Origin of the sequence: Pedobacter sp. AK013 (assembly GCF_014205835.1) — a bacterium.
Classification (GTDB): domain Bacteria; phylum Bacteroidota; class Bacteroidia; order Sphingobacteriales; family Sphingobacteriaceae; genus Pedobacter.
Map to the genome: position 1 here is coordinate 1 of NZ_JACHCQ010000040.1, position 53,086 is coordinate 53,086.

A 53,086-nucleotide genomic window follows, 5' to 3' on the forward strand; every position below is an offset into this window, starting at 1 on the left:
ATAGCTGATTTAATATCGGCTGTCCGGTAAAAAATGTATTTTTGCCCATGTTGTATTTAGGTGTGGTAACTCAAATATAACACTACAAAGGGTAGACTTAAAGCTACCCTTTTTTATAAACAAAAAAATATTTCTCCGGACAACAGTGAAATAAATTCAGCATGACGATGTGCTTTATTTTATTCGTCATTCTGAACTTGTTTCAGAATCTTTTTTAAAGGTATGGACTGTCCTTCAACAAGCACAGGGTGACAATATTTTTTGATTTTCACCTTAACTTAATAAATCGCTGTAAAGGAACGTTTGGTAGGTATTTGTGTACAGCCCCTTATTTTTAAACCTGATAGAGCGGAATAGCCCGCAGCGCAGCGAGGACTATAAGCGATAGCAGGACTGCTGCTTCCGATGAAATACTGGGCGCTCATTTTCAAATAATTACGAAAACCCATGCTAACAATTTGCAAATTCTATGATTTAGATGCTGAAATAAATTCATCAAGACAAACTAGAAATCTTAATACGCTAAAAATCAGCAAGATTTATTAAAAAAATCTTTTCTATTAATTAAAATATTTTTACCTTTGCAGTCCCTAAATAGGGAAAAAAGGAGACAATTAATTAATGGCTAAAAAACAAGTAGCAGAAAAAGAATTAGCAGCAAAAACAGCTGAACTTCAGGGAGAAGGCGGACGCCTAACTGAAAAAGAAACTATTGAATCAGAAGCTGATTCAGTTTCGATCGAATCGATCAAATCATCATTAGCAACACCAAGCGAAGATTTCGACTGGGATGCAGATGAAAAAGTTTTTGGTAATTACAATGAAGCAGACCGTAAAAAGTTTGAAGATATGTATGCCGGAACATTCAACCAGATCACTAAAGGTGAAATTATCAGTGGTATCGTTGTTTCAATCAACAACAAAGACGTAGTATTAAACGTAGGTTTCAAATCAGACGGTTTAGTTTCTACTTCTGAGTTCCGTGATACACCAGATCTAAAAATCGGCGATTCAGTTGACGTATTCGTTGAAGCACCAGAAGATGCTAACGGTCAATTGATCCTTTCTCGCAAAAGAGCTAAAACCCAAAGATCATGGGAAGCAATTAACGAGGCACTTGAAAATGACAGAATCATCAATGGTTTCGTTAAGAGCCGTACTAAAGGTGGTTTAATTGTTGATATCATGGGCGTTGAGGCTTTCTTACCAGGATCTCAAATTGATATTAAACCTATCCGCGATTACGATGTATACGTGGGTAAAACAATGGAATTCAAAGTTGTTAAAATTAACCACGAGTTTAAAAACGTAGTAGTTTCTCATAAAGTGTTAATTGAAGACGATTTAGAATCACAAAAAGTAGAAATCGTTTCTAAATTAGAAAAAGGTCAGGTATTAGAAGGTACCGTTAAAAACATTACTGATTTCGGTGTGTTCATCGATTTAGGTGGTGTTGATGGTTTACTTCACATTACTGATATTTCTTGGGGCCGCATAGAGCATCCGAAAGAAGTATTATCATTAGATGAAAAAATCAACGTTGTTGTTTTAGATTTCGATGATGAGAAAAAACGTATCGCTTTAGGCTTGAAACAATTAACTCCACACCCTTGGGAGAACTTAAGTGCTGACATCCAAGTTGGTTCTAAAGTAAAAGGAAAAATCGTAACTGTTGCAGATTACGGTGCTTTCTTAGAAATCATCCCTGGTGTTGAAGGTTTAATCCACGTTTCTGAAATGAGCTGGTCGCAAAACTTAAGAAACCCACAAGAATTCTTAAAAGTTGGCGATGAGATCGAAGCTGAAGTTTTAACTTTAGACAGAGACGAGCGCAAAATGAGCTTAGGTATTAAACAATTATCTAACGATCCATGGCAAGAAGTTGCTGCTAAATTCCCAGTTGGAAGCAAGCACAAAGCAACTGTTAAAAACATGACTAACTTCGGCGTATTTGTTGAAATCGAAGAAGGTATTGATGGTTTAATCCACATCTCTGACTTATCATGGTCTAAAAAAGTAAACCACCCTAACGAATTCACTAAAGTTGGTGATGTATTAGACGTAGTTGTTTTAGAATTAGACGTTGATAACCGTAAATTAAGCTTAGGTCACAAACAATTAGAAGAAAACCCTTGGGATACTTTCGAAACAATCTTCACTTTAGATTCGGTTCACCAAGGTACTGTTGTTAAAGTAACTGATAAAGGTGCTGTTATTGCTTTACCTTATGGTGTAGAAGGTTTCGTACCAACTAAACACATGGTTAAAGAAGACGGTACTTCAGTTAAAGCTGAAGAAACCAATGACTTCAAAATCATTGAATTCAACAAAGAAGCAAAACGTATCGTAGTATCTCACGCCCGTATTTGGGAAGAGGTTAAAGCTGAAGCTGTAGCAGAAGAAAGAAATGCTAAGAAAAAAGAAGCTAAAGCTGCTGTAACTGCGGTTAAAAAAGTTAAAGATTCTGTAGAGAAATCTACTTTAGGAGACTTAGACGTATTAGCTCAATTGAAATCGCAATTAGAAGGCGAAGAAAGCAAAGCTAAAAAAGGCTAGTTCTTTTTAACTGAAATATTAATCCCGATAGCGAAAGTTATCGGGATTTTTTTTGCTTTTTTTTTGCCACGGAAACATGGATTTCTTTAATGGATCGTAAATTGTGGGCAGGCTTTCTCAGCGGACAGCTTGCCCCGATTTTTGGGGAAGCAATCTCATTTTCATTCACCATATAAGAAATGTAAGAACATTGAAGAAATTTGCAACATGAGCTTATATTTTCTTAAATGTCTTATATGGTTAAATATTTGAAAACGAACGCAATCCTAAATCAGTAACTCCTGCCCCGCTGTCCGCTTTACTCCGTTACACTTCGTGCCCGCTCCCATCGGGTTTATGTAACATAAATAATCCGTTCTACCATCCCTTTCCCTTCATCCGTCAATAATGACTACTTTTGAAAAACGTAACCAAGCCTTTTCAGCATGAAAAAATTTATCTTTTTGTTTCTGACCCTTATTTCGTTCAAAGTTTCTGCTCAGGAAGTGAATATTATCCCACAGCCGGCACAATTAAGACCAGGACTCTACCCAACCGATAAATTTAAAATTGATAATCAGACTATTATTTTCATAACAGATAATAAAGCGATGAATTCTGCTACATTTTTAGCAGAATATTTATTTAAACAGTACAAACTCAATCTTAAAATAAGTAATGCTGCAGAAGACGGAAATAAAAACAGCATTAAACTTGTATTATCTGATCAATTGTATAAAAACCCAAACAAATACTTTGTATCGGTACTTTCTACAAGTCTAAATGCAGGAGCATCTTCAGAACAGGGCTTATTTTATGCAGTTCAAAGTATTATCCAACTATTACCTGCAACAACTGAGGATAAACTCTTCATCCCTTCTGTTGATATAATAGATTACCCCCGTTTCGATTATCGCGGCATGCACCTCGATGTAAGCCGTCATTTTTTTGATATAGCTTTTATTAAGCAATACATCGATTACCTGGCCCTGCATAAAATGAATTACTTCCATTGGCATTTAACCGATGACCATGGCTGGCGGATCGAGATCAAAAAATATCCCAGACTAACCGAAATCGGCGCCTGGCGTAATGGCAGCATTATTGGTTTATGGCCCGGAAAAGGCAATGAAAATATTAAATACCAGGTACTGCCCAACGAAATTAAAATTACGCCAAAAGATGCTGTAATTAAAACCGATGGTATTCGCCATGGCGGCTTTTACACACAGGAGCAGATTAAAGAGGTAGTTGATTATGCTGCTAAACGTTACATCACCATTATCCCCGAAATTGAAATGCCTGCGCACAGCATGGCTTTATTGGCGGCCTATCCGGAATTAGGTACCGAACCTAACAAAAAGTACACCGTGGCCGAAACCTGGGGAATGATGAATAAATACAACAATGTATTGCAGGCTTCTGATACTACTTTTAAGTTTTTAGAAAATGTTTTAACAGAAGTAATGGCCTTATTCCCCTCTCCTTATATTCACATAGGTGGCGATGAGGCTTCTAAAGTATGGTGGAAACAATCGGCAGTTTCGCAACAGGTAATGAAAGCCAATGGTTTGAAAACTGAAAGTGAATTACAAAGTTATTTTATCCGCAGGATGGAGAAATTTGTAAACAGCAGAGGTAAAACCATCATCGGCTGGAACGAAATTTTACAGGGAGGCCTGGCACCAAATGCAGTGGTAATGAGCTGGCAGAGCGAAAAAGGCGGCATAGAAGCGGCAAAGCAAAACCACAAAGCCATTATGACCCCCGAAAATAAAATGTACTTTAATCATGGTCAGTTTGTAGAAGAAGATAGTTTAACCGCAAGTACCCCATCACTGCTGGCTGATGTATACAACTATGAACCTGTACCGGCAGAATTAAATACCGAACAGGCAACATACATTTGGGGTGCACAAGGCTGTTTATGGAGCGAATACATTACCAACCCGGCAAAAGTACAATACCAGCTTTTTCCCCGATTGGATGCTTTAAGCGAAGTACTGTGGAGCCCTAAAGAAAAACGCAATTATCCTGATTTCCAGAAACGCCTCAAAACACAGTTTAAACGCTATGATTTAATGGGCATTACCTATTCGAAAAGGTATTTAGAAAATTAATGTTTTTTTAAAAGAAGCGTCTTTTAACGCTGGTCTATTATAAAATAAAATGCAATCTTTGCAATAAAAATTAAACCATGCGTAAACTATTTGCCGTTCTTTCTACTATCATTACTTTATTTGCCATTAAAGAAACGGTGTATGTATTTACTTCTACTGAAGCAGACATGGTTAAGCAAAAAGCAATCATGATTGTAATCGCTTTAAGTATTACCATACCATTGATTATTTTAACACTTTGGCTTTGGTCGCCGGGTAGAAAGAAAAATGACCAACAAAATTAATTAATAAACTTACTTTTCAATTCAGGCGTTGGCACCCAACAACTCTCCTGCTTTCCCCACCATTGGTAACGGTTTTTGGCAATAATATCGTAAACCCAGTCGCGTATAAATTTAGGAACAATAAGAAACGCATAAAGAAGCGGAATTAATCCATTAAGTTTTCGGGCCACACGCAATGCTGCTGATGATTTGGTATAGAGTTTTCCATCCTCCAGCAATAAAATGGTATTCAACTTTTCTGGATCCGCATTAAGTTTTGGCAGCATTTCTTTGGCGTAATCACCTTGTAATGCAGTAAACTTAAATTGATCCTTTTTATCGTGCGCAATAACAAACTGAACCGATGCATTGCAAAGATTACAAATGCCATCAAAAAAAATTACGGGTTGTTGCATCATAGCATATAAAAATAATGTTTTAAATGCAAAAGCAACCAGAGCGTTCTGAAAAATATCAGACTAAAGCAGAAAGTCTAAAGCTTAAAGGGCACCATGATGTATTATAAGTCTTTTACCTTTCTTTGTAATTTGGTATTTCCATGTGTATAAAATTATTTTTTGCTTTTACATTTTGATAAAGAACAATTTAGCCTTAGAATCCTAAAACAAATCGATCTTCAACTTTATTACCTTAAAACAATTTTATATATTTGCCCAATCCTTCTTCAATGCAAAAGAAAACACTTCTTGACGGACAAAAAATTCAGATTACAATTAAGAGGCTCTGCCATCAATTAATTGAAAACCACGACGATTTCGCAAATACCGTTTTAATTGGCATCCAGCCAAGGGGTATTTTTTTGGCAGATCGCATTCATCAGGATCTTCAGCTTATCCTTAAAAACAAGAAAATTTTAAAGGGAAACCTTGATATTACTTTCTTTAGAGATGATTTTCGCCGTAAAGATGGATTGGTTACCGCAAGCAGCAACTCTATCGATTTTATCATCGAAGGTAAAAAAGTAATCTTAATTGATGATGTACTTTGGACGGGCAGAACCATCAGGGCAGCTCTTGATGCTTTACTAGCTTATGGCCGACCAGAGAAAGTGGAACTTTTGGTTTTAATAGACCGTAGGTTTAGTAGACATTTACCTATCGAACCAGATTACATTGGGCATCAGGTAGATAGTCTAAACTCACAACAGGTAAAAGTAACCTGGGCGAGTGAAGGAAGTGAGGATAAAGTGATTTTAATATCGGACAATAATAAATAAAAATGGCAGCAGAAAAACTATCAACCCGACATCTTTTAGGCATTAAAGATATTAACCGGAATGATATCGAATTGATTTTCGAAACTGCAGATAATTTCAAGGAGGTGATTAACAGACCGATCAAAAAGGTTCCTTCACTGCGTGATATTACGATTGCCAATATCTTTTTCGAAAACTCTACCCGTACCAAACTTTCATTCGAACTTGCCGAAAAAAGACTTTCTGCTGATGTGGTTAATTTTGCGGCTTCATCTTCGTCGGTGAGTAAGGGCGAAACCCTGATCGATACCGTAAACAATATCTTATCCATGAAAGTTGATATGGTGGTGATGCGTCATCCTTATGCCGGTGCAGGTCAGTTTTTAAGCAAACATGTAAAGGCCCAGATTGTAAATGCCGGAGATGGTGCGCACGAACACCCAACACAGGCCTTACTTGATGCATTTTCTATTCGCCAGAAACTGGGTGATGTAGCAGGCAAAAAAGTAGTCATTGTAGGTGATATCCTGCACTCGCGTGTAGCGATCTCAAACATCCTTTGCCTGCAGCGTTTAGGTGCCGAAGTAATGGTTTGCGGTCCAACAACATTAATCCCCAAACACATCCACCAACTGGGAGTAAAGGTTGAACATAATTTAATTAAAGCACTGAACTGGTGCGATGTAGCAAATATGCTCCGAATCCAACTGGAGCGCCAGGACATTAAATATTTCCCATCGTTAAGGGAATATGCCATGATGTACGGCCTGAACAAACAGATCTTAGATAACCTCGATAAAGAAATCATTGTCATGCACCCCGGCCCAATAAACAGAGGTGTGGAGATTACGAGCGATGTGGCCGACAGCAAACAATCGATTATTTTAGAACAGGTAGAAAACGGAGTGGCAGTAAGAATGGCTGTGCTGTATCTTCTGGCTAGTCAGGGGTAAGTTTGGCGGTTAGGCCAATGTGTCATCAGCTACTTGATCGGTGATATTTCAAACGGCTTAATAAGACGATAGTATTATCAAAGAATTCATCAATTATATATATCGGAACCGTGTCCTCTGGATTTATTTTTAAGGAATAGACCTTTAGTTCTTTAAAAAAAGAAATGCTTTCAGAGTTACTTATAATTATTTCATTTATAGGAAATGATTTGACAACCGAACTTGTGCCAAACCACTCACAAGTTTCAATTAAAACCACGTCATCATTAATTGAAATGCTTTTCGCCATTTGATTGAAGTATTTTTTTCTGGAATAGTATGGGCTAACAAAACTAATTAGTATCAAGAATACAGGAAGGATTGAAATTAATATAAATTTTAAATTTAGTCCATAAATCGCCAAACCTATGCCCAAGTAAAATAATAAAAAAACTGGCGCATAAAGGAATATCCCAGATTTAGTTTCCTTAAGCCATTTATCATAGAATTCTACACCCTTTTGATTCACTTTTAAATTGATTTCTTCCATCATATTTATTTAATTGGACCTCCATTATTCAGAACATCATAGGCGCTCGCTATAGGTGTTGAGTGAAACAACAGTTCATAATGATTGAGAACCGAATTTATTGCAAACCATCTACCTGTTTATCTAAAACAGTATGATCTTTTATAATTTTGATAAAAATTTATAATCAAACATATTAAAAGGGGCTCTCTTATATCGTTATTTGATTTCAGATACTAGTAGTTTTATTGGATCGTCAAAAAAATCTTCAACAAGATACAATTCAATTTCTTTGATATACTTAATATTCAATATCCAGAGTGGCTTTTCTTTAAAGAAAGGATTATCTAAATGGTGACTGATTTGAAGGTCTGTTTTTATGAAGGAACCAACTATTGGCTGGTAATTAAACCAACCATAAGTTTCGATCTGTATGACATTATCTTCTACGTGAACTTTTTTCACCATTCCATTAATATACTTTCTCCTTAGAAAAATAGGACTGTAAACCAAACCACTTATAATTGCTGCCACTGGAAGCAATAAAATAAAAACTAGCTTGATTGAAATCCCAACGATGAGGATAAAACATACCAAACAAACCACAATCGCGACTGGGGTTGCAATAAAAACACTTTGTACGGCATCCTTTTTCCACTTAAGATAAAAGAGATCGCTTTTATCATTGGCCTCTAAAATCGATATTTTATTTTCTATCATAAACATCTCCATTACTTAACACATCCGAATAAACACCTGTTTGGGCTCCTAATGTGAGCACTTTTAAGCCCAATGGTACAGCAGGGTCTGCTAATGTGGCTGCCGTACCAACTGTTCCACCGGTTAAAATTACAGAAAAAGCATCGTTAACCAATCCCCCAATCTGTTTACCGTTTTTAGTTTCCCGCAATATTGTCTATCGTTAATCCAATAACACCGCCCAAATTCCCAGGAAGTTGCCGGCCCGTTGTTCCACTTAAACTTGCAACAAATTTTCCGAAGGCCAGTGCCATTCTAGATCCACCATCCACGGCTAAGCCAACTGCTACTGGAGTAGCCAAACCTCCAGAAAACCATTCGCCAGCAGCGGCAGCGCCAACCTCCGTGGCGCCACGTACAAAAGATAACGTTGCCTCACCGAGTGACCTCCAATCGATCTTACTTTGATCGGTAGTTATTTCATTCTGCGTTTCAAATGCTTCTTTCTGCCTTTCAATCAACCAATTTTGGTTACTCCTGGTTTCTGCAATGCTTACTCCCCTAGGCTATACACTTTCAACATTTCCACCTGTATGGCTATCTCTGAATTAAAGGTGCCAGTTGCACTTGCACAAGAATAATTCAAAACTATGGGCAATAAAGTAGTATTTATTTTTTTGAAAACTCATATCTATTTCCGCTATCGGGATCTCCTATCCAATTAAAAAGTTTTTTCCAAGGAGCTTTATTTTCCATGATATTGCTACCCGAACTAATCAAAGAAAATATCGTATTATTATAATCATTAATTGAGGTTTTAATAAAATCCAGTTCAACAGACCAAGGAAATTGATTTAGCGATTTAGCAGTTTTTTTTATAACCCACTTTCCAAGATAGCAATCAAATCTCTTTTCTTTATTTTCATTATCTGACATGAAGTTGCTGGCAGGCAAATGTTTAGCTATAAATGTACCATCTTTTTTAAATTCAATAACAGCCCCGTCTCCGTTAAGCCAAATGCCAACAATATCATTTTTTTTTGTTGAATTTCGCTACATCCTTGATATAGCGAAACTGATATAATTACAAAAATTATGCGTAATATTCTTCTTATTTCCATTTTAAATTTTCCATCCATATAAATGTTTGTGTTGTTTTAGAGAACGGTCCAGATGAAAAACTCTTATTTATTGGATCACCTATATTTTTGTTCCACCAATTCGTATATCCAATAACTGGGGGATGCGTTGCAGAGGAAATTGTTGAGGAATTGGTAACGGTAAAAGTCACTATAACCATATTTCCGTCGATACTTGTAACTGCATATTTTAGCCCATATGAACGTAAATATGTAACAGCTAACATTACCAGTATTTCCGGCTGTTAATAAAGTAGAATAATCTTTGATTTCCAAACATTTGTCTGTCCAATAATGTGATAAATTGTCATATCATTGAAATAATGATTCCCAATATCGTGTCGACGAAGTTGAGTTATTCTTTTGCATGCCCTGTAACTAAGTTTTACTATTTCCACCCACCTGGCGGTGGATTGAGATAAAACGAAAATGCAAAATTTAAGACAACTAATAATACAAAAACACTAAAATCCATGTACCCATCCTGTTTTTTCCTTTAGGCCATTTATCAAATTCTTTTATGTATACCTTCCATGTATCATTGAAAACGAACATAAACCATTTTATACCAACTATTAAGATAAATGGAATTAAAATGATTGGAGAAAAGAAAGCTAACTCAACCCTATTCCCCGTAAAATAATCCTAGTAATTAATAATCGGAAATAACATCCAAACTTCTAAAATTGCAATTGCGATAGCCGCTTTCAAATCCATAAGCCCCTCTGGCTATCAAATGGCTGAGCTTGAATCCAAGGGCTTTCTTCCGGAAGCCAGTATTCAGGATTTTCCTATCCGTGGTCAAAAAGTTGCCTTACGTATCAAGCGGCGCAGATGGACAGTAAAAAAGACTGGCGATATCATCAGTAGGGACTGGGATTTAGTGAGAAAAGGGACTCGGATGACTACGGAATTCGGTCTTTTTTTAAAAGGAATATTTGGATAATCACCCCATTAGCTGTTATCATTTAGGGCATTATTTCCAGATTGACGGCAAACAGCTCCAGGAGCAATATAAAGAGCATATCAGTGATTATAGTCATTGGGACCAGAAAGCGCATGCGGAAGATTGGATGCTTTTTGTGAACAATGTAAGCACTAGACTCAGTATTGATGAAACAGCATTATCCAATGGGGAACTTTATACCATTGTAACCAACAAGGAAGCCAAAGGCAGAAAGGGCGCTATTGTGGCCATGATTAAGGGTACAGTTGCCGAAAACATTATTTCTGTACTGAAAAAGATTCCGGAAAGACTGAGAAAACGGGTGCAGGAAGTAACCATGGATATGGCTGCCAACATGCAATTGGCCATAAAACGGTGTTTTGTAAATGCGCACCGGGTAATTGACCGTTTCCATGTTCAGAAATTGGCTTATGATGCAGTTCAGGAAGTTAGGGTAAAGTACCGTTGGGAGGCTATCGATGCAGAAAATGAGGGTATTGCAACGGTAAAAAAGAACAAAACTGCTTACCATCCAGAAGTGTTGGCCAATGGAGATACATTAAAGCAATTGCTGGCGCGGAGCAGGTACCTTTTGTTTAAGCATCCCTCAAAATGGACACGGAATCAAGAACTTAGAGCAGCGCTACTTTTCGAAAGGTATCCCAAATTAAAGAATGCATATCATATTGCCCAAAAATTGGGAGATATATTCAGGGTGTGCAAAAGCAAGGAACAGGCCTTTAAAAGATTGGCAATCTGGTATAACGAGGTCGAAGCATGCGAAATTGATTCCTTTAGGACTGTTGCCAGATCAATCCAATCGCATTACCTGTATATCCTTAACTTCTTTATCAACAGGGCTACAAATGCTTCTGCAGAATCTTTCAATGCCAAGATCAAAGCCTTTAGAGCAACCTCAAGAGGTGTAAGGGATATTAAATTCTTTCTATTCAGATTAGCAAAAATATATGCCTAAAATATCCCCCAACTTTTCCGCTTGATCCATATCAATCAGTTAATAAAATTAAGATTTAACAGTAGATTCGATATAAATTGTATCAATAAAGTTTGCTGCCACCAATAAACCAATAACTATTGAACGAATGACCATCATTTTTCCACATTCGTTCACCCCTTAATACCAAACCAAAAATCCTATCGTTAATTTGTGTTATTAACAGATGTTAATTACTTCTGTTGATAAGCTTTGATACTATTTCTAATTTAGTACCAACCATATTTGAAACCAATGCAGAAAAAATACTTACTAATTCCGCTAATTTTAGCAGGAAGTTTTAGCACCTACGCTCAGGTTAGCGCTGTGCAAAACCTCAATAAAAACTATCAAACGGGCTTAGAATTATTAGACAAAGAAAAATACACTGCAGCTGCACAACAGTTTAAACTTGTTGAGCTGCAACGTTATAAACCTTCTACCCAAACGGAGAGCAATGCCGAATTATCTTTACTAAAGGAGAATGCAAAATTTTATGCTGCCGTTTGCGCATTAGAGTTAACCAATAGTGATGCCGAGAGTTTGTTTCAGGCTTTTATCCGCGATTATCCGTTAAACCCAAATACCAAACTGGCTTATTTCTATGTTGGAAAAACTTATTTCAACCAGAAAAACTATAAAAAAGCTTTAGAATGGTTCGAAAAAACCGACCCTTCTACACTTTCGGGCAAACAAAGAAACGAATATCAGTTTAAGCAGGGTTACGCCTATTTCGAACTCAAAGACTACGATAAGGCAGAACCTTTATTCGAAAAAGTTAAAAAAGAAGAAGGCGATTTTCAGGAAAGTGCTACCTACTATTTTGCTTATATCAATTACTTAAACAAAGAGTATAAAACGGCACTGGCCAACTTCGAAAAGTTAAAGGGATCTCCTACTTATGAGGCCAGTTATCCATACTACATCACTTCGATGTACTATCTCGACGAGCGTTACGATGATGTAATCAGTTATGCTTTGACTGCGATTCAAAAAACCAAACAACAGTTCGAACCAGAAATGTTGAGTTTGGTTGCGGCATCGTACTTTGCAAAATCTGAATTCAAAAACGCTGAAAAATATTTCGCCGAATATTATGCAAAAGATAAAAGCGAAACCAAAAACAACCTCTTCATTTACCAATATGGGTACGCTTTGTTCCAGAATAAAAAGTATAAAGAGTCTGTTGCCGTTTTAGAAAAACTAAATACCGATGATATTTACCTACAAAACGGTATGCATACTTTGGGTAAAGCCTTTATTCAATTGGGCAACAAACAGAAAGCTCAAAGTGCTTTTTTCAGGGCATCGCGTTTAAGTTTTGACAAGGGTATACAGGAAGAAGCCTGGTTAAACTATGCCAAATTAAGTTACGAGTTAGAATTCCATCAGCAAGCTTTAGAGGCTACACAGGGTTTCTTAAAAACTTTCCCAAAATCGCGTAAAATAAACGAAGCCAAAACTTTATTGGGCGAGGTTTTATTAACCACCAAAAACTACCAGGCAGCTGTAGACATTTTAGAACCTATTCCGGATAAAAACCTCGAAGCTAAGGAAGCTTATCAAAAGGTAACCTATTTCCGTGGATTAGAGTTTTATAACGAAAGGGCTTTCCCAAATGCATTATCGATGTTTTTGCGTTCTGAGAAGTTCCCTGAAGATAATGAAATCAATGCCTTAAACACTTACTGGAAAGCAGAATCGATGTACGAGCTGCGTAAGTATGGCGAGGCCGTTACCACTTTCGAGAAATTCTTGAAGATGCCTGATGCCGATAAAACAGGCGTTTACAATTTCGCAAATTATGCTTTGGCTTATGCTGCTTTCGAAGACGAGAAATATAGTAAAGCAGCCAACTACTTCGAAAAGTTCTTGGCCGGTAATGATAAAGACCAAAAAACAATTGATGATGCCACCATCCGTTTAGCAGATTCTTACTTCGTAAATAAGAACTATGGTGATGCGATGGCGAATTACAACAAGATCATCAACAGACACACCACTTCTGAGGATTATGCTACTTTCCAGAAAGGAATGATCCAGGGGCTGGAAACGCAGTATGATGCAAAAATTGCAACGATGCAAAGTTTGTTGAAAGCTTTCCCGAATTCGAATTATGCAGATGATGCCGGTTTCGAAACGGCTTATACTTATTTTAACAAGGGCGATTTTGATAAATCTAAATCAGATCTGGTAGAATTGGTGGCCAAATACCCACGCAGTAGTTATGTAGCAAAAGCATTAGTTACCATTGGTTTGGTTCAATACAACCAGGATCAGGATGATGCCGCATTAGAATCGTTCAAAAAGGTAATCCGCGATTATCCGACAGCCGACGAAGCTAAACAAGCCATGGAATCAATCAAAAATATTTATGTAGATCGTGGCGATGCAAATGGTTTTATCACTTATGCAGCTACAACGCCGCTTGGAAATTACTCGGGCTCAGAACAAGATAACATCGTTTTTGCCGCAGCCAATAATACCTATTTAAAAGGCGATGCCAATGGTGCATTCCAGGCTGTAAATGCTTATTTCGATAAATTCCCTAAGGCTAACCACGAAAAGGAGGCTAAGTTTATCAGAGCAGAATCATTGGTTAAACTAGGTCGCCCGGATGAAGCCATTCCTGATTACGAGTTTATTTTAAACGACTGGACAAGTGATTATACAGAACGTTCATTGGTGAGTATCTCGCAACTCTTCTTAAACCAGAAGAAATACAACGAAGCAATTGTTTACCTGAAAAGATTAGAAACTACAACCGATTACAAGTCGCATTATAGTTTTGCCATCAACAATTTATTAAAGGCATACACCGCCTTAAATATGCCAGATGACATGCTTAAATATGCACAGCTGACCAAAGAATCGGAAAAAGCTTCAGAAGAAGAAAAAAACAGCTCTAGCTTATATTCTGGTAAAGCTTACCTGTTAAAGGGAGATACCACTACAGCCATAAAAGAATTTAAAAATGTGGTGGCTAAAACAAAAACCATTGCTGCTGCCGAAGCGAAATATAATTTAGCTTTATTGGAATACAACAAAGGTGATTTCAAAACCTCATCTAAAACCTGTTTTGATCTGATTAACAACATGGCCGCTTATGATTATTGGGTAGCAAAAGCATTTATCCTTTTATCTGATAATTATGTTGCCCTAAAAGACAATTTACAGGCGAAAAGTACACTTCTCAGTATAATTGATAATTACGAAGGCAAGGATGATATCATCCCTACGGCCAAAGAAAAACTAGAAAAACTAAACCAGAAGAAGTAGCATTATGAAATCGATTAAATATATATATAGTTCACTGTTTTTTTTAGCTGCTGGATTAATGACTGCTCAGGCGCAGGATAAAAAAACAGAGGAAAAAGGGGTTGTAAATGAGGAGATAGAAGTAGTACGCCCATATAAACCAATTTTGGCCGAGGCTGTAAAGCTAAGAAGAAGCCCGAATTTGGATGATGTTAAAACTTACAAAGCAAAATTAAACTACAGCATTCTTGATAGAAAGCTGGAGCTGAACAGTGATATTCAAAAGCTACAGGCACAAGCTTTAGCAGAAGAAAAAGAAAGCATATTGGTTAATAACTATGTAAAAGGTGCATTCGGATCGTTGGCTACCCTTTTAGGAGAAGCTTATTTTAATACCGGTAAAGATGAAGGCTTGCAGGTAGGTGGTTATTTTAAACACTTTAGTCAGGAAGGAAAGCTGAACAAACAGAACAGCAGCAACCAACAGTTAAGTGTTTTTGGCCGTAGTATCTTAGAGCAGAATACCGTGAGTGGCCGCATCAATTTTGAACGCAACGGCACCTATTTTTATGGTATAGATGATGCCAGGCCGACACTTAATCCTAACCCTGACAAACAGGCTTTAACTACGATTGAACTGGAAGGCGAACTGGTTAAAAACTTTACTGAAGATGAAGATGCTTTTAGTTATGCTTTAAAAGCCAACGGTTACATCTGGAATGATAAATTCAGTGCCAAAGAAAACTACCTAAGCTTAAACGGTTATGTAAACAAACGCATTAATTCGTTAAACCTGGGCTTGGCGGCATCAACTGAATTTGGCAATAGCAAAGATGCTTTAACCAGTGTTGGTAATAATCTGCTGCGTTTAAATCCATATATCCGTTTACAGGTTAAAGGGGCTAAAATTACTGCGGGAATTAATTTTGTACAGGAATTTGGCGCCGTTAGCAGCTCTAAAATCTTCCCGGCCGTTACTGCCGATTTCACTTTAATTCCTGATTATTTACAGGTTTTTGGAGAAGTTAAAGGTGATGTAAACAGAAACTCATTAAAAGGATTTACAGATGAAAACCCTTGGTTAAACAGCAATATTGTAGTTAAAAATACAATTGAAAAATTAAGTTTCAGTGCTGGTGTTAAAGGTACAGGAGGGCCAGGCTTTGGTTACAAAGCACGTGTATATGTAAAACAGTTTGACGACATGCCGCTATTCATCAACAATTATACTGATTTTAACAAGTTTGATGTAATCTACGATTTCGGTAAAACGAAACTAACCGGTTTAGAAGGCGAAATCTCTGTTCAGGTAAGCGACGCCTTAAAATGGACAGGCAAATTAAATCTCGACGATTGGAAACCTGCTTCAGAAACTTACTCTTGGTTTAAACCAGGGTTAAAAGTAAGTTCGAACCTTGTTTATACCTACAATAAAAAATTAAGCTTTAATGCTGGTGTAGTGATCCAGGATGATGTTAAGGCAAAAGTAAACATTGCGAATCCTGTTAATCCTTCGCAATATGTGATTCCAAACCCATCGATTGAATCGATCGTTACCGTGAAGGGGTTTGTAGATTTAGGGCTTGGTGCAGATTACAGGATAAACAAAAAGTTCTCTGTTTTCGCTAAAGCAAACAATATATTAAATACCAACTATAGCAGGTACTTATATTATCAGGTAAATGGATTTAATATTTTCGGTGGTTTAACCTACTCTTTTTAAGCAATAAAAATCTATAAAATTCATTTTTAATGATTTATACGCCTTTAAGTTAAACTTAAAGGCGTATTTTGTTTGTAGTTTAACTTAAAGGCAGCAACATAACCGATAATTACACATAAAAACCTACAGCATATGAAGCAAATACTCATAACCATCTTTAGTATTATGACCCTTACCTCTTACGGTCAGGATAAAAACAATTATGTTCATTTCAATAAATTAACAGAAGTTGAAGGAACAGATTATGTAATTGCAAGTGTTGAAAATTGGGGAAAAATGCCTGATGCGAAAAATAAATACCTACTGTTTATTAATACTAAAAACGGGCAAACAAAACAGGTGGATTTTCCAGGTGATGGTTATTTTGAAAACTGGAACAAGTTAAGATCGACCATCTAGGGATCAATCAAATTATTCTTTCAGCCCAAACTATTGATCTTGACGAAAAAAAGGGAATAGACTGGAACGACCCAAAACAGATTATAATCTTATCTCCTGATGGGCAAAAAAGAACACAGTTAACGGATAACAAACTCTTCGTAAGAACCTGGGTTGTGAATAAACAAACCGGAACTATTGTTGTAACGGGCCATACCGATACAAACAACAATAACAAGTACGATAAAACAGATAAAAGCGAAATTTTAATTTATGACTTAAAAACCCTGAAGCAGATCAATAAAATTTGAGACGCTTTACACCTGAAATTTCCGCTTTATTATTTTTTTGAATTTGCAATACATCTCATTTTTAATCTTGGTTCGACTATAATTTACTTGAATCTATATCCTATCCCGATCCTAAAAGCCCGGTTGGTCTGTTTAAAAGTGCCCAAACTATTACTCACCTTGTATGGGGTTAACCATTGGTAGCTTCCATTGATATCAAATTGTTTTATGTGAATACTGATGCCGCCCGTAAAACCAATATTTATCTTATTATTTACTGTATTTCCAATGTTTACTAAGATCGAGTCGATCTGCTTGCTATGGTATAATGTATCACGAGGATTGGCTATTGGGTTTAATCTGGCTACCATTTCAGACTGCTTGCCCACAAAACTAATTACCGGACCAGCCTTAACACTTATATTTTTTGAAAGCCTGTAGGCAGCGGTTAAAGGAATATCTACTGTAATTACTTTTCGTGTAGCTGCGATTGTAAACGGAGGTACAGAATCGGGACGATAATAACTTGGATGTGTAAATTCGCCGATAATTTTTTGATAGCTATTAACATTTACGCCAACAGCAAGTTTCCATTTCTTACTTAGCATATATGTACCAAATATACCTGCATAAAAACTGCTATTCCCTTTTTGTACATTCATTCCCGTTGTTACACCATAACTGTATGTAGGTTCTATAATTTCACCTTCTTGTTTAATTTTAGTTGTTTTGATTTTGGGTAATTTGATATTTTTCACTTTCGGGGTTTTACCTGGAGTGGTGCGATCTGCTTTATTGTTGCTTCCACTCCTACTGTTCTTTATTGAGGATGCACTTCGTAAATCTACTGGAGCATAGATTTGTAAAACAGCCCCTTGATTTAAAATGGAAACAGGTGAAACGCCTTGTTTAAAAAATCCATTTGTTTCCTGATAATTACCCGGTATTAATAACAGATTTTGTCCGTTCGTAAATGAACGATCAACATTCCGGCCTTTAGATTCCTGATCATCAACTTTTGAGCTAGGCTTTGATGATCTTGAACTGAAATTTTCAAATTGTCCAAAATTATCACGCCTTTGTGTAGCCTCATGTCTGTTTTTAAAAAGAGAAACAGCGTTCGCTTTCTCGATAGATGAAATCATGTTTTCATTGTTATTCATATGTTTTACAACCTGAGCAGAATCATTGTTTACCACTGTGTTTTGCACCGCAACATCGTCTATTGCATTTCCATTCTTGTCTATACTATCCCTGCTTATAATCGTATCGGTTAAATTACTGTAATCTATCACCTTGCTACTATCAGCAATTATTGAATCCAGAATTGCTGGTTTAACTTTCTTTTCTATCTGTTTCTGCTTATTTTTCGATTTCAGAACTGTAAAGTAACCTACAGTAGAAACCGTAGCAGCTACAGACAATGTATATCCAATTATTTTAAACAGTTTGGCCCCTGTAGATAAATTAGGGCCATGGCCACCGATCGTATTAATCGGCATCTGCTCGTTGAGCAGTTTGTGCATACCTGCCCATGAAGCATCCGCAGCATCCTGAACTGGAAGGCTATCGAATTTATTGCGCCAGAGTTTATGATACCATGCTGAATTTCTCATCTTCTTTTTATGTTTTCAGTTGGTTTATCAATGGCAGAGGAAGCTAACATTTTCCTCAGCTGTTTTTTTGCTTCTGTGAGGTGCCACCTGGAGGTGCTCTCGGTAATATTCAAATGCGCTCCAATTTCCTTATGCGAATAGCCATCTATAACCGAAAGGTTAAAAACCAGCTGGGTGGCTGTAGGCAGTTGCCTTATCAATTTCAGGAGATCTTCTACAAAAAGTTTATCTAACACCGATGGCTGAATAAAAATTTCCTCTATTTCATCAGGATTGATCGCTTCGTTAAACTTCGCCTCTTTCCGGCTAATATCAATACACGACCTCATCATTACTGTTCTAATCCAGGCGCCAAATTCGCCCTTTTTAGCATCAAAGGTATGGATATGCTGAAAAATCTTTAAAAAACCAATGTTTAGTGCATCATGAGCCAGATCATCAGATTTTAAATAACGTAAACATATACGCAGCATGTCTGCATAGTAAAGTTTATAAAGACCTTCCTGTGCCTGCCGCTCATTGGCTTTACAGCCTTTGATTAGTTTAGTATCCTGCTTAAAAAAAAGGTTCATCCATTTGGTTCGGTAAGCGGTTTTTCATCGTATGCTAATAAGGTTACGCAGCAGGTATAAAAAACGCTGGGTTAAAATTAATTTATTTTTCTTCAAGCTATTTATTTTTCGACCAAGCGTTTTAAGCACTGCATTCGTATTAGCTTATAAACCGTATTCTATGCAGCATAACGAAAGCTATAACAGACATAATAAATGGTACAATACACATTTCCCATCCGAAAGCGCTAAAACCGATCTTTATAAAAAAGCCAAGGCTACAGGCCAAAATAACGTAGCTAATTGGCTTCAAAAGCTCTTTTTTAACTGTCTCGATCCACTTCTGAACCAAAAAGGCCAGAGCTGGCTCACCGTAGGAGACGCGTACGGGTTCGATGCACAGTATATCCTAAACTCAGGTAACAAAGCATTGGCAACCGACCTCAATACTGATTTTTTAAATGTTGCACTAAAAGAGGGAATTATTAATGCCTGTGCTGCAGAAAACGCAGAAAAACTATTGCAAGAAGACAATAGCTTTGACTTTGTGCTCTGCAAAGAATCTTACCACCATTTCCCTAGGCCATATGCTGCCATGTACGAGATGATCAGAGTGGCCAGATCGGCTGTAGTAGTGATGGAGCCTCAGGATCCGGTAATAAAAATGCCTTTACTATTAATGTTAAGTAATCTTTTTGCCCAGAACGGGCAATTTATTAACAAACTATGGAAAAACCGTTTTTCATTTGAGCCTGTTGGAAATTTTGTATACAAGGTTTCTGAACGGGAATTTGAAAAACTGGCCGCTGGTTTAGGCCTACCCATGGTCGGTTTTAAAAAAATCAATCCAAATTACTGGTTTAAAGGGACGGAATCGATATCAACCGATCAATATAACTGGCCGTTCTTTTTTATTAAAATGAAGAAATTTCTTTTTGATACCCTCGTTAAATTAAGGGTTATGCCCTCGCAGGTGTTAGCAGCAGTTATTTTTAAACAATTACCTGATGAGCACACCATTAATTTGCTTAAGAAAAGTGGTTACCAATTGGTTTACATTCCCAAAAACCCTTATCTAAATTAAACGATACCCACTCTTATCATTTCACCTACCGCTTAATAATATGAAAATTAACTTTACGCCTAAAACCCTTTATTTTTTCTCTACCCTAATTTTATTGGGCTTTCTAATATTTACATACTTCTTTTACTCCCGGGTAAATTGGAGTAGGTTCTTTGCTGCAGCAGGTATATTCTTGCCCACTGCAGTTGGAATAAGTATTGCTATCATTCTTTTGTTTCTGGGCATATACCTGGCGATAAAAGGCCTTAACCATAGCAAGGAAAAAAAACACGTTAGATATTTATAACAGCATAATAATGAAAACTGATTATGTATGACCAGTATTGCTGTAACCGAAGCGCCGCTATTATTGTTTTCCTTATTATGGCAATTGATTATTTATCCCACCAAACCCTTGCGGTAAGCACATCGCCGCCAGCCATGCGGGCCACTGCATCTTTATAGTGCTGTGGATTATTCAGGATCTCTGTAGAGAGATAAATCATTCTTCTGGGGATAGTACCATTGGTTACGTTACCTTTATAATTTATAGGAAAAAGTTTGGGGTAATCGCTCCTTTTCCAATTTAACCAGGCTTCTATAAAATTAAAATTAGTGCCAGTGGCCACCCAGTATTGTGTATTTATTTCAGCTAATGCATTTTGTGTGCTGCTTTCATCAAGTGGGTTCTGGTTAACAAATGTAGTAATCTTATTGGCATCAACCGCAGCCAAAGGGTCTAATTGCGTAAGTGATTGTATAGCTCCGGTTAATCCGTTGGCATAATGTAGTTTTGCCGTCCCATTTATATTCCATCCCCTCGCCTTTGCTTCTGCCAGTAGAAATTCGGTTTCTGCATAACTCAAAATAAAGATTGGCCCACCTAGTTTAAGATATACTGAAGTTCGTGGTCGAGAGTATTTCCCGAGCGGAGCAAAATCACTTCCACTGCCTGTACCCCCCGGATAGTTTGGCGAATGACTGATATCAGCGGCACCGCCCTGCAAATCATACCCATTAGGCATACCCAGCTGAACTGCGGCATCGATATTTCCATTTAGGTTCTGATCGGCATTTTTGGCTAATCCATCTTTGGGGACCTCACCTATCACACTCAACCTGGGGTCGTTGGTATTCTTTAACTGATCGATTAAGGTTTTACTCCAACGTACCTCCAGATAATCTGAAAAGGTTCTCAAAGCAAGCGATGTTCCGTTCTGACTGTTAAACGAAGAAGCATCGGTCAACAAGATCGCATTGTCATTTATACCCATAAAGGTTTTATCAGCAGCTTTCTCTGCCCAGTGCCTTGCTTTTGCCGGATCGACCTTGGTTAAGCGCATTGCTATCCTAAGCATTAGCGAATAACCAAACTTTTTCCATTTTGTAATATCGCCTTTGTAAAAAAGATCGGCGGTTGGGCCAGGTTTTTCGGCATCCAATTGTGCTGTAGCGGTTTCAAGATCGTTCAGCATTTGGGTATAAATATCTTCCTGGCGATCGTAAACAGGATATTTAATACCCTCCATAGCCTTAACAGCCTGCGTATAAGGCACATCACCATAGGTATCGGTAATCCGTTGCAAAATCAACACAAACATAATATCACCTATCGCAATCAGATTTTTATAAGCTACTGGATCTTTCAATCTGGCGAGTCTTTGCATCTCTCTGATATACGAAGCATCAGTATAGCCTTCGTCAAAAATACGTCCCTGATAATCAGTAAAACTGGCTACATTGATGTATTTATCGCCATTGTTATAATAATAATAAGTAGAGGACAGCAACTGCATCATTGTGCTTTGATACAAAAGCTGGTAATAGCCCAGATTAGAATACTTTAGCTGTGCTTGCCCAAGCAAACTGTTAGGGTCATAATTATTTTCGGTGAGCTTGGTCGGATCGGTATTAATCTCATCCAGCTTTGCCTTAGAACAGCTGCTCACTAAAGTGAGGAGGAATACACCAATTATGTATAATTTGTTCGGGCTCATCCTTTATTTGAATTTAAAGTTAAAATTGACCCCAAAACTACGTGTAGCAGGTAATGAAGCTCCTTCTATCCCTGCATAACCCAATGTAGGCGAAAACTGTGATTCGGGATCTGTGTTTTTAGTGTATTTAAGCAAGGTAAATAAATTCCGGGCTACCAAATCAATTCCTATACTGCTAAATGGTGTCCTTTTCAAAAAACGTTCGTTAAAAGAATAACCCAGTGTAGCTTGTCGCAGTTTGATAAAACTGCCATTAAGTACCGATAATGTAGAAATATTGGTGGCCAATTCAGGATAATAAGCATAAGCCGGAACATTTATCGTATTCTTCTGCCCATTTTCTAGTACCCCATCGGCAACGATACCCGTCTCTCTACCCACAAGAGTTGCCTTATTTAAGCCAAGTACGTAGCTATAATATTCTGTTGCAGAAAGAATTTTATTACCAAAACGGTAATCGATCAAAAAGGAAAAACTAAACTGCCTGTAATTAAAGCTGTTCGTTATCCCTCCATACAAAGTAGGCATAGTGCCACCCATAGGAATAAAGTTGCCGCGTTTGGGGATGCCATCAGACCCTATAATGATATTGCCTCTGTCATCGCGTAGATAATCGTAGGCCATAACCTGGGTAATCGGTTTGCCAACTACCAATGCGGTATTGGCGTTTAAAGGCCTGTAAGTACCCGTGAGTGTATAATTGCTATTTCCATCGATGGAGAGTAGCGTATTTTTCACTTTTGTAAGATTAAAATTAATCTGCCATTTACTGGTCGTGGTGAGGATTGGTGTATATCCTAACGCAAGTTCTATCCCTGCATTACGGGTTTCGCCAAGATTAACGTAAGCTGAGGTGAAACCTGTGGTAACAGATTGTTTTGCGTTAATGATTTCGTTGTGGGTAATGCGATTGAAATAGGTAAAATCGATATCCAACCGGCTATTGAAAAACTTAAGATCGAGGCCTGCTTCTATTTCGTTTAAGGTAAAAGGTTTTAAATTGTAATTGGGTAAATCGCCAGAAAAGCTGCCAACGGGGGTACCATTTACCTGATTATCTACTGTATAATAAATTTGTGTAGTATAGGGTACAATGGGTTCGCCACTGGTTTTGGCAAAATCAATGCGCAGTTTACCAAAATTCAGCTCTTTCAACTTCAATAGATCTGAAAAAATAAAACTGCCTGAAATCCCCGGTACAAAAATACCACGGTTATTGGCAGGTAGGGTTGAATAAATATCGTATCGCCCCGTAACCGAGAAATTAAGAAACCGCTGATAGCTTAGGTCGGCCGTATAATAAGCAGATTCCGTTACGATCCTTGATACGGCCAATGTTTTGGTACTGGTAATCAGGTTTTCGGGAGTATATAAATAAGGCACCTTAAATTGCGAGCCTTTTAGCTTTTCGCTATTGCCTTTTCTTTCGCGGTAATTAGCCCCCATTGAAAGTTCGAGATTTAATTTATCGCTAAGATTCCGGCTGGCACTAAACAGGATATCGCTATTGAGTTCAGAAGTATGGTTCTGATCGTAGGCGTTTATTCCCCCTTGCCTATTGATGGAAAAGGCAATTCCAGTTGGCAAAATACTTATCAATTCGTCTTTGCTCGAATCGTAACCAATTCTTCCCTGAATAGATGCCCAACTCGCCAGCTGATATTTCAACACTGCCGATGAGATATAGCGGTTCCGGCTGGCATGATCAGCTTGTTTGTTCATCAAAAAATATGGATTAGTTTTGTATTCATCGGCATTCCAGCGACTTTCGAAACCTGTTTTTGCATCAAAACCAGGTGCCAGAATAGATTGGTCTAAGCTGGTAGCCAGGGCAGAAATTCCATAATTAGGATTTAACGGACCATCGCTAAGGTAACTCTTGTTTTTATTCCATTCGTAAATATAATTACCTGTTAAGCTCAGCGATATTTTAGGACTTAAAGCCAATGTGCCATAAAAATTTAACGTTTTACGGTTGAGGGCGCCATTGCTTAAAACAGAATTGTAATCTAAATTAGAAACCGAAACGCGATAGTTATTCTTTGTATTTCCTCCAACAAGCGAAAGTGTATTGATAAATGCAGGAGCTATACGGTAAAAAGTCTGAATGTTATTTTTAACTGGAGTGTAAGGCCGCATAGAACCATCTACCTGGGCTGTTAATTTATTGTCCATAATTTCTCCCCAGCTTAATAAACCGGTAGAAATGGCGTTGTACAAATCGGCTGGACGTTTGTTCTGAGCTCCCTGCCCGTACAAATATTGGAAATCGGTCGAATTAACAGGAATATCGAAAGCCAGGTTGGTATTGTATTCAAACTTAGCCCTGGTGTTTTCTCTCCCACCTTTAAGGTTAATAAGAATTACACCATTTGCCGCCCTGGCCCCATACAAAGCCGAAGCTGCAGACCCCTTTAATATGGTAATGGTTTCAATATCATCAGGATTGATATTGCTGATCCCATCGCCGTAATCGGCGCCACCATACTCGTTGGCACTTCCCCTGATACTATTATCAATGGGTACACCATTTACAATAAATAATGGAGAAGTGGCAGTCATACTCGAAACACCTCTGATGAGCACGCGTGCGGCAGAACCCGGGCCGCCGTTTACACCGGTAATATTTAGTCCGGCAACCCTGCCTTGCAGCGCCATAATCAGATTACTTTCTCTTGCTTTGGTAATAGATGAGCCTTTAATGGTGGTAAGGGCATAACCTACTTTATAATTATCTTTTTCGATACCCAAGGCCGTAATTACCACCTCTTTTAAAAAACGGACACTATCTGTATCTATTTTTCCTTCGGCATTTTTTCTGATCACTATGAGATGATTGGGCAGCACAGAATAAGTATAACCACTGTTGAGCAGGAGTTGATCGATCACCTTTATGGCTTCCTCTTCTTCTACCTTAATAGATACCAGATGTTTAGGGATTTTAGATTCGCTGTAGGCGAAATGGTAAACAGTTTGTTGCTGTATAGCTTCTACAACCTGCTCAAAATTTGCCCCGTTAAAATTTAAAGTAACTTTAGTTTGCGCATTGGCACACAGCGGAAAAATCAATCCAATTAACAATATGATCCGCTGCGCACAATTCATGGCTACAAATATACATTGCTTAACTGTTTGTGCTAGCGGTAGATATATACATTTTTATCCTTTATCGAATAATTGAAGTTTTCGATCAGTTTTAGTACATCTAAGGCCTCAGGTAATGTTTCTTTATCAACATGCCCTGTAAATCTTACTGCTTTAAGTTCAGGTTCTTTAAAAGCTATTTTGATACCGTACCAACGCTCAAAAAGTTTAGCAACTTCATCAAAACTGTTATTTTTAAAAATAAGCTCGTGGTTTGTCCATGCAGTTTCTACTATGCGGTTGGTACCTGTGCCGTTAAAATGGCTGAGCTGGCTCATGCTTGCTTTACCATCTGCCAATGTAAACTTATCGTTTGGCTTTAAGATAAAAGTTTGTGCAACTTTATTTTTTATTGTAATAGATACCTTTCCCCTGATTAAGGTGGTTTCAGTAAAGGTATCGTCCTGGTAAGCCTTCACATCAAATGCAGTACCCAACACTTTAACAGCCAACTGTTCGGTGTGTACAATAAAGGGGTGCTCCGGATCTTTTTTAACATCAAAAAAGGCTTCACCAGATAGATAAACATTTCTGGTATCTCCACTAAAATGATCAGGATATCTTAAGCTGCTCCCCGAATTCATTTTTACAGTAGAGCCATCTGCCAGTACAATGGTTTTCACTTCTGTGGCTTTGGTTAGCGCCTGTGTTAATACTAACTGATCTGTTTTATTGAAGAAAATAGCTTCGCTATTGTAAACTAGTGTACCAGCAATAACAATGGCTACAACTGCTGCAATTTTTAACCAGGTGCTGTAAGGTTTATTTTTAACAACCTTTAATCCCTGTTCGCCAGGAACTGTAATTTGGGCTTTGATCCGATCAAAAACCCGATCAATATTTTCATCCTCAACTGTTTCAGTATCAAAATAAGTTTGTAGCCTTTCATACTCCTTTCTAAGTGAGGCATTGTCAGCTAAAATAGATTTCAGTTCAACAGATTCATCCGGCGAAATTTCGCCAGCCAATTGTTTTCCAAGCAATTCTGTAAATCTTTGATCTGTCATTTTTTTCCGTCCTTTATGGTATGTTCCTTTTCCTGCTAAAATTGCCTACAGAAAATATAAAAAAAGATAATTACTTACTAAGATAATCAGGGAAATCAGGTTTCCCAGTTTTTTTTCATCGGTTCCCTTATCGTTTAAAGGTTGTAATACCATACGGAGCTTTGCAATAGCCCTGAACAATTGAGTTTGCACCGTTCTGGGTGAGATATCCAACAGTTCTGCCACTTCCTTGTACTTCATTCCGCTTTCTTTTATTAATCTGAAAACAGTAGCCGCCTGTGGTGCCAAACCTGCAATGGCATAGTTTAACTGTTGGTGAAGTTCTTTAGTTTCAAGAATGTATTCTGGTGTATTAGTTGACACTGAAATGTTATCATTTTCATCAACTAAATCGATAAACGTAATGGAAGAATTTTTTTTAAGGTACTTAAGCGATTGATTTTTTACTGCGATAAAAAAGTAACTTTCTGGATTTAACACATGGGTACTTGCTGCCCGGTTTTCCCAACATTTCACAAACACCTCGGCTACAAGATCTTCAGCAACCTGTTTATCATTTACGTAGTAAATAGAAAACTTAATTAACCTACTGTACAGAAAGCGGTAAAGTTGCTCAAAAGATTTTATATCATCCTCGAGGCAAATCTTATTCCATAAAACGACTAGGTCTGGCTTAGCTGCTTTCAACTTGGTTAGTTTGGTGAATCAAATGTAAGGTAATAAAAAATATTTCATAAAAAAATCTTCCCGTTGTAGGCAATTTAACAAAAAAAGGACTCTTCATTCAGTGCCATAATAAGGTACAAGCCATTTATAGATCTATTGAAGCAGAAAACAATGAATAAAAACAAATATGTGATGGGCATTGATATCGGGGGTTCGCACATTACGGTTGCAGTACTCGATATGCAGCAACGGAACATTCTTAAAAATTCCTATACACGCGAACGCGTCGATTCTCATGGCTCAACAGAACAGATTATCAACACCTGGTGCAGTGCAATTAAAGCCGCTTATAAAAAGGTAGGTATCCAAATTGGCAATTTAGGTATTGCCATGCCAGGGCCTTTCGATTATGATAATGGCATCTCTTATATAGCTGGAAATGACAAATATGCAGCTTTTTATGGTCTAAACGTAAAAGACATGCTGGCCAGCGAACTACGGATTAACCGCGATCAGATTTTAATGAACAACGATGCTGCCTGCTTCTTGGCCGGAGAGGTATTTGCAGGCGAAGCCCGTGCCTACCAAAACCTAATTGGTGTTACCTTGGGCACCGGACTTGGAAGTGCCGTGTGTAAAGAAGGAAAAATTACCGATGCCAACCTGTGGTGCTCTTCTTTTTTGAATGGCATAGCAGAAGATTACCTTTCTACCCGTTGGTTTTTGAAACGTTATTATGAGCTTACAGGTTTGAACATCCTAAATGTCCGCGAACTGACCTTGCTTTACGAGGAGAACCAGACGGTTCGTAAAATATTTACAGAATTTGGGCATAACCTTGGTCTTTTTCTTAAGGATTTTCAACAGGATCATGAAACAGAGGCAATTATAATTGGCGGTAACATTGCCAATGCGTCTGTTCGTTTTATGCCCAATGTGATTAAATACCTCGAATCGCAAGGGATCGACACGCCTATTCATATATCCAAGCTGAATGAAGATGCAGCACTGGTTGGTGCCGCAGGTTGTTGGGCTACAGGTATTGCTAAAGTGACCGAAAAATCTGATTTAAGCCGTTAATTTTTGGCGGCTGGGAAGAGTGTAATAGTCATTTCGAGAGATCATTTATTGTATAAAAACCTATATGGTGCTTTTTTGGAGAAAATGAATGGCAGTATTTCATAGGTACTGTAGTCCTGCCATCCGCTTTATCCCGATGAAGAATCGGGATGCCCGCTGCTGTCAGGTTTATTGAACAGCGGTTTGTTTTCAAGGCACCAAACTTTGTATATAAATCCATACTGAAGTGTAGAAAGCTAAAAGATGCGGCAGTACGCCAGGAAAAAAATAAAAATATTTCAATTTCCCTGTAGGCAATTTGTGTAAGCAAAATACTCTTATCTATAAAACAGCCCGGATGGAAATCCTTAAGGCGAAAAACAATTAACCAAATACTTATTCAAAATTATTCGTAATGAATATGAAAAAATCTTTACAGCTAACATGCTTATTGCTTTATGCATCCACAGGCCTGTACGCAGCTACACCGAACGATCATTTTAACAGAGCAGTTTCTTTCCATGCTGTTTACCAGGATGTCATTAAAGGAACAGTAAAAGACGAAACAGGTGCAACACTGCCGGGTGTAACCATTACCATAAAAGGGGCGCAGGGCGGAACCCAAACCAACACATCAGGGCAATACAGTATTACTGCTAAAACAGGCGATGTTTTGGTGTTCTCATTTATCGGCTACCTGCGTAAGGAGGTTACCGTAGGTACGCAGAGTACTATTGATATCACTTTAACCCCTGATTCTAAAAATCTTGAAACTGTTGTGGTAACGGCACTGGGGATAAAAAGATCTACAAAGGCACTTACCTACAATGTTCAAACATTAAATACAAATGCAGTAAACGATGTAAAAGACCCAAGTTTTGTAAATAGCTTAACGGGTAAAGTGGCGGGTCTAACGTTAACACACTCTTCAGCTCCTGGTGGTTCTACAAAAGCAGTTTTGCGTGGTAATAAATCAATTACCGGAAATAACAATGCGCTTTATGTAGTTGATGGTGTTCCTTTACCAAGCTTATCGAGTTCGGCACTATCGGATGGATTTCAGCTTTCAGATTCTGGAGATGGTATTTCAAACCTAAATCCGGATGATATTGAAGAAATCAGTGTGTTAAGTGGAGCTTCTGCTGCAGCCTTGTATGGTGGAGCAGCATCAAATGGTGTAATATTAATTACCACAAAAAAAGGTAAAGCTGGTAAAACATCCATTAATTTTAATTCAAGTGTAACCTTTGATAAGCCATTTATCTTACCAGAAGTTCAAAATAGTTACGGAGCATCAGCGCCAGAAGCTTTTGATGGCTGGGGCTCTAAAGCAAATAATGGCGGCAGCTACAATCCTAAAGATTTTTTCAATACTGGCAAAACCTTTACTAACGCTTTGTCTATATCTGGAGGAACAGAAAAAAATCAAACTTATTTTTCAGCTGCAGCAACAAATGCCGATGGTATTATACCGAATAATAAATTAGACCGGTATAACTTCTCGTTTAGGAATACAACTTCATTTTTTAATGATAAACTAACTTTAGATGCGAATGTAGATTATACCTATCAAAATATGCTGAATATGCCTGGCCAGGGAACGTATTACAATCCGTTGGTTGGTGTGTACTTATTCCCTGGGGCTTCAGCAGATTTTAACCAGTATAAAAATTACGAAACATTCGATCCTATAAGAAATATAAATGTTCAAAACTGGGCTTATTCGGTAAATGACCTGTCAGTACAAAATCCGTATTGGGTAGCTAACAGGAATTTATTCGCTAACCAAAGAAACAGAATATTAGGCTCTGTTACAGCAAAATACAATTTTACCAGTTATTTAAATTTACAGGGTAGAATTAAGATGGACAGGACTACCGATTTTGGTACAAATAAAATCTATGCAAGTACTATAGCCACATTATCAGGATCAAGCCCAAATGGTTTTTACAGAGAAATTAACGATTTAAATAGCCAAACTTATGCCGATTTATTGTTAAACTTTAATAAAACCTTAGGTCAATTTACCTTAAATACCACTTTAGGTACAAGTATTTTGAATAATAAACAAAGAACAACCAATATTGGAGGGCCTTTGGATATCTATAAGATACCTAACTTTTTTAGTTTGTACAATATAAATCCAAGTACACTTCAAGTGAATAACCCGCCTTTTGGATTTGATCCCCGTCCTGAATATAGAGAGCAAAACCAGGCAGCATTTATCACAGCCACTTTAGGTTATCATAATTACCTGTTTTTAGATGTAACAGGCCGCAACGACTGGAATTCTTCTTTGCCTAAATCGTTCTTTTACCCTTCTGTTGGTTTAAGTGCTGTGCTTAGTGAAATGTTTAAATTACCAGAAGCAATCTCTTTTGCCAAATTAAGACTTTCATATGCCCAGGTAGGTAATGCCATTCCTCCACAATATGCTTATGCTGCTGCCCCTGCAACATTCCCGGTTTCTGGCGCAGGTATCACCCTAAGTAGTGGTAAACAACTAGAAAGCCAGTTAAAGCCAGAAAAAACCAAATCTTTTGAAATTGGTGCAGATTTGAAATTTTTCAAAAACAAATTGAACTTAACGGCAACATATTACACAACCAATACCACTAATCAGTTTTTCCGTTTACCAGCAGCACCTTCAACAGGTTATTCTTATGTTGATTTTAATGCCGGAAAAGTTAAAAATCAAGGTTTAGAAACTTCACTTAGTTCTAATGTAAATCTGGGTGAAGTGATATGGACACCTGCTGTTAACTTCTCTTTTAACCGCAATAAGGTTGTTGAGTTATTGCACAAAACAGACCCTACAACGGGATTACCTGTAAACTTCACTTCTTTAAAACTGGGTGGCAATACCTTTATTGAAGAGGGTGGTGCCTACGGAGATATCAAACTCAACGACTATAACCGTAATGCAGATGGATCTATAGTTTTAGATAAAGATGGTTTACCTACGTTTTCGAACAATTTAATTACCGTTGGAAATGTAAATCCTAAATACCAGCTTAGTTTTAATAACGGCTTTAATTATAAAAATTTCAAATTAAGTTTTTTAGTTGATGGTCGTTTTGGTGGTCAGGTAGTATCTAATACAGAGATGAAATTGGATCAGTATGGCATGTCGCAAAGAACAGCAGATTCACGTAGCAACGGAACACAGAAATTTAATAATGCAGATAACAGCCAGGCCTATTACAACAGAATTTCAAGCCAGTTGTCGCCTTCGTATGTATATAGCGCTACTAATATCCGTTTAAGAGAATTGTCGCTTGGCTATACCATACCTGGTAAAGCTTTTAACAACAAAATCCAGAATATTCAATTATCAGTAATTGGAAGAAATTTATGGATGATTTACAATAAAGCTCCATTCGATCCGGAAGTAATTACATTAACTGGAAATGCTTTCCAGGGTTTTGAAAATTTCTCATCACCAAGTTTACGCAGTTTTGGATTTAGTTTAAAAGTTACTTTATAACACATAAAGACATGAAATACTCAAAGATACTCAATAAGCCTTTTGCAATTTCTGCATTAATGCTTGTAGCGTTATTTAGCGCTTGTACAAAAAATTACGATTTGTATAATACAAACCCGAATACATTAAGCCCTGATGATTTACAAAAAGATAACGTTGGTGCCGGAACGTTTATTCCTACCATGCAGGTAAATGTATTCTATAATCTAAAAAAAGATGACTGGAAATATCAGGTACAACAGAATTTAAATGCCGATGCATTTTCTGGATATTTTGCTCCTGTTGGCTTTGGAGATCAAAGTAATGCAAATTATAATCTAAATGTTGGATGGAATACATGGCCCTTCAGAGTAGCTTACGAAGGAATTATGGGCAACTGGAGGGCTTTAAAGAGCTTCGCATCGGGTGCGCCACAGGTTATAGCCGTATCTGATATTTTGAAAGTAGAAGGTATGCACAGGGTTACAGATATATACGGGCCTATACCTTATAGTAAATTTGGTGTTAATGCTTTAGTTACTCCTTACGATAGCCAGGAAACAGTTTACAATACCTTTTTCCAGGAATTAGACAATGCCATAAAAGTATTAACTGATTATATTGCCAAAAACCCATCTGATAATTCCTTATCGAAATTTGACCTAGTATACAATGGCAATTATAAACAATGGATAAAATTTGCAAATTCATTGAAATTACGCCTGGCAATACGAATAGCTTATGTTAACCCAAGTTTAGCTAAAACCAAAGCAGAGGAGGCTGTTGCCAATTCTTTTGGTTTATTAACAACTCAGGCCGATAATGCTTTAGTTGTAGGAGGAAAAGGTATTACGACGAATAACGGCTTAAGGGTTGCAGATATTGATTATAAAAATTCTCGAATGAATGCTAGTATCGAATCAATTCTCAAAGGTTTTAATGATGGCCGTTTATCCAAATATTTTCAAATAAGCCCTAATCTTGACAAAGGATATCTGGGGGTAGTAGGCGATTTTAAAGGTGTTAGAACTGGTATTGTAATGAATGGCGGAACTTATGAGGCAAGAACTTACTCGGTAAATTTAACTGAACAAAGCCCTGTACAATATATGTGTGCAGCAGAAGTATCATTCTTAAGAGCTGAAGGCGCATTGAGGGGTTGGAATATGGGAGGAACACCACAGTTTTTTTATGAGCAAGGAATCAGGTTATCTTTTGCACAATATGGAGCTAATGGAGTAGATGAATATATTGCAAACAATACAGGTACCCAGGCAGCTTATACAGATCCAACTGGTGTTACCGCAAATAATGTACCTGCAGGTTCAAATTTATTAAGTACTACAACGGTGAAATGGGATGAATCTGCTTCAAAACAAATCAAACTGGAAAGGATCATCACTCAGAAATGGATTGCTGTTTTTCCAGATGGACAAGAAGCGTGGTCAGAATACAGACGCACGGGCTATCCAAAAATATTCCCAGTTGTAAACAACGCAAGCGGTGGCCGTATTGATACTCAAATTCAAATCAGGAGATTACCATTTTCTGATGATGAGTATAAAACCAACACAGCAGAAGTATCTAAAGCTGTAGCCTTGTTAGGAGGTACAGATACTGGAGGTACCCGCTTATGGTGGGATATTCCGAACAAAAATCTTTAATTAATATAATAACCGGGAGGCTTTTAAGCTCCCGGTTTTTTGTAAACGAAAAATATCTTACTATAATTTTCTAAATAGGACTAAGCGTGTTTAATCCTATCCATTTTTACCCAAACCAATTTCTAACCAAAATTTTTAAATCTATGAGAAAACTAACCGTTTTCGGCGTAATGCTTTTAACAGCTTTCGCCTTGTTGTACGCCTGTAAAAAAGCTAATTCTGAAAAAGAAGACAACCTATTAAACACCAAAGGCACTGCCAGAGCCGCCACCAATGCCTCTGCCCTGGCCTTAACAGGTCCATTCATGACCGCCTATGTAGAAGTAAACAGCAACAATTTTGTAAATCCGGGCTGTTATACCTATGGAACTTCGGCCAGCCAATTATTTGGTGTTTCTGTCATTTTCGCCGCCAATATCAATTCGGTAAATGGCACTCCCACCCTCTACTTCAATCCACAGGTACAAGAAACCTTAAATTCTGGCAAGGTGGCTTACCTTAAATCATTAGGTATAAAAGTTGTACTCGATGTACTTGGAAATCATCAAGATGCAGGTTGGGGCTGTTTTACCACTTATGCCCAGGCTGATGCCTTTGCCATTCAGTGTGCCAATGCGGTACAGCAATATGGTTTAGATGGAATTGATATTGATGATGAATATTCTACCTGCACCGCAAATGATGGCTCGCTGGTTCTTGCAGCAGCAGCGCTTAGGGCCCATATGGGTACCGACAAACTTATTACCATGGCTGCATTTAACCAGGCCAATTATTTTACTTCTACTTATAACAACCAAAAACTGGGCGATATTTTAGATTATGTATTTGAGCAAACTTATTTCTCTACAAATTATGCCGGTCGTTTACAGCCTTACATTAACGCTGGCGTACCTAAAAGTAAATTGGGTTTAGGAACAGATTTGGGCAATAGCGATCAGGCAGCGGTAGCCACTTATGTAAAAAATAATGGTTTGGCCAGTGCCATGGTTTACAATGTAGCCAACAACTCGCAAACTAAATTATCAGCCATGTCTAACGTACTCTATGGCGCTGCAACCGATGTAAAACCGAACTGTATTGATGGCAATGGAGGCACCCCTCCACCAGCAGGAAACCGATCATTGGTTTTCGACGGAACAAATGAGTACTTAAATTCGAATACCTTTAATCTTGCAGGCACCAGCTTAACTTACGAAGCATGGATTAAACCAACCGCTTTTAAAGCTACTGCTCCAAATATCTCTACCATTATGGGGGTCGAAGTGAGCGACGCCAATGTGGCTTTGCTCCGTTTAGGTGATGCTTCCCTGGCCAACAACAAAGTACAATTTGTACTGAATACAGGTGGTGCAACACCTAAAAAGCTAAACTCTACTACAGCACTAAGTGCCAATACCTGGTATCATATTGCAGCAACATATGATGGCTCGACCATGAAAATTTACATCAATGGCACTTTAGATGCCAGCATGAGCGCAACAGGTACTATTGTTTCCAACGGCACATTTCAGATTTCGAGAAGCTGGGATGCCAATAGAGGTTTCAATGGTCAGTTCGATGAAATGCGGGTTTGGAAATCGGCACTGTCACAATCAACAATTTCTGCCAATAAATGTGGTGTAAGTGCAACAAGTACCAATTTAGAGGCTTACTGGAAATTTGATGAAGGAACTGGAACTACCGTAGCCGATGCAACCGGACATGGCCACACTGCTAGCCTGCTTAACATGGAGAGTAGCGATTGGTCTACTACAGTTCCTTGTTTATAGGTTTTCTATATAGTGGTTATTCTTGTGATAAGTGTTTCGGCCCATCACTTATAAAATACAATGGACAGTGTCTTCACCGTCCATTGTAAATTTTACATCTGCGCTTTCTACATACGCTTTTCTATACTAAAGCGTTTCTATAGCTTAAGCTTTAGCTTCAAATTCGATATTATAATCGATTTAGCCATTTGCTTACTAGCATACCATTTCTATCTTTGTAACCGTTATCTTTGCACGGATACAGATATAGGCTTAAAAAACTGTGTTTTTTCATGATTAAAACAACAAAACTGTACTCGTTTTTGTCCCCCTTTTGGAATAGGATGTATAATAGCACCTGTAGACACTATTTGAAGGTAGAATATAATTTTTAATTTTAAACGCTTAATTTTACCCGAATGGATATCTTATCATACCTATTAGAACTCTTGCAGCAACGCAAAGAAGTTGGGATTACCGGCTTGGGCACTTTTTATAAAAAGAAATACCCAGGAAGATACGATAAGGAAAAACAAACGTTTTTGCCTCCCGGATATACACTGCAGTTTTCGGCCGAATTAACCGAAGAAGAAGCTTTAGCCAACTTTATTTCTACCAAAGCAAACATCAGTAACGAAGATGCCCGTAATCAAATTGCCCATTTTGTTGAAGAAGTAAATCAGAAATTAGAATTAGACCATGAGGCCGAGTTGCAAAATACTGGTCGTTTATTTTTTACCGAACAAGGATTAGGTTTCGAACCGGTTAAAAACATGAACTATGGTTCTGAATTTTATGGACTTCCGTCATTGGCAGAAACTGTAATTGAAGAAACAAAAGCTGATTCGCCTCAACAAGAGGAAGAGGTTTACGATGAAATCGCTGAAGCACCAAGTGTACCCTCACCTTTTGAGAATAAATCATACCACGCCCCGGTAATCGAAAATGTAGAGCTGGATGAAGTTAAGGATGATCTTAAAAACACCTTAAAACATACGGGAACAGGTGCAGCAGAAATTACCGAAGCGCCAGATTTTATCAAAGAACAGCACGAAGAACATCCAAGCCGCTTTGGCCATACACCAGAATCGGAGGTGGAGAATATTATGGCTGAGCAACATGCAATTGAAACACCAGAATCTGCCGAAGCACAAGAAGAAATAGAAGAAGTAGCAAATACAACTGAAGAAGTATCAGAAGTTGAAAATATTGCCACTGAACAACCTGCTATTGAAACGCCTGAATCTGATGATGTGCAGGACGAAGTAATTGCTACAGAAAATACCTCAGCACCTGAAGAAATCAACACCGTGGAGGTACTAGAAACGATTGTCCCACAAACTGAACCTTCGAGCCGTTTTTCGCTTAGGTCGGAAATAGAAGAACCTAAAACATATATCAATTTAGAAGACGAAACTAAAAAAGAAGAACCTGTAATTGAAGCTCCTGCATTTATAAAAGAGCAACATGCAGAGCATCCTAATCGTTTTGGTCACGACCCAATTGAACATGGAGACGAAACGCGACAAGGGATGTCAACCTGGTTGATGATTACAATTGCAGTGTTAGCTTTGGTTGTTATTGCAGCGATAACCTATTTGGTTAAACCCGAATTATTTACAGGTGAAACAACTGAAGTGGTAAAGCCTGCACAAGTAATTATCGATTCGCCAAAGGTTGTGGTTGATACCCTAAAAGCAAAACAGGATTCGATAGCCAAAACAGATAGCATTTTAAAGGCCAATCAGGTTCAGAAAAAAGCAGATACCATTAAAAAATTAGAGGCAAAACCTGTAGTTAAACCTGCTGTAGAAACATCAAAAGAAAATAACATTGTACCAAAAACAGGTCCTTCTACGTTTGATGTTATTGCGGCATCGTATAAAACTGTAGCAGGGGCTGAAAAATACATCGCCGTTATGAAAACCCTTGGCTTAAATGCTAAAATTGCAAATATGGCCGGACCGTGGAAAAAAGTAAGCATAGCGAGTTTTAAAACGCAAAAAGAAGCCGAAGAGCAGAAAGAGGTTTTACAGAAAAAACTAAAAGGAAAAGGGTTTTACGTACAACAAATATTTAACAACACACAACCATAATGATAACTTTATTAATTCAGGACACCACAAAAGCATTACAAGACACAGCAAATGCGGTTAACCAAGCTGTAACACAACCACAACCAGAATTACATTTTATCGATCTGCTTTTTAAGGGCGGCTGGGTAATGATTCCACTGGCTTTTCTAGCTTTCTTAGCTTTGATTATTTTTGTTGAACGTTATTTAACCATTAAAAAAGCAACTAAAGACGAATCGAACCTAATGGGTCAGATCAGGTCTTATATCCAATCGGGAAATTTAGATGGTGCCATGTCCCTTTTAAAAAACAATAACTCTCCTCTTTCACGCATGCTGCAAAAAGGTTTAAAACGCATTGGTCGCCCGATTAAAGATATTGAAGGTGCGATTGAAAATGTGGGTAAACTAGAGGTTTCCAAATTAGAGAAGAACATCAGTATATTGGGTATTGTGGCAGGTATTGCGCCAATGCTTGGTTTCGTTGGTACAATTGTGGGGGTAATTACCATTTTCCACCAGGTATCAATAAAAGGGGCGATCGAAATCGGAACGATCTCTGGTGGTTTATATACGAAAATGATTACTTCTGCAACCGGGTTAATTATCGGTATTATCGCTTACGTACTGTACCACATTTTAAATATTATGGTCGAAAAAATCATTCTTAAAATGGAAACCGATGCAATTGATTTTATTGATTTACTAGAAGAACCAGGCAAATAATGAATTTACGCAAAAGAACAAAAGGATCGGTAGAAGTACATACTTCAGCGTTGAACGATATTATGTTCTTCCTGATGTTGTTTTTCTTATTGGCCTCTGCCGTGGTAAATCCTACGGTGGTTAAATTATTGTTGCCACAATCATCAAGCGGACAGCAATCTACCGCCAAGAAAGCAGTTACCGTTACAATAGACGAAAATTTAAAATATTTCGTTGAAAAAAAACCGGTTAGCATTGAGGAATTAGAACCTACATTAGCATCATACCAAAAACTGGCACCAGATATGACCATACTTTTATATGTTTCACGCAATGTAACTTATCAGGATGGATTTGTGGTAAACGATATTGCCAATAAACTGAAATTAAAACTTGTTGTAGCCGTTGAGCCTAAGAAATAATGAACTACAAAACACAAATACCTAATGAGGAAAATAATTACCCTAAGGCCATTGCCATAGCAAGCGGAATTATGGGCTTTTTATTATTGATCAGCTTTTTTATCGTGATTGGTTCTTTCCAGCCGCCTGAAGAAGTAGGTATGGGTGGTATGGTGGTTAATTATGGAACTTCTGCAGAAGGTATGGGCGATGATTATACCAGTATAGAAGAACCATCAGCAGATCCAAACGCGAACGGTAAACCGCCAGAAAAAGTAACGCCTGAAGAGAAAGTTACCCCAACCACTGCTACCCAAAGTAGTGATAAGGAAATACAGACACAAAATACCGAAGACGCCATTGCGGTAAATACCAAGCCTACAAAACCGACTAAAGCTGCGCCAACTCCGGTAACTGAAGATAAACCTGCCAAACCAGTAATTAATCAGAATGCACTTTACAAAGGCAAAAAGAATACAGGCCAGGGGCAGGGAGATGGAACAGGGAGTACACCAGGTAACCAGGGTGATAAGGATGGCGATCCTTTAGCTTCCAATTATGGCGAAGGTGGTTCAGGAAACGGCAATGTGCAGTTATCATTAGCCAGCAGAAAATTTATCGATATCCCAAGAATACAAGATGACGGACAAAGTGCTGGGAAAATTGCTGTTCAAATCCGTGTAGATAAAAATGGCAAAGTTGTACAGGCCCGTGCAGGTGCAAAAGGTACTACCCTATCTGATTTAGCACTCTGGAGAAAATGTGAACAGGCCGTATTAGGTTCAAGTTTAAATAAATTGGAATCAGCTCCCGATGTACAAACCGGAATTGTAATATTTAATTTCAAGGTGAAATAGAATAATGGCCGATCCGCATAAAAAAAGTCCCGATTTGCATCGGGACTTTTTTTATGATCACCACTATAAAATTATATTGAGCTGAGGTTTATTGTTTGCTTGTTCCTTGCTCGTAAAATAAATATCGCTTTTACTACTTGCCGCACCATCATTGGTTAGCACAAAAGTTATAATTTTATTCCCTGTACTTAGGTTTTGGTTAATTACACTGGTTACGTCAATTGAATAATTATCCGCTCCATAGACGACAAAACTATTAACCAATGGATTACTTAAAGGTGCATTATTCCAGGTTAATCCGGTTTCTGTCCAGGTATTTGTTGCTGCAGTATATACACTTATTGTTCTGGAAGGATCTGTATTTACAGAGGAAGCATTTAAAACCAATCTTGCATTAGAAACCGCTGTACCAGATAGTGCAGAAAAATCAAATTTAATATAGGCTTTTCTGGCATAAGAACTTGCATCAGATTTTACAATAAAGGTACTTTCAGTACCGTAATTATTGTCAGCATAAGTACCGTTTCTTACATAGGTATCAGCGTTAGCAACAAATCCGGTAAATGAGTACACGCTCTGCGCAAAACCAACATCTGGATTGCTTAGCGGTAGCGCAGTTTGAAAATAATCAATTCCGCCATTATTAGTAAAATTAACTGCCCCGGCAATCAGAGGAGATATCTTTTGCAATTTAAAATCTGCGGGCGTGCCAACTGCAGATGCATTATTAAATTTCGGGTCGGTATAAGTATTGCCTGAAACAGTTCCCGCAGGTCCATTTACAGCAGTGATAGACTGAGGATAAAAACAATTATTTTTAAAAACGGCAGACGCCATTATGGGTTTATCCGAAAATCTGGTAATTGTTCCTGTAGCATAAATTATATTGTTGCTAAATGTACTGTTAAATGCAAAAGTGCTGGCCGTATTGGTATATTGAAATATTCTGGTAAAGCTATCGTTGGTATAAAAAGTGTTGTTGTAAATCTTATTAGTAGTATAATTTGAGGTGTAATTAATAAGTTTCGAACCGCTAGGAGAAGAATTGGCATTCTTCACATCATTTACACTAAGGTTATATCTAACAATAATATTTTGAGCGCTTGGCATAAATAACATAAAACCACGATCATTATCATGCGAGTAATTATATTCAAAAATGTCTCCATTGGTATCAATATCTGCATCAAATGCTTGCCCATCATACGGCCCACCACCTTTAATACCCGAAACTTCATTATAAGAAATAATGGTTCCTAAACTTCCGTAAGTCCAGCAGGCAGCATAGTTAGCCGCATCACTTTTACAAGTATTACGTAAAATATTATGGGTAATTTTTGAATTCTTAACCCCGTTAAATACAATACCATCACCATAAATATTTTCAATTAAATTGCCTTCAAACACTACATTATCTGCTTTTACTGAACTCGATGTTCTAATTCCTTCAATATCACAATCTTTAACATGGCAGTTTAGAACCAGTACATTATTGATCAGGCCAGTAAAAATAATTCCACCCGAACCCTTATTGTAATTAGGTGTACCATAACCTGTTGAATTTACATTATGGACATAACAATTATTAATGGTAATGTTACTTGCAGCCGTAGCACCAGAATTATTCACTTTAATACCTGTTACGGCATATTGTTGTCCTGGAAGTGCCGTATTGGTAATTTCAAGGTTCTTAATTTCCCAGTATGATTGATTGTTTAGCAAAAGTGTTATTGAACCATTGGTCAATCCTCCACCATTGATAACAGGTTTATTACCAGACCCATACTGATCGATAATAATCGAACCTTCTGCACTTCCAGAGCCCAAAGGGGCAAGATTTCCGGTCCATACGCCGTCCGCTTTAAATAAAATCTGATCCCCGGGTGCAAACGTAACCGTATTTACTTTGCTAATGGTTTTCCACGGAGAGCTGGTGCTCGTACCATTATTATTATCGTCTCCTAAAGGATCAACATAGTAAATGGTTCCTACAATTCCAAGAAGATTATTGGTATTGCTACTTTGTTTCTGATTTGACAAGCCTTCATTAGCCTGTACAAGAGCTTTTTTACATCCGCCAAACAGCAGCATAGTTAATGCCGAGCAGGTAATTAATAAGTTTTTCATTTTTTAGTAGAATTTGGTTAAAAATTTTTCAATCAAATATCATCTGTTTTCAAAAAACGTAGGGTGAAAAATCTTAAAGATTAGGGGTAATTTTAGATCTTTTTTTATTTATTATGAGAAAGGCAGATATACTAAAATTGAATTTCAGGCAAATGCGAAATTGACCTGATAACTAATGAAAATATTAAACATTTCATTTTATTATAATAGTCAACTTATATTTGACGCATATTATGAACTATCAACAAACGCTAGATTTTTTATACAGTAAACTCCCGATGTTTACCCGCGTTGGGGCCTCTGCTTTCAAAAAAGATTTAACCAATACCATTATCCTTTGCGAAGCTTTGAATAATCCTCAGGATAAGTTTAAAAGCATCCATGTGGCAGGTACCAATGGAAAAGGATCCACTTCGCATATGCTGGCTTCCGTATTGCAGGCACAAGGATATAAAACAGGACTGTACACTTCTCCCCATTTAAAAGATTTCCGCGAGCGTATCCGCATCAACGGAAAAATGATGAGTAAAACTGAAGTAGTATCGTTCGTCAGAAAACAACAAAAGTTGATCGAAAAAACCGAGCCTTCCTTTTTCGAAGTAACAGTCGCTATGGCATTCCATCATTTTGCTAAACATGAGGTAGATGTGGCTGTAATTGAAGTGGGTTTAGGCGGAAGGTTAGATTCAACTAACATCATTACCCCACAAATTTCGGTCATCACCAATATTAGCCTCGACCACGTGAATATGCTAGGCAATACACTGGCAGAAATTGCAGGCGAAAAAGCAGGCATCATTAAAAAGAATATCCCAGTCGTTATTGGCGAAACACAGGAAGAATCTGCTCCTGTATTTATACAGAAGGCTAAATCGGTAGCTGCACCAATTGTTTTTGCCGATGCCATATTAACCGCACAGGATTTTAGAATCAAGAATAATAAACTTTCCTTATCGGTTTATCAAAAAGGGGAAATCAAATACAAAAATCTACAAAGCGATCTTACTGGTATTTATCAGCATAAAAATATTTTAACCGTTTTAGAAGCTCTAGCAGTCCTTAATGAGAAAACGGACATTAAAACTGATCAGGAAGCAATCTATAAAGGAATAAGCCAGGTTAAAAAACAAACCGGTTTACAGGGTCGTTGGCAAACCCTAAGTAAAAATCCATTAGTGATCTGTGATACAGGCCATAATGAAGCCGGAATCACCGAGGTGATTAAAAACATCGCGCACACCCCTTTTCAAAACCTACATATTGTTTTTGGAATGGTAAAGGATAAAGATATTTCGAAAGTTTTATCCCTGATGCCTAAAAATGCAACTTATTATTTTTGCAAACCAGATTTAGAACGTGGTTTAGCCGCTAACGAACTTGCAGACCAGGCAGCCGGGTTTGGCCTAAAAGGAAACACTTATTCGTCGGTAGCAGAAGCCAAAACAATGGCTATCCAATCGGCGGGTGCAAAAGATCTTGTTTACATTGGTGGAAGCACTTTTGTGGTGGCTGAAGCACTGTAAACAGACAAATAATTTCCTCTTTACGAAGATTAACAAAAGAGCTGAGTGCTGTATAGTCCCAGCTCTTTTTGTTATTGATTTATTGCGCTTCTAATATCCATTGTTGGTTTGCAGAACCAGAAGTGCCATTTATGCTATACTGCACAATCTTAGTACCACTGGTTGTACTACTTCCCGGATTATCCAGCACATAATGGTTAGACAGGTTACTCTGAATTACATATTTATTTGCCCCTACAGGAAGTAAAATCCACTGCTGATTTGCACCATTAGTAACTGTATACTGAATAATATTGCCGTTTAAAGTTTGAGTACCTCCAGCTATATCCAGCGCTTTACTGCTGTTCGCATTAACGATCACATAATTTGTTCCCTGAGCATTAAATTTCCAGTTTTGCCCATTTCCGATGGCACTAGTGCTTTCAACCAGAAAAGCACTATTAGCTGTGCTGTTATTTTCGATAGCAAGATAAAGACCGCTTGATGCATTTTTGATTTTGTACCAGGTATTAGCTATAATACCACTGGTAACCGGTACAGTTACAGGTGCTGAATTCTGATTAAAAATATCTGTAATTGTAACCCTTACTGAATAAGTTCCACTGCCTAAGGTACTGCTAATGGTGGCCGATCGTTTTTGCGGCAATACCTCATTTACCGTACTTACCACAGTTCCGGATGGATTAAGTAACTCTACTTTTGATGAAAATTGAGGGCTTTTGTTCTGATTGTTCGACCAGTTTATGGTTACTGTACTACCATTGTAAACAGCTGTTGCCGATTGTACTTCTCCAATGGTTAGTGTTGGTGCGGTACCCTGATTGGTTTGTGCCGGAAGCGATAAAGTACGTCCTGTACCGAAACCCGAATTGGGTTGAATATTTCCGCCATGCTCCATAAAATAAGCATCTTCTGTAGCATCATATCCCGAATTGAAAGCCCTGTCGTAGATTCCATTTCTGCCTGCATCGCCTGCATTGGCGCTAAAACTTCTGCCGGTATGCTTTTCCCAGGTATTATTGGTAGTTAAATTCCAGCAATCTTTAAAAAAAGCTTTTCTGATAAAGCTGCCATCGTAAGCCGGATTTGAGCCTGTCCAATTTTCCAAAAATGCATCATTACCTGAGCCCAGAAACTGGGTGCGCTCTGGAATAGCCAGTGTGGATGTATGAAACCACACGCCGCTGGTTTGATTTTGAATAAAAGTGCCGATATATAATTTCCCGTTTAATTTCCACGCCCTTAAAGCTATATTATACCAGGTGTTAAGCTCCCATTGATAAGGATTAATGGTTTTGTAACCATCGCCCTCCCCTCCAAACCTGCTGCTCGTAGTTCCGGCACCTGTATAAGCTACTTCCGAATACACTCCTCCGGCCGTATTTGGATCCCATAAAGACGAAATCAAAATATTTGGCGTTCCAAAAGAATTATCCGGGGTTTGCTGTAAACCCGCATAGCCGCCGGCATAATTGTGAACCGAAAAATATTCGGCATTGGCTGATTGTGTAATTTTTATTTTATGCAGCTTAGCAATTGCATCAGAGGGAAAAGAAAAATAAAGGTGTTCTGAAGGTGCAGCATTCTCTCCACTTGCCGTAGCATTTGCCAAACTCAGTGCATTTTTTGATAATTTGGGGCTCTCTGCAATGATGCTTTTCTGACAGGAAAAGAGAAAAAGTACAAGCATACCCATAGCCATTACAGACCATGCTGAAAATTTAGTTGATTTCATCGTTTTACAATTGGTTAGGTGAGTAATTATAATCTTAAATTAACCACAAAAATCAAACTGATGCTATTTTTCTCTACGCAAACGATTGACTTCCTTTCAATTAGCATCAACTACGATTTGTGAGACTGCTCATACACAAGTACATAAAAATGAAGGTCTTTCGCAATTAGAATCTCACAATTTATTAATTACCTGAAGTTGAAAGCCGTCAAAACGCAATATCTAATGCCCTTTTTTGATTTCTAGATATTCAAACAATCGTTTGCGTTTAAATTACCCCAAAAATACCCTGTTTCGCTTCTAAATCTTTACACAAACTTCAAAATATCTTTACTTAAAAGTTATTACTTTAGCCCTTTAACTAAAACACAATGAAGAAAATATCCTGTCTAATCTTTTCCATTTCTATTTTTTCGATCACGCTCTCCTCAGCACAAACTAAAAAATCTACTGCGGCACAGCCTAAGGCATTTCCTGCCGAAGTAGCACGTCCTAAACTGGTGGTAGGCTTAGTGGTTGATCAAATGCGTTGGGATTACCTGTACCGCTACTATAACCGCTATACCAATGGTGGTTTTAAAAGATTAATCAACGAAGGTTTTTCTGTAGAAAATACTTTTATTCCCTATACACCAACTTATACAGCGTGTGGCCATACCTGTATCTATACGGGTTCAGTTCCAGCTGTTCATGGTATTATTGGTAACGATTGGTACGATCCTGAAACTAAAAAGAATGTATATTGTACTGAAGATTCCTCAGTATCTACTGTTGGCAGTAGCCCTTCATCCGAAGGAAATATGTCGCCTAAAAACATGCTAACCACTACCATTACCGATGAATTAAGATTAGCCACAAACTTTAGAGGTAAAGTAATTGGTATTTCATTAAAAGATAGAGGCTCGATCCTTCCTGCGGGCCATGCAGCAAATGCGGCATATTGGTATCAAGGTAGCACCGGAAACTGGATTACCAGTACCTATTATATGAAAGAAGTACCCACCTGGATTGCCGATTATAATAAGCTGAAACTAGCGAATAAATTCTATGCAAAAAACTGGGAAACTTTGTATCCGATGAATACCTATGTAAACAGTACTGCAGATGAGAAAGCTTACGAAGGAAAAGCGAGCACATTCCCTCACCAGCTTACCCAAAACATCGATAAAAATTTCGATGCCATCAGAAGTACGCCTTATGGCAATACCATTACATTGGATCTTGCCAAATTAGCCATCCTTTCTGAAGATTTAGGACAGGATAACATCACCGATTTCTTAGCCGTAAGCTGTTCATCTACTGATTATGTAGGTCATGCTTATGGTCCGAACTCAGTAGAGGCAGAAGACACTTATTTACGTTTAGATAAAGATTTCGAAGAATTTTTCAACTATCTGGATAAAAAAGTAGGTAAAGGAAACTATACCGTATTTTTAACCGCTGACCATGGTGCTGCACATGTACCAGGCTTTATGCAGGAGAATAAACTGCCTTCTGGCGTAGTGAGTGATAGAGATATTGCAAATAAATTAAATGCTTATCTAAATGACAGATTTAAAGTTAACAATGTTGTTTTAAGATCAATGAATAACCAGATCATTTTTGATCACGATAAAACCGACAAAGGCAATGTGAGCTTCGATGTGATCAAAGCTGCATCAGTTGAATTCTTAAAAACTTTGGATGGTTTCCAAAATGCAGTAGACATTGCAAAGATATCACAATCTACTTTGCAGGAAATCCAGAAAAAAATGATTACTAACGGCTACAATGCACGCAGAAGTGGCGATATCTATTATGTTTTACAACCAAACTGGTTTAACGGAAGTAGCACCGGTACCACCCACGGAAACTGGAATCCCTACGATTCACATATCCCATTGGTATTTATGGGTTGGGGAATTAAACCAGGCGCCACCAACACCACGCATTACATGACAGATATTGCGCCTACACTGGCAGCATTGCTCCATATACAAATGCCAAATGGTACCGTTGGAGAGCCGATCACCGAAATCACCAATAAATAATTTAAGAAAACTATGCCCACCAGCATAGTTTTTTTGTTTTATGATTAACCGCTAAGATGATCACACGTGACTTAGGTGGTGACAAAAAACGTAAACTACACTATAAATATTGAACCACCTTAGTCACCTGAGCACACCTAAGATTCTATACAGTAGTTTCATTTTGCAGCTTATATGATCACAAATGTCTTATATGGTAAAAATTAAACTATATTTTTTATTTTAGATCATGTCAACATATACTGCTACCAAACTTACGCCCATGCTCGATTCGCGCGACATGCAGGCAACCTTAAAATTCTATACCGAAACGCTAAACTTTACCTGTGTAGCAAAACTCGACGACCTGAGCTGGGTAGCGCTCCAAAAAGATAGTATAGAAATCATGTTTTCTACGCCAAACGAACACCGAAACATGCCTAAACAGATCATGAGTGGCTCACTTTACATTAAAACAAACGAGGTTACGGATTTATGGGAAACTTTAAAAGATCAATGCGAAATCTGTTATCCGCTCGAAGATTTCGAATTCGGTATGCGCGAGTTTGCCATTTACGACAATAACGGTTATTTATTACAGTTTGGGCAAGATTTATAGCTGAACCAAAAGCCATAATGGTATAAGGTATTCGCTGTTTAAGCTGCTTATTTTAGTACATTTGCATACCAAATATATTTGGAAACTAGGATCGGTAATCAAAGCATATCGCCCCTTAAAATTCCCATAGTATGCAACAAGTAGAAATCTATAAACCTAAAAATAAAATCCGTTTTGTAACTGCTGCTTCTCTTTTCGACGGACACGATGCAACCATTAATATCATGCGTCGTATTCTCCAATCTTCAGGGGCTGAAGTTATCCATCTTGGCCATAATAGATCGGTTGAAGAGGTGGTAAACTGTGCCATCCAGGAAGATGTTCAGGGTATTGCAATGACTTCTTATCAGGGTGGGCATACCGAATATTTTAAATACATGTACGATCTCCTGCAAGAAAGAGGATCAGGTCACATTAAAATATTTGCAGGTGGCGGTGGCGTAATCTTACCCTCAGAAATTGAAGAACTTCAGGCTTATGGAATTTCCAAAATCTACTCTCCTGATGATGGCCGTAAAATGGGCTTGCAGGGCATGATTAATGACATGTTGGTACAAACCGATTTCATTACCAAAGCCAGCATCTCCAATGAGCTCGAAACCATTCCAGCAAAAGATATCAAAGCCATTGCCGGCGCCATTACTGTTGCAGAAAATGATCCCGAAGGTGCGCAGAAATTTGTTGACGAATTAAAGCGTTTATCAAAAAATAATACCGCCCCTATCTTAGGCATTACCGGTACAGGGGGAGCCGGAAAATCATCGCTGGTTGATGAGCTGGTACGCCGTTTTCTGGTCGAAGTGAAAGATAAAACACTGGCGATTATCTCTGTCGACCCTTCTAAAAGAAAAACCGGAGGCGCTCTGCTTGGCGATCGTATCCGGATGAACGCCATCAATAACCCAAGGGTCTACATGCGCTCGCTGGCCACACGCCAGGCCAACCTTGCCCTGTCAAAGAACGTACAGGAAAGTATCGATATCTGTAAAGCAGCAGGTTATGATTTAATTATTGTAGAAACCTCAGGCATTGGCCAATCAGACACCGAAATTACCGAACACTGCGACGTTTCGCTTTATGTGATGACACCAGAATTTGGTGCAGCTACACAATTGGAAAAAATCGATATGTTAGACTTTGCCGATTTGGTAGCCATTAATAAATTTGATAAAAGAGGTGCTTTAGATGCCTTGCGTGATGTACGCAAACAATACAAACGCAACCACAATATTTTCGATGCCAAGGATGAAGAAATTCCGGTTTATGGCACTATGGCGTCGCAGTTTAACGATCCGGGCATGAACAACCTTTTTGTAGCCTTAATAGAGCAAATTAAGGTGAAAACCGGAACCGATTTCAAGGCTAAAATGGAGTTCACTTCCGATCAATCAGAGAAAATTTACATCATACCGCCCGATCGTATCCGCTATTTGGCAGAAATTGCCGAATCGAGCCAAATGTATAACGAATGGGTAGATAAACAGGTAACCATTGCCCGTAAAATGTACCAGCTTAAAGGTGTAATCGATTTAGCTAGTGACATTAATTCCCCTCTCCTAGAGGGGGGGCAGCAGGACGGGATGTTAAGTAATTTAAATTCAATATACCACTATTTTGAAGAACAATTAGATGGCGAATGCAAACGTTTATTGCGGCAATGGCCTGATACAAAAAAGGCCTATAAAGAAGAATTTTTCATCTATAAAGTCCGCGACAAAGAGATTAAACAACCTTTATATTACGAATCACTTTCAAAGCTGAATATCCCTAAAGTTTCGTTACCAAGATATGAAGATTGGGGCGATATTTTAAGGTGGCTGTTAACCGAAAACCTTCCGGGCGAATTCCCATATGCAGCTGGAGTATTTCCACTCAAACGCGAAGGCGAAGACCCTACCAGGATGTTTGCTGGAGAAGGTGGCCCAGAAAGAACCAATAAACGTTTCCACTATGTTTCTTTGGGTCAGCCGGCACACCGTTTGTCTACAGCTTTCGACTCCGTTACCCTTTATGGTGAAGATCCGCATATCCGACCAGATATTTATGGAAAAATCGGTAACTCAGGCGTAAGTATTGCCACTTTGGATGATGCTAAAAAACTCTATTCAGGTTTTGATCTTTGTGCGCCATCAACCTCTGTATCGATGACAATTAACGGCCCTGCGCCAATGTTACTTGGCTTTTTCATGAACGCTGCGATCGATCAGCAATGTGAAAAATATATCGTCGAAAACGGACTGGAAAAAGAAGTTGAAGCTAAAATTGAGGCCATCTATAAAGCGAAAAATATACCAAGGCCAACATACAATGGTACTTTGCCAGAAGGAAACGATGGCTTAGGCTTGATGCTTTTGGGGGTTACCGGCGATCAGGTCCTTCCTGAAGCAGTTTATGCTCAAATTAAAGCTAAAGCCATCAGCTCAGTACGCGGAACGGTTCAGGCCGATATTTTAAAGGAAGACCAAGCGCAAAATACCTGTATTTTCTCTACCGAATTCGCTTTAAGGATGATGGGCGATATCCAGAAATACTTTATCGATGAAAAAGTAAGGAATTTCTACTCAGTATCCATTTCTGGCTATCACATTGCCGAAGCAGGCGCTAATCCGATTTCACAGCTTGCCTTTACCCTAAGCAATGGATTTACCTTTGTAGAATATTATTTAAGCAGGAGCATGCATATTGATGATTTTGCACCTAACCTTTCTTTCTTCTTCTCTAATGGTATCGATCCTGAATATGCTGTAATTGGCCGTGTAGCACGCAGAATCTGGGCCAAAGCCATTAAAAACAAATACAAAGGGAACGATCGTTCACAGAAGTTAAAATACCATATACAAACTTCTGGCCGCTCCTTGCATGCGCAGGAAATCGACTTTAATGATATCCGCACCACTTTACAAGCGCTTTATGCTATCTATGACAATTGTAATTCATTACACACCAATGCTTATGATGAAGCCATTACTACGCCTACTGAAGAATCAGTTCGGAGGGCAATGGCCATTCAATTGATCATTAACAGGGAATTGGGACTGGCTAAGAATGAAAATCCTTTACAAGGAGCTTTTATCATCGAAGAACTAACCGATCTGGTTGAAGAAGCAGTATTAGCTGAATTTAAACGCATCAATGATCGTGGTGGTGTTTTAGGCGCCATGGAAACAATGTATCAGCGTGGAAAAATACAGGAGGAAAGTTTGTACTATGAAACACTAAAACATACTGGCGAATATCCTATTGTTGGCGTAAATACCTTTTTAAACAAGAATGGCTCTCCTACTATTGTTCCTGGTGAGGTAATCCGAGCTACAGAAGATGAAAAACAATTTCAGATTTCGGCATTGCAAAAATTTCAGAACCGTAATGCAGACCATGCAGCAGATCGCTTAAAACAGCTTCAAAAATCTGCTATCGCTGGCGACAATATTTTTGAGCAGCTGATGGAAGTATGTAAAATCTGTTCATTAGGGCAGATTAGTAATGCCCTTTACGAAGTTGGTGGCCAGTATAGAAGAAACATGTAAATGAGAGCACTATTATTATTTTTCTTCATTGGCTTTTCATTCCAAATTTGGGCACAGAAAATGCCAGCGTCTTCTTTCATCATGGTACTGGGAGTTGCTCAAGATGGCGGCTACCCACACATGGGCTGCCAGAAAAATTGTTGCAAAATGGCATGGAAAGATGAAAAGTTAAGGAGAAATGTGGTTTCGCTTGCTTTGGTAGATCCCAATACAAAGAAATGGTGGCTTTTTGAAGCTACGCCCGATATTAAGACTCAACTTCAGGATTTTCGAAAAAGAACAAACGAAGTTTATCCTTATTTACCCGAAGGCATTTTTATTACCCATGCACACATTGGCCATTATACAGGCTTAATGGAGTTCGGTAGAGAAGTAATGTCAACAAATGGTTTAAAAGTTTATATACTTCCTAAATTAAAGTCTTTTCTAGAACAAAATGGCCCGTGGAGCCAATTGGTTTCCTTAAAAAACATAAACCTTGTCGAACTTAAAGCAAACGATCCGGTTGATATAGCAGAAAATAAGATCACTGCATTTACGGTACCTCATCGCGATGAATTTTCGGAGACTGCAGGTTTTAAAATTGAAACACCCACTAAAAAATACCTCTTTATCCCCGACATTGACAAATGGAACAAATGGGATAAAAATATAATTAATGAAGTGAAAAAGGTAGATATTGCAATGATAGACGCTACTTTTTATGGTAGTACCGAATTAGGGAACAGGCCAATTGCCGAAGTACCGCATCCACTGGTCACCGAAACAGAAGAATTATTTGGCAAAGAAGATCGTAATATTAAAAATAAAATCTTTTTAATCCATTTCAACCACACCAACCCGCTACTTTGGGATTCAACAATCCAAAAACAGGTTTTAAAAAATGGATTTAATATTGCGAAACAAGGAGATATTTATTAGTTGATGATCCAAAGTAATCGTCATCGACTTGAGCACAGCGAAGTGGAGAGATCAAAATCTAAAGTTCTCTTGAGACAGATCTCTCAGCTGCTTTGCACTCCGCTCGAAATAACGGTACGGGATGTATATTGATCGAGATAACAAATAAGCACAAAAAAGCCCCGATTTACATCGAGGCTTTCATATATCTATTAAGTGCTTTTATCCAGCAATCCAGCTAAACTTATAATCTATAGTAGGGTTTTTCATTCTCTCTGCAACACGCAGTAAACGCGAAGGTAAAGCCATAATATAATCACGGGCTTTTTCACCAGCTTCATTCAAATCACGCATACCTTCAATTTTCCAGTCAACTATTAATTGTTGCATAATTTCAACATAATCAATCGCGGTATAAACACCTAAACGTTGTGCAGCGTCTGTAAAGTGACCGAATGTTTGACCAATTTTTAAACCTACTTCACGTAAGAAATGTGCCGGCATTACAATTTTTTTACGCATCATATCTTCAAAAGCCAACATGGCTTCGCTAGGATCAACCTCGAAAATACGGTTCATAAAATCTTTATACGCTTTTGCATGTCTCGCTTCATCAGAAGCAATTACCCCACACATTCTCGATAATAAAGTATCTCCATCTTTTTTTGCTAAAGAAGCTACCCTTCTGTGCGAAATGTTGGTCGCCATCTCCTGGAAAGAGGTGTAAATAAAGTTACGATAAGGATCATGGCCAGTACCGATATCGAAACCATCGGCAATGAGGTATTGTGTAGAAATTTCCATCTGGCGCATATCTACACGACCTGACAGATATAAATATTTATTTAACAAATCACCGTGGCGGTTTTCTTCTGCGGTCCAGTGTCTGTTCCATTTCATCCATCCACCATCTTCTTTCATGCTCGGCCCTTGCACCATCGCTAACCACGATTCGTAAGTAGGCAAAGCTTCTTCAGTGATCGTATCGCCGATTAACACGGCGACTAAGTCGTAAGAAAGATCTTTTGCATTATCCCTTAAAATTCTGATATCTTGATAAAATGTGTCACTAGTAGAATCAGGAAGAAAATCAGACGGTTGCCAGTTAGTATCGATTGGTTTAAGATAGGTATCCATCATCTCCAGCATATACTTTTCTATATGCACCATTACTTCCCTTCTTTTATCTGCAAAAAAACTCATTATCTTTGTTTATATATTGTTAACAACAAAGATAACCAAATATTGCGGCAAACCTTATGATATTAAACATATTTAGCATTAATCAGCTTTAAATTTGGCTGAGATTAATCACATTGATATAAATGCTTTTATTTATTGTATTCAGAGTGTTTTAGAAGGAACATAGAGTGCTACGTTATAAGTTTATATTTTGAAGCGCACTGGAAGAGGCATTTAGGTTCGGTTCCGTCCTGCTGTCTGTTTTACTCCGCCAATGAAGAATCGGCTCCGTGCCCACTCCCATCAGGGCTGCCTGGAATGGTCCTGTACTCAGAGAACTTAATGAGCTTAACTTCTTAATGGCAAGAAGGACATCGTCCATTTTCATTTGTAATAGTTATAAACGAAGAAAACCCTTCAACAT

At 38.1% G+C, this 53,086-nt stretch carries 40 protein-coding genes; 25 read left to right on the forward strand and 15 right to left on the reverse strand.

Annotation, left to right across the window (positions count from 1 at the left end; translation table 11 throughout):
* The first annotated feature begins 621 nt into the window (after positions 1-621).
* The 3 genes from rpsA (at position 622) to HDC90_RS21475 (ending at position 4,939) form a co-directional block, all read left to right on the forward strand.
* On the forward strand, positions 622-2,556 hold the full coding sequence (rpsA, locus tag HDC90_RS21465) for a 30S ribosomal protein S1 (RefSeq protein WP_039482263.1): 1,935 nt from the start codon (positions 622-624) through the stop codon (positions 2,554-2,556).
* Between the two features lie 425 nt (positions 2,557-2,981).
* Positions 2,982-4,655 carry a beta-N-acetylhexosaminidase gene (locus tag HDC90_RS21470; RefSeq protein WP_184470081.1) on the forward strand — a complete coding sequence of 558 codons (1,674 nt, stop codon included), beginning with the start codon at positions 2,982-2,984 and terminating at the stop codon, positions 4,653-4,655.
* Between the two features lie 77 nt (positions 4,656-4,732).
* Positions 4,733-4,939, forward strand: a complete 207-nt coding sequence (locus HDC90_RS21475) for a hypothetical protein (RefSeq protein WP_029279360.1) — start codon at positions 4,733-4,735, stop codon at positions 4,937-4,939.
* Here the strand turns inward: HDC90_RS21475 and HDC90_RS21480 are convergent.
* Complete coding sequence (locus HDC90_RS21480; protein ID WP_184470083.1) at positions 4,936-5,337, reverse strand: thiol-disulfide oxidoreductase DCC family protein; 402 nt, start codon at positions 5,335-5,337, stop codon at positions 4,936-4,938. The two genes, HDC90_RS21475 and HDC90_RS21480, sit on opposite strands and share 4 nt — an antisense overlap.
* Positions 5,338-5,606: 269 nt before the next feature.
* On the opposite strand from HDC90_RS21480, the gene pyrR reads away from it, so the two are divergent.
* Together pyrR and HDC90_RS21490 are read left to right on the forward strand one after the other, a co-directional pair.
* Complete coding sequence (gene pyrR / locus HDC90_RS21485) at positions 5,607-6,155, forward strand: bifunctional pyr operon transcriptional regulator/uracil phosphoribosyltransferase PyrR (RefSeq protein WP_147230913.1); 549 nt, start codon at positions 5,607-5,609, stop codon at positions 6,153-6,155.
* 2 nt (positions 6,156-6,157) lie between these two features.
* A complete protein-coding gene (locus tag HDC90_RS21490) occupies positions 6,158-7,087 on the forward strand; it encodes an aspartate carbamoyltransferase catalytic subunit (protein WP_029279355.1) in 930 nt (309 codons plus the stop codon).
* Positions 7,088-7,112: 25 nt separating this feature from the next.
* On the opposite strand, the gene HDC90_RS21495 is transcribed toward HDC90_RS21490, so the two are convergent.
* The 5 genes from HDC90_RS21495 to HDC90_RS21515 form a co-directional block, all read right to left on the reverse strand.
* Positions 7,113-7,619, reverse strand: a complete 507-nt coding sequence (locus tag HDC90_RS21495; RefSeq protein WP_184470084.1) for a hypothetical protein — start codon at positions 7,617-7,619, stop codon at positions 7,113-7,115.
* Between the two features lie 195 nt (positions 7,620-7,814).
* Positions 7,815-8,315, reverse strand: a complete 501-nt coding sequence (locus tag HDC90_RS21500) for a hypothetical protein (RefSeq protein ID WP_184470086.1) — start codon at positions 8,313-8,315, stop codon at positions 7,815-7,817.
* Positions 8,302-8,505 (reverse strand): hypothetical protein, encoded by a 204-nt coding sequence (locus HDC90_RS21505; protein ID WP_184470088.1) that lies wholly within the window; start codon positions 8,503-8,505, stop codon positions 8,302-8,304. Before HDC90_RS21505 ends, HDC90_RS21500 begins: the two co-directional genes overlap by 14 nt.
* Positions 8,492-8,815, reverse strand: a complete 324-nt coding sequence (locus HDC90_RS21510; RefSeq protein WP_184470090.1) for a hypothetical protein — start codon at positions 8,813-8,815, stop codon at positions 8,492-8,494. Before HDC90_RS21510 ends, HDC90_RS21505 begins: the two co-directional genes overlap by 14 nt.
* Before the next feature lie 148 nt (positions 8,816-8,963).
* On the reverse strand, positions 8,964-9,230 hold the full coding sequence (locus HDC90_RS21515; protein ID WP_184470092.1) for a hypothetical protein: 267 nt from the start codon (positions 9,228-9,230) through the stop codon (positions 8,964-8,966).
* A 939-nt stretch (positions 9,231-10,169) separates the two neighbouring features.
* On the opposite strand from HDC90_RS21515, the gene HDC90_RS21520 reads away from it, so the two are divergent.
* The 6 genes from HDC90_RS21520 to HDC90_RS25585 all read left to right on the forward strand — a co-directional run bounded on the left by HDC90_RS21520 (position 10,170) and on the right by HDC90_RS25585 (position 17,043).
* The gene (locus tag HDC90_RS21520; RefSeq protein WP_184470094.1) at positions 10,170-10,379 is read left to right on the forward strand and encodes a hypothetical protein; all 210 of its coding nucleotides are present in this window, start codon (positions 10,170-10,172) and stop codon (positions 10,377-10,379) included.
* Entirely contained in the window at positions 10,372-11,355 is a 984-nt protein-coding gene (locus HDC90_RS21525; RefSeq protein WP_221451922.1) for a transposase, read from the forward strand. The genes HDC90_RS21520 and HDC90_RS21525 overlap by 8 nt, the downstream gene beginning before the upstream one ends.
* A 273-nt stretch (positions 11,356-11,628) precedes the next feature.
* Positions 11,629-14,652, forward strand: a complete 3,024-nt coding sequence (locus HDC90_RS21530; protein WP_184470096.1) for a tetratricopeptide repeat protein — start codon at positions 11,629-11,631, stop codon at positions 14,650-14,652.
* A 4-nt stretch (positions 14,653-14,656) separates the two neighbouring features.
* Positions 14,657-16,354 (forward strand): TonB-dependent receptor, encoded by a 1,698-nt coding sequence (locus HDC90_RS21535; RefSeq protein WP_184470098.1) that lies wholly within the window; start codon positions 14,657-14,659, stop codon positions 16,352-16,354.
* Positions 16,355-16,486: 132 nt separating this feature from the next.
* Positions 16,487-16,753 (forward strand): hypothetical protein, encoded by a 267-nt coding sequence (locus HDC90_RS21540; RefSeq protein WP_184470100.1) that lies wholly within the window; start codon positions 16,487-16,489, stop codon positions 16,751-16,753.
* A gap of 155 nt (positions 16,754-16,908) precedes the next feature.
* Positions 16,909-17,043, forward strand: a complete 135-nt coding sequence (locus tag HDC90_RS25585; protein ID WP_255497796.1) for a hypothetical protein — start codon at positions 16,909-16,911, stop codon at positions 17,041-17,043.
* 83 nt (positions 17,044-17,126) lie between these two features.
* Here the strand turns inward: HDC90_RS25585 and HDC90_RS21545 are convergent, their stop codons facing one another.
* Together HDC90_RS21545 and HDC90_RS21550 are read right to left on the reverse strand one after the other, a co-directional pair.
* Entirely contained in the window at positions 17,127-18,638 is a 1,512-nt protein-coding gene (locus HDC90_RS21545) for a hypothetical protein (protein WP_184470102.1), read from the reverse strand.
* Positions 18,635-19,210 (reverse strand): RNA polymerase sigma factor, encoded by a 576-nt coding sequence (locus HDC90_RS21550; RefSeq protein ID WP_184470104.1) that lies wholly within the window; start codon positions 19,208-19,210, stop codon positions 18,635-18,637. Before HDC90_RS21550 ends, HDC90_RS21545 begins: the two co-directional genes overlap by 4 nt.
* A gap of 160 nt (positions 19,211-19,370) precedes the next feature.
* On the opposite strand from HDC90_RS21550, the gene HDC90_RS21555 reads away from it, so the two are divergent.
* A complete protein-coding gene (locus HDC90_RS21555; RefSeq protein WP_184470106.1) occupies positions 19,371-20,273 on the forward strand; it encodes a class I SAM-dependent methyltransferase in 903 nt (300 codons plus the stop codon).
* Positions 20,274-20,647: 374 nt separating this feature from the next.
* On the opposite strand, the gene HDC90_RS21560 is transcribed toward HDC90_RS21555, so the two are convergent.
* From HDC90_RS21560 to HDC90_RS21575, 4 genes are read right to left on the reverse strand one after another with little or no spacing between them, the layout of a single operon-like run.
* Complete coding sequence (locus HDC90_RS21560) at positions 20,648-22,249, reverse strand: SusD/RagB family nutrient-binding outer membrane lipoprotein (RefSeq protein ID WP_184470108.1); 1,602 nt, start codon at positions 22,247-22,249, stop codon at positions 20,648-20,650.
* A 3-nt stretch (positions 22,250-22,252) separates the two neighbouring features.
* Complete coding sequence (locus HDC90_RS21565) at positions 22,253-25,354, reverse strand: SusC/RagA family TonB-linked outer membrane protein (protein WP_184470110.1); 3,102 nt, start codon at positions 25,352-25,354, stop codon at positions 22,253-22,255.
* 32 nt (positions 25,355-25,386) lie between these two features.
* Positions 25,387-26,400, reverse strand: coding sequence for a FecR domain-containing protein (locus HDC90_RS21570; protein WP_184470112.1), 1,014 nt, complete (start codon positions 26,398-26,400; stop codon positions 25,387-25,389).
* Between the two features lie 45 nt (positions 26,401-26,445).
* On the reverse strand, positions 26,446-27,087 hold the full coding sequence (locus HDC90_RS21575; protein ID WP_184470114.1) for an RNA polymerase sigma-70 factor: 642 nt from the start codon (positions 27,085-27,087) through the stop codon (positions 26,446-26,448).
* Positions 27,088-27,237: 150 nt separating this feature from the next.
* On the opposite strand from HDC90_RS21575, the gene HDC90_RS21580 reads away from it, so the two are divergent.
* The 8 genes from HDC90_RS21580 (at position 27,238) to HDC90_RS21615 (ending at position 39,040) form a co-directional block, all read left to right on the forward strand.
* Positions 27,238-28,146, forward strand: a complete 909-nt coding sequence (locus tag HDC90_RS21580) for an ROK family protein (RefSeq protein ID WP_184470116.1) — start codon at positions 27,238-27,240, stop codon at positions 28,144-28,146.
* Between the two features lie 400 nt (positions 28,147-28,546).
* A complete protein-coding gene (locus HDC90_RS21585; RefSeq protein ID WP_184470118.1) occupies positions 28,547-31,612 on the forward strand; it encodes a SusC/RagA family TonB-linked outer membrane protein in 3,066 nt (1,021 codons plus the stop codon).
* Between the two features lie 11 nt (positions 31,613-31,623).
* Positions 31,624-33,255 (forward strand): RagB/SusD family nutrient uptake outer membrane protein, encoded by a 1,632-nt coding sequence (locus HDC90_RS21590; RefSeq protein ID WP_184470120.1) that lies wholly within the window; start codon positions 31,624-31,626, stop codon positions 33,253-33,255.
* A 143-nt stretch (positions 33,256-33,398) separates the two neighbouring features.
* The gene (locus HDC90_RS21595; RefSeq protein WP_184470122.1) at positions 33,399-35,024 is read left to right on the forward strand and encodes a LamG-like jellyroll fold domain-containing protein; all 1,626 of its coding nucleotides are present in this window, start codon (positions 33,399-33,401) and stop codon (positions 35,022-35,024) included.
* Positions 35,025-35,422: 398 nt separating this feature from the next.
* Complete coding sequence (locus tag HDC90_RS21600) at positions 35,423-37,099, forward strand: SPOR domain-containing protein (protein WP_184470124.1); 1,677 nt, start codon at positions 35,423-35,425, stop codon at positions 37,097-37,099.
* Positions 37,099-37,803 (forward strand): MotA/TolQ/ExbB proton channel family protein, encoded by a 705-nt coding sequence (locus HDC90_RS21605; RefSeq protein ID WP_184470126.1) that lies wholly within the window; start codon positions 37,099-37,101, stop codon positions 37,801-37,803. Before HDC90_RS21600 ends, HDC90_RS21605 begins: the two co-directional genes overlap by 1 nt.
* Positions 37,803-38,204: a biopolymer transporter ExbD gene (locus HDC90_RS21610; RefSeq protein ID WP_025144642.1), complete on the forward strand. Its 402-nt coding sequence runs from the start codon at positions 37,803-37,805 to the stop codon at positions 38,202-38,204. Before HDC90_RS21605 ends, HDC90_RS21610 begins: the two co-directional genes overlap by 1 nt.
* Entirely contained in the window at positions 38,204-39,040 is an 837-nt protein-coding gene (locus tag HDC90_RS21615; protein WP_184470128.1) for an energy transducer TonB, read from the forward strand. The genes HDC90_RS21610 and HDC90_RS21615 overlap by 1 nt, the downstream gene beginning before the upstream one ends.
* 63 nt (positions 39,041-39,103) lie before the next feature.
* Here HDC90_RS21615 and HDC90_RS21620 read toward each other — a convergent pair whose 3' ends face one another.
* Positions 39,104-41,167 carry a DNRLRE domain-containing protein gene (locus HDC90_RS21620; RefSeq protein WP_184470131.1) on the reverse strand — a complete coding sequence of 688 codons (2,064 nt, stop codon included), beginning with the start codon at positions 41,165-41,167 and terminating at the stop codon, positions 39,104-39,106.
* Positions 41,168-41,400: 233 nt separating this feature from the next.
* On the opposite strand from HDC90_RS21620, the gene HDC90_RS21625 reads away from it, so the two are divergent.
* A complete protein-coding gene (locus HDC90_RS21625) occupies positions 41,401-42,690 on the forward strand; it encodes a folylpolyglutamate synthase/dihydrofolate synthase family protein (RefSeq protein ID WP_184470133.1) in 1,290 nt (429 codons plus the stop codon).
* A gap of 79 nt (positions 42,691-42,769) precedes the next feature.
* Here HDC90_RS21625 and HDC90_RS21630 read toward each other — a convergent pair whose 3' ends face one another.
* Positions 42,770-44,425, reverse strand: a complete 1,656-nt coding sequence (locus HDC90_RS21630; protein WP_184470135.1) for an RICIN domain-containing protein — start codon at positions 44,423-44,425, stop codon at positions 42,770-42,772.
* Between the two features lie 371 nt (positions 44,426-44,796).
* Between HDC90_RS21630 and pafA the strand changes: the two genes are divergently transcribed.
* From pafA to HDC90_RS21650, 4 genes are all read left to right on the forward strand, one after another.
* Complete coding sequence (pafA, locus tag HDC90_RS21635; protein ID WP_184470137.1) at positions 44,797-46,455, forward strand: alkaline phosphatase PafA; 1,659 nt, start codon at positions 44,797-44,799, stop codon at positions 46,453-46,455.
* Between the two features lie 229 nt (positions 46,456-46,684).
* Positions 46,685-47,053 (forward strand): VOC family protein, encoded by a 369-nt coding sequence (locus tag HDC90_RS21640; RefSeq protein WP_221451923.1) that lies wholly within the window; start codon positions 46,685-46,687, stop codon positions 47,051-47,053.
* Positions 47,054-47,184: 131 nt separating this feature from the next.
* Positions 47,185-50,580 carry a methylmalonyl-CoA mutase family protein gene (locus HDC90_RS21645; RefSeq protein ID WP_184470139.1) on the forward strand — a complete coding sequence of 1,132 codons (3,396 nt, stop codon included), beginning with the start codon at positions 47,185-47,187 and terminating at the stop codon, positions 50,578-50,580.
* Positions 50,581-51,501 (forward strand): MBL fold metallo-hydrolase, encoded by a 921-nt coding sequence (locus HDC90_RS21650; protein ID WP_184470141.1) that lies wholly within the window; start codon positions 50,581-50,583, stop codon positions 51,499-51,501.
* A gap of 201 nt (positions 51,502-51,702) precedes the next feature.
* Here HDC90_RS21650 and HDC90_RS21655 read toward each other — a convergent pair whose 3' ends face one another.
* Entirely contained in the window at positions 51,703-52,683 is a 981-nt protein-coding gene (locus HDC90_RS21655; protein WP_184470143.1) for an acyl-ACP desaturase, read from the reverse strand.
* Positions 52,684-53,086: the final 403 nt, after the last annotated feature.

What these genes read in the sequence shown, in the direction of transcription:
- rpsA (WP_039482263.1), top strand. Translation starts at nt 622, where the DNA reads ATGGCTAAAAAACAAGTAGCAGAAAAAGAATTAGCAGCAAAAACAGCT.
- HDC90_RS21470 (WP_184470081.1), top strand. Translation starts at nt 2,982, where the DNA reads ATGAAAAAATTTATCTTTTTGTTTCTGACCCTTATTTCGTTCAAAGTT.
- HDC90_RS21475 (WP_029279360.1), top strand. Translation starts at nt 4,733, where the DNA reads ATGCGTAAACTATTTGCCGTTCTTTCTACTATCATTACTTTATTTGCC.
- HDC90_RS21480 (WP_184470083.1), bottom strand. Translation starts at nt 5,337, where the DNA reads ATGATGCAACAACCCGTAATTTTTTTTGATGGCATTTGTAATCTTTGC.
- pyrR (WP_147230913.1), top strand. Translation starts at nt 5,607, where the DNA reads ATGCAAAAGAAAACACTTCTTGACGGACAAAAAATTCAGATTACAATT.
- HDC90_RS21490 (WP_029279355.1), top strand. Translation starts at nt 6,158, where the DNA reads ATGGCAGCAGAAAAACTATCAACCCGACATCTTTTAGGCATTAAAGAT.
- HDC90_RS21495 (WP_184470084.1), bottom strand. Translation starts at nt 7,619, where the DNA reads ATGATGGAAGAAATCAATTTAAAAGTGAATCAAAAGGGTGTAGAATTC.
- HDC90_RS21500 (WP_184470086.1), bottom strand. Translation starts at nt 8,315, where the DNA reads ATGATAGAAAATAAAATATCGATTTTAGAGGCCAATGATAAAAGCGAT.
- HDC90_RS21515 (WP_184470092.1), bottom strand. Translation starts at nt 9,230, where the DNA reads ATGTCAGATAATGAAAATAAAGAAAAGAGATTTGATTGCTATCTTGGA.
- HDC90_RS21520 (WP_184470094.1), top strand. Translation starts at nt 10,170, where the DNA reads ATGGCTGAGCTTGAATCCAAGGGCTTTCTTCCGGAAGCCAGTATTCAG.
- HDC90_RS21530 (WP_184470096.1), top strand. Translation starts at nt 11,629, where the DNA reads ATGCAGAAAAAATACTTACTAATTCCGCTAATTTTAGCAGGAAGTTTT.
- HDC90_RS21535 (WP_184470098.1), top strand. Translation starts at nt 14,657, where the DNA reads ATGAAATCGATTAAATATATATATAGTTCACTGTTTTTTTTAGCTGCT.
- HDC90_RS21540 (WP_184470100.1), top strand. Translation starts at nt 16,487, where the DNA reads ATGAAGCAAATACTCATAACCATCTTTAGTATTATGACCCTTACCTCT.
- HDC90_RS21545 (WP_184470102.1), bottom strand. Translation starts at nt 18,638, where the DNA reads ATGAGAAATTCAGCATGGTATCATAAACTCTGGCGCAATAAATTCGAT.
- HDC90_RS21550 (WP_184470104.1), bottom strand. Translation starts at nt 19,210, where the DNA reads ATGAACCTTTTTTTTAAGCAGGATACTAAACTAATCAAAGGCTGTAAA.
- HDC90_RS21555 (WP_184470106.1), top strand. Translation starts at nt 19,371, where the DNA reads ATGCAGCATAACGAAAGCTATAACAGACATAATAAATGGTACAATACA.
- HDC90_RS21560 (WP_184470108.1), bottom strand. Translation starts at nt 22,249, where the DNA reads ATGAGCCCGAACAAATTATACATAATTGGTGTATTCCTCCTCACTTTA.
- HDC90_RS21565 (WP_184470110.1), bottom strand. Translation starts at nt 25,354, where the DNA reads ATGAATTGTGCGCAGCGGATCATATTGTTAATTGGATTGATTTTTCCG.
- HDC90_RS21570 (WP_184470112.1), bottom strand. Translation starts at nt 26,400, where the DNA reads ATGACAGATCAAAGATTTACAGAATTGCTTGGAAAACAATTGGCTGGC.
- HDC90_RS21580 (WP_184470116.1), top strand. Translation starts at nt 27,238, where the DNA reads ATGAATAAAAACAAATATGTGATGGGCATTGATATCGGGGGTTCGCAC.
- HDC90_RS21585 (WP_184470118.1), top strand. Translation starts at nt 28,547, where the DNA reads ATGAAAAAATCTTTACAGCTAACATGCTTATTGCTTTATGCATCCACA.
- HDC90_RS21590 (WP_184470120.1), top strand. Translation starts at nt 31,624, where the DNA reads ATGAAATACTCAAAGATACTCAATAAGCCTTTTGCAATTTCTGCATTA.
- HDC90_RS21595 (WP_184470122.1), top strand. Translation starts at nt 33,399, where the DNA reads ATGAGAAAACTAACCGTTTTCGGCGTAATGCTTTTAACAGCTTTCGCC.
- HDC90_RS21600 (WP_184470124.1), top strand. Translation starts at nt 35,423, where the DNA reads ATGGATATCTTATCATACCTATTAGAACTCTTGCAGCAACGCAAAGAA.
- HDC90_RS21605 (WP_184470126.1), top strand. Translation starts at nt 37,099, where the DNA reads ATGATAACTTTATTAATTCAGGACACCACAAAAGCATTACAAGACACA.
- HDC90_RS21610 (WP_025144642.1), top strand. Translation starts at nt 37,803, where the DNA reads ATGAATTTACGCAAAAGAACAAAAGGATCGGTAGAAGTACATACTTCA.
- HDC90_RS21615 (WP_184470128.1), top strand. Translation starts at nt 38,204, where the DNA reads ATGAACTACAAAACACAAATACCTAATGAGGAAAATAATTACCCTAAG.
- HDC90_RS21620 (WP_184470131.1), bottom strand. Translation starts at nt 41,167, where the DNA reads ATGAAAAACTTATTAATTACCTGCTCGGCATTAACTATGCTGCTGTTT.
- HDC90_RS21625 (WP_184470133.1), top strand. Translation starts at nt 41,401, where the DNA reads ATGAACTATCAACAAACGCTAGATTTTTTATACAGTAAACTCCCGATG.
- HDC90_RS21630 (WP_184470135.1), bottom strand. Translation starts at nt 44,425, where the DNA reads ATGAAATCAACTAAATTTTCAGCATGGTCTGTAATGGCTATGGGTATG.
- pafA (WP_184470137.1), top strand. Translation starts at nt 44,797, where the DNA reads ATGAAGAAAATATCCTGTCTAATCTTTTCCATTTCTATTTTTTCGATC.
- HDC90_RS21640 (WP_221451923.1), top strand. Translation starts at nt 46,685, where the DNA reads ATGTCAACATATACTGCTACCAAACTTACGCCCATGCTCGATTCGCGC.
- HDC90_RS21645 (WP_184470139.1), top strand. Translation starts at nt 47,185, where the DNA reads ATGCAACAAGTAGAAATCTATAAACCTAAAAATAAAATCCGTTTTGTA.
- HDC90_RS21650 (WP_184470141.1), top strand. Translation starts at nt 50,581, where the DNA reads ATGAGAGCACTATTATTATTTTTCTTCATTGGCTTTTCATTCCAAATT.
- HDC90_RS21655 (WP_184470143.1), bottom strand. Translation starts at nt 52,683, where the DNA reads ATGAGTTTTTTTGCAGATAAAAGAAGGGAAGTAATGGTGCATATAGAA.